Below are 42823 nucleotides of genomic sequence, written 5' to 3'. Positions count from 1 at the left end.
ATGCGCCAAAAAACGGTAGGCCGGTTAAGGCAAAGCCGCCACCCGGCAAGTCAGACCGCACTCCACGCCACAATAAACTGCGCAATCCCGTCCACATCATTTAAATCCAGCACTGGAACCTCAAGTTCCACTGCCACATCGCTAGCCACCGCAATGACATGCTCATCCAGCGTTAACTCGCTAAAATCATGCCCGGCATCGCTTCTGAACAGCAGGATCTTTGCAACGGCCTCATGCTTAAACCCCTCAACCAGCACCAGATCAAGCGTGGAGTGATCCATCCGACTGACCAGATACGCGAGATCCAGCGGTGCTTCATCGGGCGTTTCCGTCATCAATGCCCACCGCTCACGACTTGCCACCATGGTTTGCGCGGCACCTGCCTTACGCAGTTCATAGCTGTCTTTACCCGGTTTATCGACGTCCATATTGTGGTGGGTATGCTTAATCAGGCCTGGGCGGATGCCTCTGGCACAAAGTGCGGGTATCAGCTTTTTAAGTAGCGTCGTTTTCCCGGTACCACTCCAGGCGGCGATAGCTAAAACAGGCGTCATTTTTTCTCCTGCATGGTCTGTAAATCTTCCGTCGTATTCACGTTCACAAATGCAGACTTCCAGTCGCTAAAATCAACGGAATGGCCGCCTGACTGACGCATAAACACCATGACTCTTCGCTCTCCCACCGTCAGGTAATCCTGCAGCGCTGGAACTAATGATCTATGAATCAGCGTAATAGCAGGATGGTCGCGCTCACCGTCATGCACCCAGACAACCGGTGCACCATTACGAGACTGCACGAGACGCTCGACAAGGCAGGAGGGAATAAACGGCGTATCACACGGGCAGAAAACAAACCACTCTGCCTCAGACTGCTGCATGATCGAGAGCATGCCGGCCAACGGTCCTAGGTAATCCTCGAGAGTATCCTGATAAACGGGGTATCCGCTGCGCTGATAAATATCGATATGGCGATTGGCACTGATGGCTATTGCTGCAACCTGATCTGCAAGCGTGTCAGCGACATGCTGCCACAAGGGTTTTCCATTAAGAAGCTGAAGCCCCTTATCTTTACCGCCCATTCGCGTTGCTCTGCCGCCTGCCAGAACGACCCCGATGATTTCCTGGCTAACATTCACGAATATCGCCTCTTTTATTGTGGGATTGACCCTGCTAACGTGTCACTCTAAATGAAAGGAGCACCACCATGAAATGTAAACGTCTGAATGAAGTTATTGAACTCCTCCAGCCAGCCTGGCAAAAAGAGCCAGAGCTCAATCTGATGCAATTTTTACAGAAACTGGCAAAAGAGTCAGGTTTTGACGGCGATCTGGCAGACCTTTCTGACGACATCCTGATCTACCACCTTAAAATGCGCGACTCTGCCAAAGATGCTGTTATTCCTGGTATTCAGAAAGATTATGAGGAAGATTTTAAGACTGCATTGCTGCGCGCCCGAGGCGTAATTAAAGAGTAAAAGCTTGTAAGCGGCGGCACCGAAATCGCCACAAGATGATATCCTGAATCATTCGTATAATTTCCGGATGATCGGATGAACGACCAGGCTTTTACTTTCCAGACATTACACCCGGACACCATTATGGATGCCCTGTTTGAACAGGGTATTCGGGTGGATTCCGGGCTAACACCGTTAAACAGCTACGAAAACCGCGTCTATCAATTTCAGGACGAGGATCGTCAGCGCTATGTCGTAAAATTCTATCGTCCTGAACGCTGGTCCGCTGAACAAATTCAGGAAGAGCATCAGTTCGCTCACGATCTGCTGGATGACGATGTCCCCGTTGCCGCACCGCTAAAATTCAATAACCAAACGCTCCTTACGCACGAAGGGTATTACTATGCAGTATTCCCAAGTCTGGGTGGCCGTCAGTTTGAAGCGGATAATATCGATCAGATGGAGTGGGTTGCCCGCTATCTTGGGCGTATACACCAGACGGGACGCAAAAAAGCCTTTATTGCCCGCCCGACTATGGGGATTCAGGAATACCTTCTTGAACCGCGCACATTATTCGAAACGTCTGCAATGATCCCCGCAGCGCTAAAGGATGATTTCCTCAACGCCACCGATAAGCTTATTGCTGCAGTGAAAACCTGCTGGCGCGATGATATTTCCGTCCTGCGCCTGCATGGCGATTGTCACGCCGGGAATATTCTCTGGCGTGACGGCCCGCTGTTTGTCGATCTTGATGATGCGCGTATGGGGCCAGCGGTTCAGGATCTGTGGATGTTGCTCAATGGCGACAAAGCCGAGCAGCGCATGCAGCTTGAAACCATTATTGAAGCTTATGAAGAATTTAGCCCGTTTAATTCAGACGAAATTGCCCTGATTGAGCCTTTACGTGCGATGCGTTTTGTTTATTATCTCGCATGGTTAATCAGGCGTTGGGACGATCCGGCATTTCCTCGTAATTTCCCGTGGCTTACCGGAGAGGATTACTGGCGTAGCCAGATATCTACATTTACTGAGCAGGTTAAGGTTCTTCAGGAGCCCCCTCTGCAATTAACGCCGATGTATTAATGGACACACCCAGGAGAGAGTTAATCATGAAAAAAATTTGGCTGGCGCTGGCAGGTATGATTCTGGCATTTAGCGCTTCTGCTGCACAGTTTACCGACGGCAAACAGTACATCACGCTGGAGAAGCCGGTCGCTGGCGAGCCACAGGTACTGGAGTTCTTCTCGTTCTATTGCCCACACTGTTACCAGTTCGAGCAGGTGCTGCATGTCTCTGACAACGTGAAGAAAAAGCTGCCGGAAGGCACCAAAATGACCAAGTACCACGTCGAGTTCCTGGGCCCATTGGGTAAAGACCTGACTCAGGCATGGGCGGTGGCGATGGCACTGGGCGTAGAAGATAAGATCACTTCGCCAATGTTTGAAGCCGTACAGAAAACCCAGACCGTTCAGACCACTGCGGATATCCGTAAAGTGTTCGTTGATGCCGGCGTGAAAGGTGAAGAGTACGATGCCGCATGGAACAGCTTCGTGGTGAAATCACTGGTTGCCCAGCAGGAAAAAGCGGCTGCTGACCTCCAGCTTCAGGGCGTTCCGGCGATGTTTGTTAACGGCAAATATCAGCTGAACATGCAGGGCATGGACACCAGCAGCATGGATATTTTCGTACAGCAGTATGCAGATACCGTGAAATACCTGGTTGAGAAGAAGTAATTTCGCTGATGTAAAAACGCCGGTCACTGACCGGCGTTTTTGTATGAAGATTTTATCTTGTCTATCTGTTCGTCTTTCTCTTTCCAGAGCGTATTAAGCCACTGCTGGAAACGACGTTTGAAGTTCTTATCGTTTACGTAATCACCGTGCAGTTCAGCGTCAATCGGAACCAGGTCAACGTGCACGACAATACGCGTCAGTTTGCCGCTGAGCATATCGAAGAACGGCGTCTTATCGTTTTCCGGATAGCAGAGCGTGACGTTAAGAAGTTTATCGAACTGTGCTCCCAGCACGTTAAGCGCCATCGCAATCCCCGCGGCCTTTGGCGGCAACAGATGCTGATACGGAGAGCGCGTTTGCTGGCGCTTCTCTTCCGTAAACCGGGAGCCTTCAACAAAGTTCACGATGGTCGTCGGATGCGCACGAAACTTTTCACAGGAGCGGCGCGTGGTCTCCACATCCTTACCGCGACGTTCCGGATGACGAATCAAATAGCTGCGCGAATAGCGTTTCATAAACGGCATATCGAGCGCCCAGCAGGCCAGCCCGATAAAAGGCACCCAGGCGAGCTGCTGTTTCAGGAAATATTTGTTCATCGGGATGTGTTTGCGAAAAAGCACGCATAACACCACGATGTCCGCCCAGCTGTGGTGATTGCAGATCAGCAGGTACCAGTTCTTTTTGTTAAGGTTCTCCAGCCCTTTGACATCCCACTTCAGGTGCGGGTTAAGGCGCAACAGGATCGCCAGTCCTTCGCACCAGCAATACATCATGAAATTACAAAATGCGGACACGGCTCGCCACACCACGGGTACAGGCAGCAGCAGTTTAATGATCCCGGCGAGAATGATCGGTACGGAACAGGCGATCGTCACCAGGATAGTTAAAATGATGCTTAGCAGTAATGTTATTGCAGCGAGCAATCTCGACATGATGAGCTTTTTCAGGTAGTTAGCTGTAAGTGAGCGACCGGCTAGTCGACGCTGGGCGCTGATTTTACCAGAAAACAGACAAATGAATGGCGCTTTCACAGGGTGATTTGGCGGCTTTTACCCCGGCGCAGAAGATTTCGCTGTCGTTCCGCGTAAATCAAGGCTTATATCCACATAGACTAAATTGCCATCAGTTGGCCATATAGAGGCGATCTCATAACATAACAATCTGATAATTAAGATCTAAATATTGCCTTATATGTATTTTTTACGTCTGTTATTCATATGAAGTGAAAATACTCACAAACTTATCCACAGTTTGATTTTTACGAGCGATCCTCACGATCGCAAAATCTTTTCCTGTATCGGGCCTGAATAACTGATGTTTTCATCCTTCTGTGGCATCCTTTACGCATAAATTGATTAAAGGCACGGACATTATGGTTCAGATCCCAGAAAACCCTCTTATTCTCGTCGATGGCTCTTCTTACCTGTATCGGGCGTACCATGCGTTTCCTCCTCTGACCAACAGCGCAGGGGAACCTACCGGCGCAATGTATGGCGTGCTGAATATGCTGCGCAGCCTGATCCTCCAGTATCAGCCAACCCATGCGGCCGTCGTGTTTGATGCGAAAGGCAAAACGTTCCGCGACGAGTTGTTTGAACATTACAAATCCCACCGTCCGCCAATGCCTGACGATCTGCGTGCGCAGATAGAGCCGCTGCATGCGATGGTGAAAGCGATGGGTCTGCCGCTGCTGGCCGTTTCTGGGGTTGAAGCGGATGACGTCATCGGTACGCTGGCGCGTGAAGCCGAAAAGATGGGTCGTCCGGTACTGATTAGCACCGGTGATAAAGATATGGCGCAGCTGGTGACGCCAGGGATTACCCTGATTAACACTATGACCAACACCATTCTTGGGCCGGAAGAGGTGGTTGCAAAATATGGCGTGCCGCCAGAGCTGATTATCGACTTCCTCGCGTTGATGGGCGACTCCTCGGATAACATTCCTGGTGTCCCTGGCGTCGGTGAGAAAACCGCGCAGGCGCTGCTTCAGGGGCTGGGCGGGCTGGATACGCTCTACGCGGAATCAGACAAAATCGCCGGTCTCTCCTTCCGTGGTGCCAAAACCATGGCTGGGAAGCTGGAAGAGAACAAAGAGGTGGCTTATCTCTCCTATAAGCTGGCCACAATCAAAACCGATGTCGAGCTCGAACTGGGCTGTGAACAGCTGGAAGTGCAGCAGCCTTCTGCGGACGAGCTTCTAAGCCTGTTTAAGAAATACGAATTTAAGCGCTGGACCACTGACGTGGAAGCCGGTAAATGGCTGCAGGCAAAAGGGGCAAAACCTTCCACAAAGCCGAAGGAGACGATTGTCGTTGATGCAGAAGAGCAGGCGGAAGAAGAAGCCGTGGCGCTTTCCTTCGACAATTATGAAACCCTTCTTGAAGAGTCACAGCTCATTGCCTGGATCGAGAAACTGAAAAAGGCGCCGGTCTTTGCCTTTGACACCGAAACGGACAGTCTCGATAACATCTCTGCCAATATGGTAGGCCTGTCATTTGCGACAGAGCCAGGTCATGCGGCCTATGTTCCCGTGGCGCACGATTACCTGGATGCGCCGGAACAGATCTCCCGTGAACGCGTGCTTGAACTGCTGAAGCCGATTCTGGAAGACGAAAAGGCGCTCAAGGTTGGGCAAAACCTCAAGTACGACCGCGGCATTCTGCAAAACTACGGCATTGAACTGCGCGGGATCGCCTTCGACACCATGCTTGAATCCTACATTCTGGACAGCGTCGCGGGCCGCCATGATATGGATTCCTTATCTGACCGCTGGCTCAAGCACAAAACGATCACCTTCGAAGAGATTGCCGGCAAAGGGAAAAATCAGCTCACCTTTAACCAGATTGCTCTCGAAGAGGCAGGACGCTACGCGGCGGAAGACGCTGACGTTACGCTGCAGCTGCACCTGAAAATGTGGCCAAAACTGCAAAAGCACGAAGGTCCGCTGAATGTGTTCCAGCATATTGAGATGCCGCTGGTACCCGTGCTGTCCCGCATTGAACGCAACGGCGTGAAAATCGATCCAACGGTGCTGCATAATCACTCCGGGGAGCTGGCGCAGCGCCTGACCGAGCTGGAGCAAAAAGCGCATGAGCTTGCAGGCGAGCCGTTTAACCTCTCTTCACCGAAGCAGCTGCAAACCATTTTGTTTGAAAAGCAGGGCATCAAGCCGCTGAAGAAAACCCCTGGCGGTGCGCCTTCAACCTCTGAAGAGGTGCTGGAAGAGCTGGCGCTGGACTACCCGCTGCCAAAAGTGATTCTGCAGTACCGTGGTCTCGCGAAGCTGAAGTCTACCTACACTGATAAGCTTCCGCTGATGATCAACCCGAAAACGGGCCGCGTGCACACCTCATATCATCAGGCTGTCGCGGCGACCGGTCGTCTCTCGTCAACCGATCCCAACCTGCAGAACATCCCGGTACGTAACGAAGAGGGCCGCCGTATTCGCCAGGCTTTCATCGCACCAGAGGATTATCTGATTGTCTCTGCTGACTACTCGCAAATTGAGCTGCGCATTATGGCGCATCTGTCCCGCGACAAAGGCCTGCTGACCGCGTTTGCCGAAGGGAAGGATATCCACCGGGCAACCGCGGCGGAAGTCTTCGGCTTGCCGCTGGACAGCGTGACCAACGAACAGCGCCGCAGCGCTAAAGCGATCAACTTCGGTCTGATCTACGGCATGAGCGCGTTCGGCCTTTCACGCCAGCTCAATATTCCGCGTAAAGAGTCGCAGAAGTATATGGATCTCTACTTCGAACGCTACCCGGGCGTGCTGGAATATATGGAACGTACCCGCGCGCAGGCGAAAGAGAAAGGTTACGTTGAAACCCTGGATGGCCGCCGTCTCTACTTACCGGACATCAAATCCAGCAACGCGGCGCGCCGCGCGGGCGCAGAGCGTGCCGCGATCAACGCCCCGATGCAGGGGACCGCGGCGGACATTATTAAGCGTGCAATGATCGCCGTGGATGCCTGGCTCGAGAAAGAGAAACCGCGTGTGAAAATGATCATGCAGGTACACGATGAACTGGTATTTGAAGTGCACAAGGACGACCTCGACGCCGTGTCGAAGAAGATCCACGAACTGATGGAAAGCAGCATGACGCTGGACGTGCCGTTGCTGGTGGATGTGGGAAGTGGTGAAAACTGGGATCAGGCTCACTAAGGGTTCTTCGCATAACGCGCTTTTTATGTAAGTTTGCAACATGGCAACGCGCGTTTTGTGACGATCATTAGAATTCCCTATGTAAAGAATGAAAAAAAACTACAAAAAGTGCTTTTTCTGCAACACAAAAAGGGGTAGAGTTATCGGCGTAGGGTACAGAGGTAAGATGTTCTATCTTTCAGACCTTTTACTTCACGTAATCGGATTTGGCTGAATATTTTAGCCGCCCCAGTCAGTAATGACTGGGGCGTTTTTTATTGCGGCAAAGAAATTTTCCGGCAAAAAAAAGCGCGGCCATTGCCGCGCTCGATATCACTCTTCTTCCGCTTCCGTCGCGGGTTCCAGCTCGCTAAACCAGGTGTCGAGCTTCTGACGCAGCTTGTCCACGCCCTGCTTTTTCAGCGAGGAGAACGGCTCAACCTGCACATCGCCGTTGAACGCCAGCACCGCTTCGCGAACCATATTCACCTGCGCTTTACGCGCGCCGCTTGCCAGCTTATCGGCTTTCGTCAGCAGCACCAGCACGGCGATATCGCTTGCCACCGCCCAGTCGATCATCTGCTGATCGAGATCTTTCAGCGGGTGGCGAATATCCATCAATACCACCAGACCTTTCAGGCACATGCGTTTTTCGAGGTATTCACCCAGCGCACGCTGCCATTTGATTTTCATCTCTTCGGGTACCTGCGCATAACCGTACCCCGGTAAGTCGACCAGGCGTTTGCCCTCTGCGACTTCAAACAGGTTGATCAGCTGGGTACGGCCAGGTGTTTTTGAGGTACGCGCCAGGTTCTTCTGATTGGTCAGCGTATTCAGGGCGCTGGATTTCCCCGCATTAGAGCGGCCAGCAAAGGCCACTTCAATACCGGTATCAGAGGGGAGGTGGCGAATATCGGGCGCACTGGTGACAAAATGCGTCTGTTGGTAGTTCCAGGTAGTCACGTGGTCGTCTCCAAAAATCGTAATCTGAGGGGGATTATACCTGAATGCGGGCAAAAGACTTTTTTCATTGCACTCAGCCTGTAGGCTTAAGCCCTGGCCGCTGTGAGAGATTGGCTATACGTACTATGGGAGATTTCAGAGAAATCGCAGGAGCAAGAAAAAGGCAAACTGTTTTAAATCATCAGCTTATTTCCAGGTAATTATCTGAAAATCCGTTTTTGTACCGTTTCGTTGCTTGTTAGTTTAAGCGAACACGGTAAAGTATGCGGCAAGGCGAGGAAGCCAACAGGATGATGACTTAAGGATAAGGGTCAGGAGCGCCAGGAGGCGAAGACGCAGGATTGTCAGGACGACCAGCGCCTGGAGGCGTTTTAACAGGAAATGGAACCGTATCACGGACGGTATTAGCCAAGGGATAAACAGGGTTTGTTGTTGGCAAACATGGAATGTCTGACCCGCTAAGGGTTGTGAGTCAGGAAAAAAGGCGACAGATTGCTCTGTCGCCTTTTTTCTTTGCTTGCTTTCTGCTAGATTTCGCCGCAATTCTATACTGAAGAAAACGACTTAAAGATAAAACATCATGAAAAAACCAACCTCCGCTGCGGGCGCGAAACGCCCTGCAAAAGCACGCCGCAAAACGCGCGAAGAACTGAACCAGGAAGCGCGCGACCGCAAACGCGACAAAAAACATCGCGGTCATGCTGCGGGTAGCCGTGCCAACGGTGGTGGTGCAGCGGGCGCTTCTGCAAAAAGCAAGCAGCAGAAAGATCCTCGTATCGGCAGTAAAACTCCCATTCCACTGGGCGTGACAGACACCCCGGTCACTAAGCAGCACAAACCAAAGAGCGAGAAACCTATGCTTTCACCGCAGGCTGAGCTGGATTTGCTGGAGAACGATGAGCGCCTGGACGCGCTGCTGGAACGTCTTGAAGAGGGTGAAACCCTGACCGCTGAAGAGCAGTCATGGGTGGATGCCAAACTGGATCGCATCGACGAGCTGATGCAGAAGCTGGGTCTGTCTTACGATGACGAAGACGACGAAGAAGAAGACGAAAAGCAGGAAGATATGATGCGTCTTCTGAAGGGTGGAAACTAACATTTGCACCCGGCAGGCTCGATAGTCCTGCTTATAACCCTTCCGGTTATATGTTATCTGGTGTGGTTATTCGTTAAACTACGGCGGTTGTCGCGGCGACAGAAGTGGCTGCGCACCCGAATGATGGCCCGCAATGGGGTCAGAACGGGCCGCCGTATACGAACGCGACACCAACGGAAGGAGTGAGCATGTCAGCACCAACTATCGACTGGGATTTGGCCCTAATCCAGAAATATAACTATTCCGGGCCGCGTTATACGTCATACCCCACCGCGCTGGAGTTCTCCGATGCCTTCGGCGAGGAGGATTTTCAGCAGGCTGTCGCGCGCTATCCTGAGCGTCCGCTGTCGCTCTATGTCCATATTCCGTTCTGCCACAAGCTTTGCTACTTCTGCGGCTGCAATAAAATCGTGACCCGCCAGCAGCATAAAGCCGACCAGTATCTTGACGCGCTCGAACAGGAAATTGTGCATCGCGCGCCGCTGTTTAAAGGCCGTCACGTCAGCCAGCTTCACTGGGGCGGCGGCACGCCAACCTATCTGAACAAAGCGCAAATAAGCCGTCTGATGACGCTGCTGCGCGGAAATTTCAATTTTAACGACGACGCCGAAATCTCGATCGAAGTCGATCCGCGTGAAATTGAGCTGGATGTCCTGGATCATTTACGCGCGGAAGGCTTCAACCGGCTGAGCATGGGCGTGCAGGATTTCAATAAAGAGGTTCAGCGTCTGGTGAACCGCGAGCAGGACGAAGAGTTTATCTTCGCCTTACTCAACCACGCACGTGACATCGGCTTTACCTCGACCAACATCGACCTGATTTACGGCCTGCCAAAGCAGACGCCGGAGAGCTTCGCCTTTACGCTGAAGCGCGTGGCTGAACTCAGCCCGGACCGCCTCAGCGTCTTTAACTACGCGCACCTGCCGACGCTATTCGCCGCTCAGCGCAAAATCAAAGATGCGGATCTGCCTTCTGCCCAGCAGAAGCTGGATATCCTGCAGGAAACCATCACCTCGCTGACCGACACCGGCTATCAGTTTATCGGGATGGATCACTTTGCCCGTCCTGATGACGAGCTGGCCGTTGCTCAGCGCGAAGGGGTACTGCACCGCAACTTCCAGGGCTACACGACCCAGGGCGATACCGATCTGCTCGGCTTGGGTGTCTCCGCCATCAGCATGATCGGCGACTGCTACGCGCAGAACCAGAAAGAGCTAAAGCTGTATTACCAGCAGGTGGATGAGACCGGCAACGCGCTGTGGCGCGGCATCGCATTAACCCGTGACGACTGCATCCGTCGCGATGTGATTAAGGCGCTTATCTGCAACTTCCGTCTCGATTTCAGGGACGTGGAAGCGCAGTGGGCGCTGAACTTCAGCGATTATTTCGCGGAAGACCTGAAGCTGCTGGCGCCGCTGGCGAAAGACGGGCTGGTGGATGTGTCGGAGAGCGCGATTGAGGTCACGCCAAAAGGGCGCCTGTTGATCCGCAATATCTGCATGTGCTTCGACGCGTATCTGCGTCAGAAAGCGCGTATGCAGCAGTTCTCGCGGGTGATTTAAACTGCAATGCCGGGTGGCGGCTTCGCCTTACCCGGCCTACAAAAGTGCGAAATGTAGGCCGGGTAAGCGAAGCGCCACCCGGCTTTTCATCGCCAACTCGCTAGCTAAACAGCCCAACCAGCGCCGCACACAGCACCGCCGCAACGGCGGTTTGTGGCGTGTGGCTTTCAGCGGCTCCGCTAGAGAGCATATTCACGAATGTTTCCAGCATGATGTTCACCCCCAATTTCCGGGCACGATCATACAAAACTCATCGGAACAGTAAAGCGCAAAATAACGGCAATTTGCGCTCAATTAATAACCTTTACACAAGCGCGGATATTACTCCATTCCCAGCTCTTTCAGCTTGCGCGTCAGGGTATTGCGTCCCCATCCTAACAGGCGAGCGGCTTCCTGCTTATGACCCTGGGTATGACGAAGCGCGGTGGTCAACAGCGTACGCTCCATCTCAGGCTGAGCCTCTGACAGCAGGTTTTGATGACCGGAACGCAGCGCGCGGTCAGCCCACTGCGCCAGCAGCGTCGCCCAGCTGTCCGGCAGCGCGTGTCCGCTACTGCTTTCCGGCGCGGTCGCCTCAAACAGCTCGGCCGGTAAATCCTGAATCAGCACTTCCTGACCGGCAGCCATCACGGTTAACCAGCGGCAGGTATTTTCCAGCTGACGCACGTTGCCCGGCCACGCGAGGCGGGTGAGGGCAGCATCGGTTTCCGGGTGAAGCTGCTTGGCTTCTACGCCCAGCTCGCGGGCGGCCACCTGCAGGAAATGACGCGCCAGGCGGGGAATATCTTCCCGGCGTTCACGCAGCGGCGGCAGATGAACGCGAATGACGTTCAGACGATGGAATAAATCCTCCCGGAATTTGCCTTCCTGCACGCGCTGCTCCAGGTTCTGGTGGGTCGCGGCGATAATACGCACGTCCACCTTCACCGGCGCATAACCGCCCACGCGATAAAACTGCCCGTCGGCCAGCACGCGCAGCAGACGGGTCTGAACGTCCAGCGGCATATCGCCGATCTCATCCAGGAACAGCGTGCCGCCGTCAGCCTGTTCGAAGCGTCCCTGGCGAATGGTATTTGCGCCGGTAAACGCCCCTTTTTCATGGCCGAACAGTTCGGATTCAATCAAGTCCTTCGGGATCGCCGCCATATTCAGGGCGATAAACGGCGCTTTTGCCCGCGGGCTGTGGCGATGCAGCGCATGCGCCACAAGCTCTTTACCTGTCCCCGATTCGCCGTTAATCAAGACGCTGATGGAGGAGCGGGACAGACGGCCAATAATGCGAAACACGTCCTGCATCGCCGGCGCTTCGCCGATGATGTCGGTGGTTGGCCCAAAATCGGGCGCGTGGCGCGGCTGCTGCTGCTCCTGATAATGGCTAATCGCGCGCTCAACCAGCGCCACCGCTTCGTCGATATCAAACGGTTTGGGCAGATAATCGAATGCCCCTTGCTGGTAAGCGCTCACCGCGGCATCCAGATCGGAATGAGCCGTCATTATGATGACCGGAAGCATAGGGTGGCGTTGTTTGATCTGCTTTAACAGCGCCAGCCCGTCCATGCCCGGCATACGGATATCCGACAGCAGAACATCGGGCGTTTTAGTGGTGAGTGCGTCGAGCACTTCGCTGCCGCTCTCAAACGTCGTGCAGCTTAATCCTGCCCCTGTGAGCGCGCGTTCAAGCACCCAACGGATGGAGCTATCGTCATCGACTACCCAGACTATCCCTCGTTGCATAAACGTCACCTTTATTTTTTAATCGGCAGGAAAACCGAAAACTCGGTATGTCCCGGCCAACTGGTAAATTCAATTTTTCCAGAGTGTTGGTCGATCAAACTGCGGGCAATGGATAAGCCCAGGCCGGTTCCGCCTTCACGGCCGCTGACCATCGGGTAGAACAGAGTGTCCTGAAGATGCGATGGAATACCGGGGCCGTTATCCTCGACGTCGATACGGGCCGCAAGCCGATAGCGCACGCCGTGTAACGTGAGCTGGAAGGCGGTGCGGGTGCGCAAAATAATCTCGCCCCCTTCCGGTCCCAGCGCCTGCAGGGCATTGCGCACAATGTTCAACAGGACCTGCTCAATCTGATCCGGGTCATGGGCCAGTTCCGGCAGGCTTGGGTCGTAATCACGCACCAGCGTGACGTTCTCTGGCAGCTCCATCGAGACGAGCTTCACTACCCGCTCGGCCACTTTATGGATGCTTTCTGTGACGTGCATTCCCGGCTGCTGTGGCCCGAGAAGACGGTCAACCAGATTCCGCAGGCGGTCCGCCTGCTCGATGATGACGTTGGTATACTCCGCCAGCGCAGGGTCGGGCAGCGCCTTGGTCAAAAGCTGCGCCGCGCCGCGTAATCCGCCCAGCGGGTTTTTGATTTCATGTGCCAGGCCGCGCACCAGGTCTCGGGCGGCAATTTGCTGCGCATGCTGAAGCTGCTCCTGGCTCAGGCGACGTTGATTATCCATCGGCGCCATTTCCAGCAGGATCAAGCCTTCGGGAAGACGTTGCGCGGTCAGCGACAGAATGTGCGAGCGCCCGTCGATCACCAGCGTCACTTCGTTATCGGTGAAACCCTGGCCCGCCTGTAAACTTTCCTGCATCAGGCCAATATTCAGCGAAAAATAGCTCAGAAGTTCCGGAAGCGGGGTGCCGAACAGTTTGCGTGCGCTTTGGGCGAGCAGCTGCTGTGCCGCCGGGTTGGCGTAATGAACGGCCAGCTCGTCATCCACCAGCAAAATGCTGTTAATCAAAGAATTGAGGATCTGCCCAGCATCGGGCAGCGTGCCAGTTGCCATTCAGCAGTCTCCTGGAGTCGTTTGCACTAATTTAGTGCAGTATAGCGTTTTCGGCGTCAAAAGCGCGTGAGATCAGGTTGTTGGTGGAGAAAAAAGCCCATCCGGAGATGGGCTAAAAGTTTCCACGGCAACTACTCCCGGCGCTTGTCACGCCGGGTAAAACAACTTAATTAAACGCTGTAGTACAGTTCGAACTCAACCGGATGCGGCGTCATACGCACGCGGTCGTTCTCTTCAGTACGCAGGGCGATGTAAGCATCGATAGCGTCGTCAGTGAATACGCCACCTGCGGTCAGGAACTCGCGGTCTGCGTCCAGCGCCTGCAGGGCTTCTTCCAGAGAGCCAGCAACCTGTGGGATCTCTTTCGCCTCTTCTGGCGGCAGGTCGTACAGGTTTTTGTCCATCGCTTCGCCTGGGTGGATCTTGTTCTTGATACCGTCCAGACCGGCCATCAGCAGTGCTGCGAAGCACAGGTATGGGTTAGCCGCTGGATCCGGGAAGCGAACTTCGATACGACGCGCTTTAGGAGACGCCACCACCGGGATACGGATAGAAGCAGAACGGTTACGCGCAGAGTAGGCCAGCATCACTGGCGCTTCGTAGCCCGGGACCAGACGCTTGTAGGAGTTGGTGGTTGGGTTCGCCAGGGCGTTGATCGCTTTAGCGTGTTTGATTACGCCGCCGATGTAGTACAGCGCCTGCTCGGACAGACCGGCATATTTGTCACCAGAGAACAGGTTGGTACCGTTCTTGGACAGAGACATGTGGCAGTGCATACCGGAACCGTTGTCGCCAAACATTGGTTTTGGCATGAAGGTCGCGGTTTTACCGAAACGGTGCGCAACGTTGTGCACAACGTATTTGTAGATCTGAATTTCGTCCGCTTTTTTGGTCATGGTGTTGAAGCGGGTAGCCACTTCGTTCTGACCCGCAGTCGCCACTTCGTGGTGGTGAGCTTCAACAACCAGGCCCATCTCTTCCATCACCAGACACATGGTGGAACGAATGTCCTGTGCAGAGTCGACCGGAGGAACCGGGAAGTAACCGCCTTTCACGCCTGGACGGTGACCTTTGTTACCACCTTCGTATTTGGTGGAGGAGTTCCATGCGCCTTCGATGTCGTCGATAGCCACGTGGGAGCCAGAGATAGAGGCACCAAAACGGATGTCATCGAACAGGAAGAACTCTGGCTCTGGCCCGAACAGAACGGTGTCCGCGATGCCGGTAGAACGCAGGTACTCTTCAGCGCGTTTCGCGATAGAACGTGGGTCGCGGTCGTAGCCCTGCAGCGTGCCTGGCTCGAGGATGTCGCAACGGATGATCAGGGTAGGTTCTTCGAAGAACGGATCAATGACCGCAGTGGTTGCATCTGGCATCAGAACCATGTCGGATTCGTTAATGCCTTTCCAGCCACCAATGGAGGAGCCGTCAAACATTTTGCCTTCTTCAAAGAATTCGGCGTTCACCTGATGAGCAGGGATTGTGACGTGCTGTTCTTTACCTTTGGTGTCGGTGAAGCGGAGATCAACAAACTTCACTTCATGTTCGTTCAGCATCGTCAAAACGTGTTCAGCGGACATACTTAACTCTCCAGATTGGTCATTGTCGTCGTGGTAACGAGGTCTTCAGTTTCTGTTTGTACTGGCTGTTGCCATGTAATTTTTATAAAGCGAAATCTGTGCCAACTTTTAAAACACCCCAAAAAGGCGTTATCATGCGCACCATAGTGCAAAAGGGCTGCACCACAATGGTAATGTTGCACCAGTATAGTGCTTCAGTGTGAACACCGAGCACCATATTGGTGCAATTTTCGTTAAAGTGCCCTTTTTCGCTCCGTGAAAGCGATCACAAAGCATCTCTGCGATACTTGTTTGCGGAGGATGTTTGTGATCCTGTTTTGTAGTGCGATTAATCCGTGTACAATAACGCGCTATTTCTAATGCCTGAGGCAAAGTTGTGATCGAAAATTTGCGTAACATCGCCATCATCGCGCACGTTGACCATGGTAAAACTACCCTGGTTGATAAGCTGCTGCAGCAATCCGGTACGTTTGATGCACGTGCCGAAACTCAAGAGCGTGTGATGGACTCCAACGATTTGGAGAAAGAGCGTGGGATTACTATCCTCGCGAAAAACACCGCTATTAAATGGAATGACTACCGTATCAACATCGTTGATACCCCAGGGCACGCCGACTTCGGTGGTGAAGTTGAGCGCGTGATGTCCATGGTGGATTCCGTGCTGCTGGTGGTTGACGCATTTGACGGCCCAATGCCGCAAACGCGCTTCGTGACCAAAAAAGCATTTGCCCATGGCCTGAAACCAATTGTTGTTATCAACAAGGTTGACCGTCCTGGCGCACGTCCTGACTGGGTTGTTGATCAGGTATTCGACCTGTTCGTTAACCTCGACGCGACCGACGAACAGCTGGACTTCCCTATCATTTACGCTTCGGCGCTGAATGGTATCGCGGGTCTGGACCACGAAGATATGGCGGAAGACATGACCCCGCTGTATCAGGCGATTGTCGATCACGTACCGGCACCGGATGTTGATCTGGATGGTCCACTGCAGATGCAGATCTCCCAGCTGGACTACAACAACTACGTTGGCGTCATCGGTATCGGCCGTATCAAACGCGGTAAAGTGAAGCCAAACCAGCAGGTTACTATCATCGATAGCGAAGGCAAAACCCGCAACGGTAAAGTTGGCAAAGTGCTGACTCACCTGGGTCTGGAGCGTATCGACAGCGATCTGGCTGAAGCGGGCGACATCATCGCGATCACCGGTCTGGGCGAGCTGAACATCTCTGACACCATCTGCGATCCGCAGAACGTGGAAGCGCTGCCAGCCCTGTCTGTTGATGAACCAACCGTTACCATGTTCTTCAACGTCAACACCTCTCCGTTCTGTGGTAAAGAAGGTAAGTTCGTTACCTCTCGTCAGATCCTTGACCGCCTGAACAAAGAGCTGGTGCACAACGTTGCGCTGCGCGTTGAAGAAACCGAAGACGCTGATGCCTTCCGCGTATCCGGTCGTGGTGAGCTGCACCTGTCTGTTCTGATCGAAAACATGCGTCGTGAAGGTTTCGAGATGGCGGTTTCCCGTCCGAAAGTTATCTTCCGCGAAATCGACGGCCGTAAACAAGAGCCGTTCGAAAACGTGACGCTGGACGTTGAAGAGCAGCACCAGGGTTCTGTGATGCAGGCGCTGGGTGAGCGTAAAGGCGACCTGAAAAACATGAATCCAGACGGCAAAGGCCGCGTACGTCTCGACTACGTGATCCCAAGCCGTGGCCTGATCGGCTTCCGTTCTGAGTTCATGACCATGACCTCTGGTACCGGTCTGCTGTACTCCACCTTCAGCCACTACGACGACGTGCGTCCGGGCGAAGTGGGCCAGCGTAACAACGGCGTACTGATCTCCAACGGTCAGGGTAAAGCGGTTGCGTTTGCGCTGTTCGGTCTGCAGGATCGCGGTAAGCTGTTCCTGGGTCACGGTGCTGAAGTTTACGAAGGCCAGATCATCGGTATTCACAGCCGTTCTAACGACCTGACCGTAAACTGCCTGACCGGTAAGAAACTGACCAACATGCGTGCGTCCGGTACTGACGAAGCAACGGTTCTGGTTCCACCGATCAAGATGACCCTGGAGCAGGCTCTGGAATTCATCGATGACGACGAACTGGTAGAAGTGACTCCGCTGTCTATCCGTATCCGTAAACGTCACCTGACCGAGAACGATCGTAAACGTGCTATGCGCGGTGCGAAAGAAGAGTAATTCGGTTATGCCGTAGGCCGGGTATGCGCACGCGCCACCCGGCAACGAAAAAGCCGCTGAGCGATCAGCGGCTTTTTTTATTAGAACGAATACCGTAGCCCTAAACGGATCCGGTACTGCTCCCGGTTGTAATCATTCCATCTGTCCAGCCACTGCAGTTCGAGGTACGGCAGCCAGTTTCTGTCGATCTTATAGCTAAACTTATTGGTAATTTCCCAGTGATGGTCTTTGCCATTTTTGCTGTGGTAGTCATTCACCCGCTGGAAAAAGTGCGGTTCAAAGGTGTAGAAAAATGCATCCGTTACTTTGAAATTCCAGTAGTTGGCAAATTCGTGCGTGTCGTTTTTATCCATCTGCCCGTTATAGTCCGGCGTATCGTAGTTGTTATGGTTATAGCGATAGCGGAACGTCAGATTAAACCAGTCTGTAAATTTGTAGTTGGTATCTAAATACACCGCGCCACCCGAACCGGCGCTGCTGTCGTTAATCAACCCGCCGGGCTGGAAGGTGAGTTTATCGGTCGGCTTAAAGAGCGGATACCACCCCTCGATTTCGTTATAGCTGTGCTTAAGTTCATCCCATTTACCCACGTTATAGGCGTTGGTGAACATCAGTCCCGCGCCCATATCGAAGTTATAGCCCGCACGCAGGATCACCTCGTGCATCTCTGAGGCCGTATTGTAGGCTTCACGCGTTTCGACATAGGCTCCGGCAAATACCGGGCAGGACACAGACGACACGATCAGTACAGTGATGATTCTTTTCATAATTTGTCCATGTATCAGGTACAGAAAGGCCTCCCTCCTGATAAACAGGAAGGACATAGTGGCCGGATTTATTGTTATAAAGTGACTGCTGACGCTTTATTGTTGGCGGTTATCTCAGGGGTATTCGCGGTTTGTTTCTTCCGTTTTCCAATCTCCTCGATAATAAAGGCGAAGCGCGCTTCGTTGAGTTTATAAAACAGCCCCATGGTCACGGCAGCAACAATCGCCAGGCCGCACGGCCAGAGGAAAATCAGCTGACGCAACCCAAGCAGCGTGCCCGCGCTCTGCACGGCATGGGGAACGTAGCCAATCTGGGTCAGCATGATGCCGGGCAGGAAACCGGCGAGCGCGGCGGAGATTTTGCGCGAGAAGGTATAGCCGGTATACACCGACCCTTCGGCGCGAATGCCGGTTTTCCACTCGCCGTAATCGACGGTATCCGGCACCAGCGCCCAGTTCAGACTGTTCACAAACGCCGTGCCGAAGAAGGCCATGCAGGAAAACAGCACGAACAGCAGGGAGCTGGTCCCCCAGAAGAAATTCAGCACGTCGCCCACCGCCCACAGCGCCAGCCCGCCCAGATAGACCGGTTTCTTGCCAAAGCGCTTTACCGCGCCGGGCACCAGAAACACGCCAATCAGAATGCAGCCCATGCTGAAAAAGCCCATCCACGACAGCAGATGCAGATCGTTCAGCACGTACTGGGTGTAATAGACCTGAATCGCCAGCTTGATGTTAAACGCGGCGAGAGTGCACAGGTTGGCGATGCACAGCACCAGCAGCGGCGGATTGCGGAAAATCGCGCAGAATGATTTCAGAATGCCGGGCTTATGGTGATCGGGCGTAAGCTCGACGTAGCGTTCTTTCACCCCGCTGTAGCACCACCACATGCAGAACAGGCCGCCGGTAACGAACACCAGCGCGGCCACCAGATAGCCGAGTGAGGGCTGGTGGACGAACAGCGCCTGAATGGGCATAAAGCCGACGGTGCAGAGCAACAGCCCCACCGTAGCGCCGCCCTGACGCCACGCCGCAAGCTGCGCGCGCTCGTTCGGGTTTTTGGTGATGGCCGGGACCATCGCACCGTAGGCGCAGTTCATCAGGCTATAGCAGAGGCCAAACATCATGAAGAGCACGGTGGCGAGAGCCGTTTTCACCGTCAGGCTAAAGTCGTTGGCCATAAACTGCGCCGTCGCCACCAGCGCCACCGGAACGGAGGCGTAAAGAATGAACGGCCTGAATTTTCCCCGCGCGCCGATGTTACGTCGGGAGTCCAGCAGCACCCCGGTCAGCATGTCGGTAAAGGCGGTGAAAAACTTCGCGACGAGGAAAATAATGCCGCCGTAGAACGCCGGCATGCCCAGTTCATCGGTGTAAAACTTCAGCAGATACAGCGTGCCAATACACAGCATCAGGTTCGAGCCAAAATCGCCCATCCCGTAGGCGCACTTCTCTCGCAGGCTCAATTTGAGGGTTAACGGATCAGTATTATGTGTCATGGTCGATCCTCAAAGCGCCCCTCAGGGCGCTCAATCACGTCATTTATGCCGTACGTTTGCGCAGTTCGATCTCTTCGACGATGCGCACATACATCTTCTCGTTGAGGTTGTAGAAGCAGCCCATCGCCACGATGGTGATGACCGCCAGCAGGCTCGGGTAGATAAATATCAGCTGCCGCAGCCCTTCAACCGTGCCACTGGATTGCACCACGTTGGGCACATAGCCGATCTGCGTGAGCATGATCCCCGGGAAGAAGCCCGCCAGCGCCTGGGAGACCTTCCTGAAGAAGGTAAAACCGGTATAGACCGTCCCCTCTGAGCGCACGCCGGTGCGCCACTCGCCGTACTCCACGGTATCGGACACCAGCGCCCAGTTCAGGCTGTTCACAAACGCGGAGCCGAAGAACGCCAGGCAGGAGAACGCCACAAAGCTCACCGAGCCGCCGCCGAAGAAGTAGTTGAGCAGATCGCCCGCCACCCAAATCATCAGCCCGCTGATGTAGACCTTTTTCTTGCCGAAGCGCCGCACCGCGCCGGGCATCATAAAGACGCCGATAAAAATGCAGCCCATGCTGAAGAAGCCCATGTACGACAGCAGGATCGGGTCGTTCAGCACGTACTGCGTGTAGTAGACCTGAATGGCGAGTTTGACGTTAAAGGCGCCCAGCGTGCACAGGTTGGCGATGCACAGGATAAACAGCGGACGGTTCCCGGCGATGGCGCGAAACGACTGCAGCAGCCCCGGTTTTTGCGCCGGATTAGCGGGCTGCGCCTCGACGTAGCGTTCGGTCACCCCCTTGTAGCACCACCACATAAAAAACAGTCCGAACAGCGAGAAGAGGGTGGCGGCAAAGATATAGCCAAGCTGGTCATTGCCTTCAATCAGGTTCATCACCGGAACAAAACCCACGGTACAGAGCAGCAGGCCCAGCGTAGCGCCGCCCTGGCGCCAGGCGGCCAGCGAGGCGCGCTCGTCCGGGTTTTTGGTAATGGCGGGCACCATCGCGCCGTAGGAGCAGTTCATCATGCTGAAGAACAGGCCGTACAGCATGAACAGCACCGTCGCCATCACCGTTTTACCGGTGATTTCAAACGGCGTGCCAACGAAGTTGGCAATCGCCAGTAAGGTCACCGGGAACGCCGCATAGAGCACGAACGGGCGGAATTTCCCTTTCGGGCCGATCCTGCGCCGGGAGTCGAGCATGATCCCGGTGCCCATATCGGTGAAGGCGGTAAAGAACTTCGCAATCAGGAAGATAATTCCGCCGTAGGTGCCCGGCAGGCCCAGCACGTCGGTGTAAAACTTCAGCAGATAAAGCGTGCCGATATCCAGCAGGATGTTTGAGCCGAGATCGCCCATCCCGTAGGCGAGTTTTTCTTTAAACGGCAGGCGTAGGGTTGCCGGATCGGAAGTATGTTGACTCATTATTGTTCTCCGTCTGCCCGCAGGTTGCCCCGCGGGCGAGCCTTATCAGATATGACGTAAGGTGCTAAACAGATCTGCCCATTCGCTGTGCTGGCGGTAGAAGACCGGCGGCTTGCCGAGCGGGGCATCTACGGTCACGTCACCGCCCCGGCAGATTTCCCCGGTCCACGCATTCACCCAGCTGTCCTGCGGCAGATAGAGCGACCAGTCGCGGCGCCCCTCTTCATGAACCGGCGCCACCAGCAGATCGCGGCCAAACAGGTACTGGTATTTCAGCGTGTAGGCGCGCGCGTCGTCTTCATAGTGCAGGAACAGCGGGCGCATCACCGGCAGGCCGCTTTTCGCGTTCTGCGCGACCGCGGCTTTGATGTACGGCTTCAGGGTGGTGAAGACGGTGGTCATGCGCGCGAAGTGCGCGATGGTTTCCGCGTCGCCGTCGAACTGCCAGTTATCGCCTGGACGGTTGCCCTCATGGGTACGCATCATCGGCGTAAAGGCGCTGAAGTCGCACCAGCGCAGCAGCAGCTCCTTGCTGCGCTTCATCTCGAACAGGGTCGTATAGCCGCCGATGTCGCTGTGGTGCAGGCCGTGCCCGGTCATCGCCAGCGACAGCGCCGCAGGGATGACGGACGCCAGACCGTCGTCCAGGCTCCAGTCGACGTTCTGATCTCCCGCCCACATCATCACCGAGTGCTTCTGGCTGCCGGTATAGCCCGCGCGCATGAAGAACAGGATCTCGCCGAGCTTGCCGGTCTCCTGAAGCGCCTCGTAGTTACATTTGGCCCACAGGGCAGGCCAGGCGTTATGCATGATCTCCGCGCTCACGCCGTTATGCAGGAAGGTGTCGGTCGGCAGGTACTCCCCGAAATCGGCCATCCAGCCGCCGCAGCCCAGTTCGATCAGGTTCTTTTTAATGACCTCTTTGTACCAGTCGTAGGCTGCCGGGTTGGTCAGGTCGATAACGCCCGCGTAGAACTCGCCGAACTCGACGTGGTAGTCCTCGCCGTTGGCGTTTTTGGTCAGATAGCCGCGTTTCGCGGCCTCTTCGCAGAGATCTTTATCGCTGGCGACGTACGGGTTGATATAGGAGAGGAACTGCACGCCTTCCTCTTTCCACTTCGCAATCCGCGCATCAAGCTGCGGATAGAGCGCGCTGTTCCACTTCCAGTTCCACATCACGCGCTTGCCGAAGGAGGTCATGCGAATGCCGGACCAGTCCTGCGCCCAGATGCCGTTGACCTTCACGCCGCCCTCGCGCATGGCGTCGAGCTTCTGCTGACACACCTCGGTGCCGCCCTGAATGCCCAGCGTCACGCCGTCGTACACCCAGTCCGGCAGCTCCGGCTGACGCCCCAGCAGGCCGGTCAGTTTTTCCAGCAGATCGACGTAGGTTTCTGCGCATTCGAAGCGCAGCGTGGCGTTATCTTCCCAGAACGCCAGCTCGTGGAAATCCGGCGCGCTGAAGTCGAAGTTCATATAACAGCTGTTATCCACGTGGCAGTAGTACTTCTGGGTGCTCACGAAGGTAGGCTGCGGGAAGAAGGTCCAGTAGTAGTCGCCGCCCGCGTTCTCTTTGCAGTCGGCCTGCCAGGTGACGTAGGTCTGCTTATTGCGGCCCACGCCCTGCTCGCTGGTCCACAGCGGGAACGGCTTGCCGCGCAGGTCGAAGTACGAGAACTGCTCGCCGCAGCCGTAGATATGATCTTCCGGCTGAGCTGCCAGCCGCAGCCAGATGCGGTTATGGCTGGCGGCGTCATTTTTCAGCTTCAGCTCCAGACGGCCTTCCGCATCCACGCCCACCAGCAGCGTCGCGCTTACCGCATCGCCGCGGGTAAAGCGGATCGCCCAGCCCGCGTTTTGCTGCGTGACGGTCGCGTCCGTCAGGGCAATCTTTTCGTTGAGCTTGTCTTTGATGCTGAAGTTGCCGCGAAACATCTCGATATCCGCCTCGCCTGCGCCAATCCACAGGCAAGGGGCATCCGCGGTGTGGGATAAAATCAGACGGTCCTGCCAGCGCAGGGTGAAGCCACTTTCGTTATTTTTCAGGTCAATATTGTGTAGGGTACGCATAAACACTCCGTCTTAATTATTTGGCCTGGCTATCCAGTAATCCGGCGGCGACGGCAGGGGCTAAGCCCGGTGCCAGCGGCAGGCGGGGGATCACCAGGCAGTGCAGCAGGTGGTAAATATCCTGCTTGCCGTCCCAGACTTTGGTCGTCACTTCGTTGTTGGTGTCCAGCTCCTGCCACCAGGATCCGTTCTCATAATCCATCAGGTATTTGATGCAGTAATCCCACCACTTCTGATACCAGGCTTCGTACTGCGCTTCGCCGGTCACGGTATAGAGGGCATAGGCCGTACCCATCGCCTCGACGATTGGCCAGCGCACGCGTTCGCGGACGATTGGCTTGCCGTCCCAGCCCACGGAATAGACAAACCCGTCGGCGCCGTCGGGTGCCCAGGCGTCGCGGATGGTGGCGTGGAACAGGCCTTTTGCATCTTCCAGCAGCCACTCCGGCGGGGTTTCAAAGCGCGCTTCCAGCGCGGCGCGCAGGTGCAGCATCAGGCGGCCCCACTCGATCCAGTGCCCCGGCGTGCCGCCGTAGGCGCGGAAGCGGTGGGCGGGATTATCAATGTTGTAGTCGCGGATCGGGTTCCAGCTGGTGTCGAAATGCTCGTTAACGCGGTACTCCCCTTTGCGCGCCACGTCGTGAATAATCACCGAGGCGATGCGCAGGGCGCGGTCGAGCCATTTACGGTCGTGGGTCACGTCATAGACGATGAGGAAAGCTTCCACGGCGTGCATGTTGGCGTTACCGCCGCGATAGTCTTCCGTTTTGCTGAAGGCTTCATCCCAGGACTCCAGGCACATCTGCTCCTGTTCGCTCCAGAAGTAGCGCTCAATCACCTCGATGGCATCGTCCAGCAACTTACGTGCCTGCGGGTGACCCGTGGTCACGGCGCTCGCCGCGCCCAGCAGAACGAAGAAGTGCTGATAGCCCTGCTTGGAGGCGTCAATGACGCCTTCATCGTTTACGCAGGCGTACCAGCCGCCGTGCTGCTTGTCGCGCAGCGGACCGTTGAGGGCATTAATGCCGTGCTCAACCAGGGCATACGCGCCGGGGCGCCCCATGTTCGCCGCCACCGCGTAAACGTGCAGCATACGTGCGGTGATCCACAGATGCGTGCCCATATCGCTGCGCACCTGCCCGTTATTGCCCAGCCAGCCAAAGCCGGTCGGTACGGCGGCGTTTTTACCGAAATCGAGAATGCGGTCGGTCTCTTGTTCGAGCCAGCGGTTATGGCTCAGGGTGTTAAACCATTTCATGTTCGGGGTCCTTTCTTAACGGCGAGCCATCATTTCGTCGACGATCTCACCCAGACGCTGAAGTTTGGGGACGGAGATATCACGCAGCATCAGCTCGGTGTCCGGCAGGCCAATCACAGAGGACCAGACGGCGCGACCGGCTAAAAAGCCCGATGCCCCCGCCTGCATGGCGACGCTGACGGCGCGCGGGAAGAGCTTATCGTCCACGCCGGACGAGAGGATCACCCACGGCATGGCGATGTTCTCGTTCAGCTTTTGCGAGGCCGCCAGCAGCGCCTGCTGCGTGCCCTTGCCAAACAGCGGCATCTCCACTTTGTAGAGGTCGGCACCGCTGTCGCCAAGCTCTTTGGCCGCGTCGATAATCGCCTGTTCGCGGTTAAACACGGCACCGCGACGTGGCGGACGCACCACCGGCTCGATAATGCTCAGCAGACCGTTATCGTGGCAGAGCGTATTGAACGCTTTCACCATCTCCAGGCGCTGCTGCGGATCTTCATCGCTGCGCCACAGCACCAGCAGCTTGAGCGCCTTGCCGCCATCGCGTTTGACCGCCTGCGCGTCGACGTTCTTGTCGATCGCCACGCTGTCGACCGGAATACCGTTCCCCAGAATAAATTCGTCGGCGGCCACAATCATCGCGCAGCTGTTGGCCACGGCCTGCTGCTCGACAATCTGGCGATAGCAGAACTGCTGGTCGACGAGAATGGCAGAGGCGTACGGCGACAGAATTTTTGCCGCGTTGACCTTAAAATCGGTCAGGTGCTGGTCGGTTACCGGCACCGGCGCGCCTGCAGCAGCAAACATCAGGCGCATCGCTTCGCGCTGATCCACGGCCAGCATCGCAAAACCGCCGGAAGGTCGGGTGATATCTTTCAGGGTGTATATCGTCATTCCTCAGTCCTTTCGTATCAGTGTGTTTTTTTCAGCCCGGCAGATGCGCGAACCTGTTCAAGAATGGCCGTCCAGTCTTCGCGCCCGCGCCCGGCGGCGCGTGCCTGGTTGTAAACTTCGCGGGAAGCCGCGCCCAGCGGCATCGGAACGTGGAGCTGGTTGGCCACGTCGAGGGCGATCCCCAGATCTTTATGCGCAAGATCGATCATGAAGGCGGGAGAAAGATCCCCTTTCAGCACCTTGTTCGGCCAGGATGTCGTGAAGTGGCCTTTACCCGCAGGCGTACCGCTCATGACCTTGAGCGCCACGTCAAAGGAGAGGCCAAGCGCTTCGCACAGCACGGCGGCCTCGGCGGAAAGGGCGTTCAGGGCAATGCTCATGTAGTTATTGATAAGCTTCACGCGGATGCCCATGCCTGGCCCGCCGGCGTTAATCAGCTCATTGCCCATCGCCATTAAGACCGGGGTGGCGCGCTCAACCTGCTGCGCCGTGCCGCCTGCCAGCAGGAGCAGCGTGCCGGCGATGGCATGGTCAGAGGTGCGCCCGACTGGCACGTCCATCAGGCTGAAGCCACGCTCAGCCATGTCGCGGATCAGCGCGTCGGTTTGCAGCGGGTGAATGGTGGACATATCAATGACCAGCGCGTCGCGGGATAACCCTTCGCACACGCCGTGCTCGCCGAACAGGACGCTGCGTACCAGGTCGCCGTTTGGCAGCATGGTGATGACGAATTCCGCGTCCGTTGCTGCCTGCGCGGGCGTTGCCGCCGCCCGAGCGCCGCTTTCAACCAGCGCCTGAATCGCCTGCGGGTTTACGTCAAAGACGTTAAGCTGGTGACCTTGTTTCAACAGATTCTTCGCCATTGGCGCGCCCATCTGTCCTAAGCCGATAAATGCGATTGCTGACATGCCTTTCTCCTGTCACATCGTGTCAATTTTTGCGCGTTTATGTTGTCTGTTTTTGATCGTATTTGTAATTTATAGTCAAAAAATTGACACGGGTCACTTTTTAAACAATTGGTGAAATTAAAATGAAGGCATCAGAAATCGCAGAAGGAATCACCATGACTCGCATCGTTTGTGTCGGCATTACCGTGCTGGATCGCATCTGGTATCTCGATGATTTACCAAAGGAAGGTGGGAAATATGTCGCAAAAGACTATACGGAGGTGGGCGGCGGCCCGGCGGCAACGGCGGCAGTGGCGGCGGCGAAACTGGGCGCGGAAGTGGATTTTATTGGCCGGGTGGGTGATGACGATACCGGCAGACGGCTGCTCGCGGAGCTGGAATCCCTGGGGGTGAAGACCCGCTACACGCGCGTGTTTAAGGGTGCCCGATCGTCACAATCGGCGGTGCTGGTGGACGCAGGCGGAGAGCGCGTGATTGCCAACTACCCCAGCCCCGATCTCCCTGCGGCGGCAGACTGGCTGCATGAAATCGACTTCTCTCAATGGGATATTGTCTTAGCCGATGTGCGCTGGCATGACGGGGCAAAACAGGCATTTACCCTGGCCCGTCAGCAGGACGTTCCGACGTTGCTTGATGCGGATGTCACCCCGCAGGACATCGCGGAGCTGATCGCTTTAAGCGATCACGCGGCCTTCTCCGCGCCGGGGCTGCGGCACCTTACGCAGCGGGACGAAACAGAAAATTCCCTGAGAAAAGCACAAACGCTCACAAATGGACATGTGTATGTTACGCAGGGGCGAGACGGGTGCTTCTGGCTGGAAAACGGCGCATTGTGCCATCAGCCCGGCTTTGAGGTGAACGTGGTGGATACCACGGGGGCGGGCGACGTGTTCCACGGTGCGCTGGCGGTCAGCCTGGGGCAGCAATGGCCCGCCGCAGACGCCGTGCGTTTTGCCAGCGCCGTCGCAGCGCTGAAATGCACGAAGCCCGGTGGACGCGCGGGTATACCTGACTGTGATCAAACCCGCTCTTTTTTGTCACTTTTTGTATAAAATGCGGGGCGTGATGGTTTTCAGAGGACAGCCCATGAGCCTTACCGAACTGACCGGCAACCCGCGTCACGATCAGCTGCTGACGCTGATTGCCGATCGCGGCTATATGAACATTGATGAACTGGCGCAGCTGCTGGATGTCTCCACGCAAACCGTGCGCCGGGATATCCGTAAGCTCAGCGAGCAGGGGCTGATCACGCGTCATCATGGCGGGGCGGGCAGGGCATCCAGCGTGGTGAACACGGCGTTCGAGCAGCGTGAAGTCTCGCTTACCGAAGAGAAGCGGGCGATTGCCGAAGCCATTGCGGACTATATTCCCGATGGCTCGACTATTTTCATCACCATCGGCACGACCGTGGAGCACGTTGCCCGGGCGCTGCTCAACCATAACCACCTGCGCATTATCACCAACAGCCTGCGGGTGGCGCATATTCTGTATAAGAATCCGCGTTTTGAAGTGATGGTGCCAGGCGGCACGCTGCGCCCGCACAATGGCGGGATTATCGGGCCTGCGGCAACGGCGTTTGTGTCTGGTTTTCGGGCGGATTATCTCGTGACCAGCGTGGGGGCAATTGAGCACGACGGCGCGATGATGGAGTTTGACGTCAATGAAGCCAGCGTGGTGAAAACCATGATCGCCCACGCTCGCCACATTCTGCTCGCAGCCGATCATACGAAATTTACCGCATCCGCGGCGGTAGAGATTGGCAACGTAGCGCAGGCCACGGCACTCTTCACCGATGAGATGCCTGGCTCGGCTCTGCAAACTCACCTGAAATCCAGTAAGGTTGAAATCATCCTGGCCAGTACCAGCGATGATATTGCCTGAAGCAAAAAAAGCCGCTGAGCAAACAGCGGCTTAAATATTGTTATTTAAAGCTGTATTTCACCCCTAACATCCCCTGCGTATCGCTGTAGCCTTTATCGCCTATCTGCTGAGCCACGTTGCCCCATACGCTAAGCTGCGGCGTAATCTGCCCCTCTACGCCGGTCTTGAGTTCACCGATATTGCGCGAACCACGCATGTCATTGCTGACGTCATCCAAGCGGATACGCGTGGTCTGGGTGTTGTGGATCCAGTTCGCTTCGATAAACGGCTGGAAGGTGCGGGTTTTACCGTCGTCAATCGCGTTATGTCCGCTGATGTAGGCCTTCACGCCGAGATGTGTCATCAGGTTGCCCTGAGTCTCGTCTTTCACCCGCGTGCCGTTGCGCTCGCGATGATCGTCAGCCTGCACGTCCATCCAAACGGCCTGCGCTTTCGGCTGGATCCAGTAGCTGTTGCGGCTGCTTTCGCCCACCTTAACGCTATAGCCCGCTTCGACAGAGGCGGTCACGCCGCTGGAACGATAACTCTCAGTGGCCTGATCCTGTCCCATTACCTTATTGTCGAACCAGTTATACAGCACCCAGCTATCAACGTAGGTGCCACTTTTATCCGCCTCGTTTGCGTACCAGTTACCATACAGACCGACGCTATAGCCATTCACTTCACCGCGTGAATGGTATCCGGTCAGGCTGGAAGCGCTCCGGCTCTGGCTGTTGCCGTAGCCCGCCATCAGGCCGAGATGCCAACGGTCCAGGCCATCGGTGCTCCACTGGGCGACATCGCCACCCAGCTGCAGCACGTAGCGATTGGCAGTCGTTTTTAGCTGGCCGCTGCCGTCGTTAAAACGCGTATGACCGCCGACGTTACGCATCCACAGGCTCGTCACTTTCTGCTCGCCCGTAAGCATGTCGGTGTACTGCGTTTCACCCAGACGATCGTGCAGACGGGTCATAAACAGCGTATTGGCCGCATAGCTGTTTGCCAGATAGCTGCCAAATTCCGGGCGATACTGGTGCTCGCTTTTCGGTGGTGCGGCTGGGGGGACCGGCTCTTGCGGCGGGATCACCGGGTCAACGGGCGGATCTACCGGGTCCACCGGGTCCACTGGGTCAACAGGTGGATCTACGGGGTCGACCGGTGGGTCTACAGGATCAACGGGCTCGACCAGGCTGGTCAAAAACCAGTTTTTACCTTTTTGCACAACGTTATAGTCATAGCCCCCCGCCACGATACGGCTGGCTTTCTCAAACGTCCCCTCAGAGTTGCCGCCAACGCTGACAATTTCAATCCCTTCTACGGTTTGCGCGCCGGCACCGCCAATGTTGTTCACTTCCACCCCGGTATGACCGGAGGTGTTGCCTTCAACGATCAGTTTGTCCGTTTCCGAAGTGTCGTCAAACAGCACGGTATTGAAGACCAGCTTGCCGCCGTTGCCGATAAAATCATCCTTGATGGTCAGCGTTTGCCACGCCGCGTCCTCTGCATGCTGGAAATTAATCGTGCCGCCCGCATTCAGCGTCAGGCTGGTCAGCGTGGAGCTGTCGCGCAGATTCCAGACGGCATCATTCATCGTCAGTGCGATAGTACCGGTACCCGCGGCGTTGCTCTCAATGAAGGACGCTCCGTTCCACAGGGAGTTGTCATCCATAGTCAGCGTAATGGTACTGTTTTGTGCCGGAAGCGTGCTGGTGGCCGCGACGCCGCCTGCGGAAAGGATATCGCCGTTGAGGATGAACTTGCCTCCTGCGGACGCATCAATCACCCCGCCGTTACTGGCGTTCAGGGCATAGCTACCGCTGTCGCGCTGGCCTGCGGTGGTAATGGTTGCACCACCCGCGAGCGCTATCACGCCACGCGACCAGGCATACATCCCGTGCGGCGCCTGCGCGGAGCTGCTGGTTTTCTCGCTGCTGTTTACCGCAAGGGTGACGTTATCTCCCAGATTCACCGCACCGGTGTACGCGTAGACGCCATGCGCACTGGCACCGTTGGTCGTAATGGTGGCGCCTTCATCAAGGGTGATGGTTGACGAGCCGGTAGAATAAACCCCGGAGGCACTGGCCGCGTCGGTGGTTATCGTCGCGCTTTCGCCTAGCTCAATTTTTGACGCAGAGCCCGCGTACAGGCCATAGGCCGATGTGCCGTACGTTTCGATGGTCGCCTCATCGCCCAGCCGGACGTAAGAGCCGCTCTGGTTGGTACGAATTCCCTCAGCGTAAGTCCCGCGCGTCACAATATGCGCACGATCGCCGACGATAACGTTATTTTTTGCCTTTGAGGCATCATTCAGTGCATAAGCGCTAATCCCGCGCCCGGTGCTGCCCGTGGTTTCGATATAGAGATCGTCACCCACATAAATATTGGCGGAGCCGAGAGAACCCTGACTGAAGGAGCTATACCCGGCATTGATGCCGTCACCGCTTTGGCCATTAACGTAGATGTGGGTGCGGTCGCCGGTAATGATAAATACCGGGTTGGCCGGCGTGTTCATCCCGTGGGTACGAATACCGTCGACGTCTTTACCATTATTGGCAGCCACTTTTGACTGGGTGCGAATAGTCAGATCGTCACCAAATATCACCCCCGGGCTGCCGGACGTGGAGTTCTGAATAACGGTAACGGAATGCTCAAAGGCTTCCGCCCCAGGCCCTTCGAGGGTGATCCCATCTCCGTAAATCGGGATATTCCCCGGGCTGTACTGGTAGACATAGTTAGGATCGCCGGTATTTTTGCTAAAGTTCGCGTTTGCCGTTGCGGGTATCAGCGCCTGTATTTCTGCAGGCAAATCCGTTACCGCTCCGGAGGCAGGTAAATTAGCAAAATCTATTACCGCTGCATGTGCGGTAAATAGCGCTGACGTTAACGCCAGCGAAATCGCAGCGGCGACTGGTGAGTGTTTCATTAAATATGGCATGACTGCCCCCTTTCTTTCAGGCGTAGAACATCCTCCACACCATTAAATGTGGGTAGGTAAACCGGTTGAAATTACAAAATAGAAACGAGAATCTTATGAATACTGGTGCCTAACTTCCTCTCAAGTCGTATTTTATGAACATAAATTTTTTTAACATCAATGCCGTCTGATTTTATAATCTCCTGGAGGCACGCACCTGACAAAAATCTGTTCAGTAACGTAAATTCAACAGCGTTCAACATGCTGCCGCGTCTGCTATTTAACCGTCTCCCGGAGAAAAGATGGCTGATTTTTTCCTTTAATATAATGTCGTTATCATTCGAATAAATAATTCCCTTTATTTCACTGCGCTGCATGAAAAAATAATTGGCCAATGCTTCCAGCTTGCGGTCTGTGATAATCACGATGTTCATGTTAGTTCTCACCAGACGTTCAATCCATTGCGGATCGGCAAGTACGCGCAGGTTGCAAAACGAAAAGTCTACAAATATAAAGCCGCGTAATAAGTGATTCTTGTTTCCTTGCAATATTTTATTTTCTACTGCAATCTGCAGGAAATGGTTACCACCAGGCCAAACTGCGAATGAGGCATTTCCACAATATTGTGAACGTACTGCGTTATCTGGAAATAACTGACAGGACAATTCACAGCTCATACAGCGGACAACCTTATGCGACGATGTCATCATCCAGTCCACTCCTGTCTTATTTTCACTGTCAATATTTCACTGCCATCCAAATGTGTCAATCTTGAAACATATCCCGTGCCCCTCTCTTGTTTATGATAAATAGTGATGAAGAATATAAATTCCTGGTGATGTCTATTTTGTCAGGCCGTAGCCATAGCGAAAGGACATACTTTGGCCATCGTATTCCAGGACTATTCTTCAGCCCCTTAAGATTATTCGACAAAAAAATCCCGGAGGACGATTTACGAAATAGCACTAATAGCTAAAGATTCGTTTCTTAAATCGGCCGTAACGACAGTCTTTTCGCGACTTGGGGCTCAATATAATGAGTGGGGCGGGCGAAGTGTAATGAAATCTCATTATGTCGTTTTAGATGAGAGAAACCTAAGAAAACTGTTTTTTAAATGATTGAAAAACAATGTGTTATTTTTAATCTTAGTTGGGGTGGTATCGCGTCCTGATCCTTCTGACCTATACTGTTGTTAAATATACGTATATCTTTCTGGTGTATATAGTTAAGGGTTGTTATTGCTGAGGAAAGGAAAATTGTATCTTATTAACAAATTGGTCGAGTATGATCCAGAAAACAAAAACCTGGTAAATCATATTACCGGGCGCTCGATACAATTGCAGCTTCCTGCCAACCTCTGTTTTCTTTATCTCATCACCCATCCCGGAGAAATAATTTCGCAAAACCAGTTAATGGTGGTGGGATGGGGGGAGCGCAATGACGTCACTACGCCGAATACCTTTTACCAGGCTATTTTGACATTACGTAATGCCCTCGCTGAGGTGGGCTTACCGCGCGATACGGTAAAAACGATTTCGCGTCGCGGGCTTATGCTTTCCGAGGCTACCGAGGTTGAATTATTTGTCCCAACCGCTGAGCCAGTCATAGCCAATAAAGACGCGGTCGTTGCCAATCGCGCCGCGAGGCAGAGGCCAGCCTGGCTGATAATAACGACCGCAACGCTTTTGTTGATCGCGCTTATCAACGGGGGAATATTATATAAAAAGCACCAGAACATGCCGTTTAGCCACTATATTCCCCTTTCAACGGGCAGCACGACCCAGGCCTGCCAACTTTTTTATGCACCTAACGAGCATATTCAGGATCATTACGTGCGCCTGTTAAACAATAATCCCGGTCTGTGTGCCGAAAAACGATACGTTTTTCTCGTCGGCTATAGTAAAACGGAGCGAATCGCGGCGTTTGTCTGTAATAACGATGCGCGAAGGGACGCGACGGCGTTATGTACCACCCATTATTTTTGGGCGCACGAGAAATGATGGCTCTCCGGAACCGTATCATTTTGCTGGCGGCATTTCTGGCGGCCGCTATCACCAGTGGCTGGTTAGCTTATTCGCATTTATCGAGTACGCCGATACGCTGTACGGGAGATGTGGAATGGACGATTGGTAAAAACCGATTTGTGGGTACGGTTTCCTGGCGGATGCAGCATCGGGAGGGGGCTACGGTTATTAACGGTAAATTATTTGGTCAGACGGTTACTGAAGTTAATCGTACCATCTATTTTCACTACAGTGACCATGAGAACGCGCGCGTGTTAAATAACAATCGTATTGTTAAAACCTTTGCCGATAATGCGGATGAGGCTGATATCAACGCAACGCTACCGGGTTTTTACCGCACGCCGGGTAGAGAGCTGAGCCTGATGATCGATGAGTATCGGGGGGCCTGGATTTTTGCCGCGTCAAACGTCCCTTCGCTTTACTGTCGTAAAAACGCGCCGTAAAAATCGATCGCACACCTTAGACCGCATGCATAGTCAAATCTCTTTATTCCCGCTACAGTTACCTCTCCACGGCGAGCAGGAGATAAACATGCTTTATATCTTTGATTTAGGAAACGTCATCGTCGATATCGATTTTAATCGCGTGTTGGGTGCATGGAGCGATTTTAGCCGCGTGCCGCTGGCGACCTTAAAGCAGAACTTCGCGATGGGCGAGACCTTCCACCAGCATGAGCGCGGTGAAATCAGCGATGAAGCATTCGCTGAACGTTTCTGCCAGGAGATGGGGCTTTCGTTAAGCTATGAACAGTTTTCCCACGGCTGGCAGGCGGTATTTGTGGCGGTTCGCCCTGAGGTGATCGACATCATGCACAAACTGCGCGAGCAGGGGCATCGGGTCGTTGTGCTGTCAAACACCAACCGTCTGCACACCACGTTCTGGCCTGAGGAGTACCCTGAAGTTAAGGCGGCGGCGGATAAGATCTACCTCTCGCAGGAGATGGGGATGCGTAAGCCTGAAGCGCGAATTTATCAGGCTGTTCTGCAGGCAGAGGGATTCACCGCGGCCGATGCGGTCTTTTTCGACGACAACGCCGATAATATAGAGGGAGCTAACCAGTTGGGTATTACGTCAATTCTGGTGACCGGAAAAGAGACGATACCAGACTACTTTGCGAAGCAGCTATGCTAAAAACCGTTCATCAAAAAGCCACGCACCATACTCGCCCGCTGCGGGCCTGGCTGAAACTGCTCTGGCATCGGATTGATGAGGACAATATGACCACGCTGGCGGGTAACCTCGCCTACGTGTCGTTGCTCTCATTAGTGCCTCTGGTGGCAGTCATCTTTGCCCTGTTTTCCGCCTTTCCGATGTTTGCGGATGTCAGCCTGCAGCTTCGTCATTTTGTCTTCGCGAATTTCATTCCGGCAACCGGGGATGTCATCCAGAACTACATTGAGCAGTTTGTTGCTAACTCCAGCAAGATGACGGCAGTGGGGGCATGTGGTCTTATTATCACCGCGCTGCTGTTGATGTACGCCATCGATAACGCGCTGAACACGATCTGGCGGAGTAAAAAAGCGCGGCCAAAGGTCTATTCCTTTGCCGTGTACTGGATGATCCTCACGCTGGGGCCGCTGCTGGCCGGGGCGAGCCTCGCGATCAGTTCGTATCTGCTCTCCCTGCGCTGGGCGAGCGATTTAAACGGCGTGATTGATAATGTGCTTCGCATCTTTCCGTTGATCCTGTCGTGGCTCTCGTTCTGGCTGCTCTATAGCGTGGTGCCGACCACGCGCGTGCCCAACCGCGATGCGGTCGTGGGGGCGCTGGTGGCGGCGTTGCTCTTTGAGCTCGGTAAGAAAGGGTTTGCCCTTTACATCACCATGTTTCCGTCCTATCAGCTGATTTACGGCGTGCTGGCGGTGATCCCCATTTTGTTTGTCTGGGTCTACTGGACCTGGTGTATCGTCTTGCTTGGTGCTGAAATAACTGTCACTCTCGGTGTATACCGCGAACTTAAAAAAGCAGCAGAAGCTGAAAAACAACAAGAAGCAGACCAACCATGATTGCATTGATACAGCGCGTAACCCGTGCCAGCGTCACCGTGGAGGGAGAGGTGACGGGTGAAATTGGCCCAGGACTTTTGGTGTTGTTAGGTGTCGAAAAGGATGATGACGAACAAAAAGCCAACCGCTTGTGTGAGCGCGTGCTGGGCTACCGTATTTTCAGCGATGCGGAAGGCAAGATGAACCTGAACGTCCAGCAGGCGGGCGGCAGCGTGCTGGTGGTTTCCCAGTTTACGCTGGCAGCGGATACCGAGCGCGGCATGCGCCCGAGTTTCTCGAAAGGCGCCGCGCCGGATCGTGCAGAAGCACTTTACGAGTACTTTGTTGAGCGTTGTCGCCAGCAGGAAATGAATACGCAAACCGGACGATTCGCTGCAGATATGCAGGTATCGCTGGTGAACGATGGCCCCGTCACATTCTGGCTCCAGGTATGAGCATACTTACGGCATGGCCGCGGGTAACAAGAGAGAGTACAGCTATGTATCACCTTCGAGTACCGCAAACGGAAGAAGAGTTAGAAGCCTATTACCAGTTCCGCTGGGAAATGCTACGCAAGCCATTACATCAGCCAAAAGGCTCTGAGCGCGACGCCTGGGACGCGATGGCCCACCATCAGATGGTGATGGACGAAGAGGGCAACCTTGTGGCCGTCGGGCGTTTGTATATCAACGCCGATAACGAAGCGTCTATTCGCTTTATGGCGGTTCATCCCTCCGTGCAGGACAAAGGTCTGGGGACGCTAATGGCGATGACCCTGGAATCCGTCGCTCGCCAGGAAGGCGTTAAGCGCGTCACCTGTAGCGCCCGCGAAGATGCCGTAGAATTCTTCGCTAAACTCGGTTTTGTGAATCAGGGTGAAATCACAACCCCGCAAACCACCCCGATTCGTCATTTTTTGATGATCAAACCCATCGCCACGCTGGACGATATTCTGCATCGCGCCGACTGGTGCGGACAGCTGCAGCAGGCCTGGTATCAGCACATTCCGCTCAGCGAAAAAATGGGCGTACGCATTCAGCAGTACACCGGACAAAAATTTATTACCACCATGCCGGAAACCGGCAACCAGAATCCGCACCACACCCTGTTTGCCGGAAGTCTTTTCTCACTGGCCACGCTCACCGGCTGGGGGCTTATCTGGCTGATGCTGCGCGAGCGCCATCTGGGCGGGACCATCATTCTGGCCGATGCCCACATTCGCTATAGCGCGCCGATAAGCGGCAAGCCGACCGCCGTGGCCGATCTGGGATCACTGGGTGGCGATCTTGACCGTCTGGCACGCGGTCGCAAGGCGCGCGTACAAATGCAGGTCGAACTGTTTGGCGATAAAACGCCGGGCGCGGTGTTTGAAGGCACCTACATTGTTCTTCCGGCGAAGCCTTTTGGCGCGTATGAAGAGGGCGGGAACGAGGAGGAGTAATCTCCTGTTTACGCTCCCCGGGCGTGCTGAATCCGCCCGGCGATATCCCGCATAACATCTCGCGCTGATTGGCTAATTCCACCAAGCTGGAAGAAGCCATGTATTACTCCCAGCCATCGCTGAGCGGTACACGTCACTCCTTGCTCCGTGAGGCGTTGAAACAGCGCCTCTCCTTCATCGCATAACGGATCGTACTCAGCGGTAACGATATGGACAGCTGGCAGGCCGCTGAAGTCTTCTCGCCACAGCGGGCTAACCTCAGGATGCTTACGGTCGGCTCCAGCCAGATATATTTCATAGCCGCTCAGCAGGGTATCGCGAGTAATTACGTAATCCAGGCCGTTGAGGGTATAGCTTTCAAAACTGGCCGTGGCGTCGAGCATGGGGTAGATAAGAATAAGCTGTACAGGCTGCCAGAGCCCTTTAGCCTTAAGCCGCAGCGCCGTTACCAGCGCAAGATGTCCCCCCGCGCTGTCTCCACAAAGTGTAATCCGGTTTTTATCCACGCCCAGTTTGTCCGCATATTGCCAGACCAGATCTGCACCTCTTTCCGCATCGTCATGTGCGGCGGGGAAGGTATGCTCCGGCGCCAGCCTGTATTGAATCGCAACCACCCGGCAATTGCCGTAGCAGGCTAACTGACGGAGCTGGTTGTCATGGGTATCAAAGCCGCCGCTGATAAAGCATCCGCCGTGGTAGTAGATGGCAGCAGGCAATAGTTCAGGCGCATTGAGAGGTGAAAATACCCGAATAGTAAGACCCTCAAGAACAAGCGTCTCCACCTGAACGCGCGTTTCGGTCTCCCCGGCAAGCCCTGTGCTGGCAATATAGCCTGCTCGTCGCACCTCAATGCTCTGGCGACGTGACGAGGGCCGCCCTGCAGCGATAAATCCCTGAACCAGCTGTGCAATACCCTTTTCCAGCGCCATGAATAATCCCTTTTACTGTATGGATGAACAGTTTTATAGCCTGGTTTGATTCAAAAGAAAACAAGAATAGTGTTGAGGGCAACAACCTGGAAAGCGGCTCGCAAAGGCGAGTGCGGCTGTCACACTGCCCCCATGGCCCTCATTTTTGTCTGCAAGGTTTGAGGTGTTTTGTGCTGATATCAGGTCTGGAATCTGAACCACCGGATGATTAGCTGCACTGAAGTGGACCTGAAGATTATTTCCCGTCTGCATTTATTTCCCTGGATATATTCACTGAGGTTATTTTAAATGCAATATTACTGATGCCACTATTATTTTCTCGAGCCGCTTCGTATTTATTAAACATTCCCTTTAATACATCGCTGTGTTTTTATCCATAGCGGTATAATAGGCACAGGGAATTTCAGCGGCATGGGCTGTGAATAATATGTAATGAAAGTGAAAAGGTAAGTGCGCGGTATAAAGGTGTTGACGCACCGATATATCGCTAACCACAAACAACTAAAGAGGAGTTGATTATAGCTGAGAAGAATTCTATGCCAGAGTGGGCTATTGCCCAAACAGAAAATACAGTATTTGAGGGTGATAATGAAATCCGCGAGCCGGTGCACAAAAAAGATGCCCGTCGCCTCCATGGTAAGCGGACTGATGCTGCTCCTTTACATCCGAGAGCTGAAACGCCGCAGGACAGTTCAGCCTGTTGTGAGCTTTATTCCCGTATGGACAGAAATTACCTGCCCCTTAACGGGAAGTGGTTGTCGAATGCGGGTTTTATTGATGGTATGCCGGTGAAAATCCATGTGATGAAGGATTGCATCGTGATTACGCCACAGCATATGCGCGAGTTATGGGGTACCTGGAGGGTATGAGTGTGGTCACTATAAATAAGCAGAAAGTGGCGCAGTGGTTAAAGACATTTCCGGGAGCGATGAATATTGTTTTATCGCCTGGCTATTGTTTTTTCACTATACTCAACGAAGCTATCTTCACGAAGTGGAAAGCTATTTATAGATAAATTCATAATCTATAATATATGTCCCAATGTTGGTTGTATGAGCTGTTACCCATATATTATTCATTCCTGGCTTTCGCTGTTTAGCTAAATTGGATTTATTTGTACAGAGTTGGATCCAGCGATCGGTATGAAAATCTTTAAACCATAATCCTGCTTCGCAATGCCCAGATTTTCCCTGGGAGGGGCCAGGGAAGGATATTTCATAATCAGTCTGATATTGAATGGTTTCTCCTGGTAAAAGATAAGAGTAGACGTCATAAAAATTTAAGCTGCATGCAAAGCCGAAACAAAAACCGCCACAAAACATTTCAAGGACATGTTTTGATGTTTTATTCACAGGTCGAAAGTATGTTGCGCGACCACCACATATAAGACCAAGGACGGAGCCAACAGTTATGTATGTTGTAAATTCAGGTATGTCGCGCATTAATATTGACCGCATTGCGATACGTGTAGACCACCCCATATAACACAACCATAATGCCATAATAAGAAATATGATCACTACTATGTAATGGGTGCAGCTGTATTTAGAGTGTAACTGTCTAAACATCCGGAATTTTCGGCTCCGACATATGCATGATGAAAAGTATATGGAGTGCCCCTAATCTAGTATAAAACGCAAAAAAAGAGGCAACTCCCGTTATTACTTAGAACCGATAACCAATACCAACGTTAAAACAGTTGATAGAGTAGTTACCATCCATATCTGCTTGAGTGCCTTCGTAACCGATGTTAACGGGAATATTCTCCTGCAGATTAATAAGTACACCTGCTCCATAAGCGAAAGAGGTTGATTTTTCGGAGAGATCTTCACGCCCAATATAATCTGATGCAGAATCTTCCCATTTCGTCATGCCTGAAGCTTTGACATAAGCAAAACCACCAAGGGCGTATAAGGAGACGTACTCGTTAATTCGCCAGGCAGGGCCGACTAAAAAGGAGTAATATTTTACATCAGCATTGTTGGTTACGGCATCGTTTGCAACATAATAGCTATTCTTACCGTCGCCCTGCATATAGGTAAAGGAGCCAAGGATACTCAATGGGGAATCAAATTCATAACGGTACTGCAGGTTAGCGCCGCTAATATCATTGAAGTTTTGTACATCGCTTTGTGCATAGCCCAATGATACCGTGTGACTACTGGCAAGTGCTACGCTACTCATCGTAGAAACTGCCAGCAGTACAGCCAGAGAAATGTTTTTCATATACTTATTTCGTTAAGTTAATCGCTAAATAATTTTTTATTTATCTTCAATTACACCAGATGAATTTAATAACCCAACACCCTGATGGTAATTATTGGCATTTAATGAGAAAGCTTTTACCGTATTGTTACTGTTCATGATGAACTGCAGGGTGTTAAGTTTGATTTTTTTACTTCCTGCTAATGCTTCCACATATCCTCCGACATTCGGTATCCAGCCAAACTGGCTATTGCTGACATCGGCATACATATAAATGACTATCTGATTGCCTTCCTCATCAAACGCGTTGTCATTTGGCTTGCCGAATTTATTCTCGATCTCCTGAAGTGTTGTTTTTCCTGGCGTAACAAATGATTTTAACTCAGCGTCAGAGAGTTTACTGACGAAGCTGTAATTGGTACTGGTTTTATATCTCAGAACAGTATGCCTGGTGACCGTGTTTTTATCCGTCAATACGCTTAACACCGTTGTGTCCTGAGTAAATCCTGAACTCCAGGTACGGTACCAGTTTACAACTTTTTTATCCGGCCACGCGTTAATAAGCATGGCTTTATCACCGTAAATAGCCTGCAGATCGGAGTAAGTGCTTTTTCCATCGACGATTGTTCTTTTTATTTCAGCAACGTCTTTTCCAGCTAATGGACCTGCTTGTGGCAACATACTGCAGCCAGAAAGTCCAAGAAAAGTGACAAGCATTACGCAATATAAATATTTCATATAATATCCATTCAGGTTATATTTGTGCTTGCGACATCATGATGTATTGGTTGCAGACCGACTTGATGTTAACTTCCATTAATTTTCGAAACCATTTCTACAATATTTCCATTATAACAATAAGCAATTATATTTTCATTAGCTGGGTCGTTAATGGTGGTGGTTTTTTTCTGAAATATTTTTTTCTGGTTTAGCATTGGATGCAAAGGAACCTTGTGCCACCAGATTATTATCCACCTGCATCTCTTTGCCTGAATATATTCACTGAAATTATTTAAAAGAAAGCGTTCTGGTATCTTTACTATTTTTCCGAGCCGTTTCGCATTTATTAAAAATTCCCTTCAATACAACGCTGCGTTTTTATCCATAGCGGTATAATAGGCGCAGGGAATTTCAGCGGTATGGGCTGTAAACAATATGTAATGAAAATGAAGCGGTAAGTGCACGGTATAAAAGTGCGACAACACCTTTATACCGCTAACCACAAACAACTAGACGGAGTTGATTATGGCTGAGAAGAATTTTATGCCAGAGTGGGCTATTGCCCAAACAGAAAATGCAGTATTTGAGGGTGATAACGAAATCCGCGAGCCGGTGCACAAAAAAGATGCCCGTCGCCTCCATGGTAAGCGGACTGATGCGGCCCCTTTACATCCGAGAGCTGAAACACCGCAGGACAGTTCAGCCTGTTGTGAGCTTTATTCCCGTATGGACAGAGATTATCTGCCCCTTAACGGAAAGTGGTTGTCGAATGCAGGTATTATTGATGGCATGTCGGTGAAAATCCGTGTTATGAAGGATTGCATTGTGATTACGCCACAACATACACGCGAGTTATGGGGATGTCGTGAAGGTATGAGTGTGGTGAATATAAATATGCAGAAAGTGGCTAACTGGCTGAAGACGTTTCCTGGGGCGCTGAATGATACGGGGGATGTGCCTGTGATTAAGCGCGATAATTAACAGTTAAAAGACCGAACACGGCTCTATTACCGTGTTCGGTTATATCTATGCTATCGTCCAGATGTATTTTTAGAAAAGTAAGGGATGAAATATATACCTATACTACCTACTAATCCTCCCACATAACCAACCTTAATACTAATTTTTAGTATGTCAAAAAAAGGAATGTTAAAGCTTCGCATTTCGATTATATAAAATAAGCTGCGGCTAATAAAAACCCCAATGGCAACTATTGATATAACAAATGATATAGTGGCAATCAATTTGAAGAGATTAAGCATTATTTCTCCCCTTCTTTTAAGGGGGCGGCGGCTTTAGAGCTACCTTGACCTATGCTTTCAGTTGAGCCGGAAGCAATGATGTTCCCTATCACAGCCGGGCATGGAGCCAAAGGTAATGGTTTACTTATGCCCATTCCCATATCTACCCAATCATAGTTTTTCCATGCGGAATTAACCTATTTGTCTAATGAGATTGTAGCTGCCTTACCTATTCCATATTCTATACCAGCAGAACCACCACTTATGATTGCCCCCATTAAAGGGTCATCCTCTTTTAAATAATGAGATGTTGCTCCACCCGCTGCGAGTACTACAGCCGGGCCGTGCGTATTGCAATATTTTTGCGTGGCGCGTGGATAGCGCAGGCCGGATTTACCGACGGGATGCCGATCAGGATCCGGGTAATGCCGGACTGTATAATTATTACCACCCAGAACACCCGCGAGTTGTGGGGCTGCGCCGAAGGCTTAAGCGTCGTCGGTGTTAGCGTGCCAAAGATGAACCAGTGGCTTAAGGCCTGCCCCGGTGTGCTGAACGACACCGGCGATCAGCCATCGATCAGGCGCGGTAAAGGCTGGTAAAACGATCCCGGCACGGTGGCCGGGATTCTTTTGGTCATATTAAACCTAAAGATTCGGGTAAATCCCTAACATATTCTGATTTATCTCCTTGATATCCATTTGATAAATCAATAAAAATCTTAGCAAGATTGTTCCGTTCTTCATCACCTAACAACTGAAGTTCTGCTGCTATTTGTTCCATTGCTTCTACAGCAGCATCAGGATCAAGAAGCTCTTCGCTTGTAAACTCTAAGAAAATAGCCAGATCTGCAACGATCTTAGCTAATTTAACTTCGCTATTCTTTGACAATTTTCACCTCTATATTCTTGATCCCTAACTCATCAAACATCTTTTGAGCACGATTAGCCTGAGTCTGATTTGGCACTTCCCAGCGCCCTGTCATGCCACTATTTTTCAGTGCTTCTGATTGTCTCAGAGCTTGGTTTTTCGCTTTTTGAGTTGTCACTACAGAAATTTTTCTATCTATCATGACATTGTCATCCACTCCATCGAATCGAACCGGCTTGCTATTTCCATTAGCATCAATTCTATCAATGGTGGGAGCTTGACCTTTTTGG

41 protein-coding genes and 1 pseudogene are annotated in these 42823 nt (G+C 53.2%); 19 read left to right on the top strand and 23 right to left on the bottom strand.

All coding sequences use genetic code 11. From position 1 onward, the window contains the following. Positions 1 to 50: 50 nt before the first annotated feature. Complete coding sequence (gene mobB / locus ACVCAM_RS21760; RefSeq protein WP_025912323.1) at positions 51 to 554, bottom strand: molybdopterin-guanine dinucleotide biosynthesis protein MobB; 504 nt, start codon at positions 552 to 554, stop codon at positions 51 to 53. Beyond that, the gene (mobA, locus tag ACVCAM_RS21755) at positions 551 to 1135 is read right to left on the bottom strand and encodes a molybdenum cofactor guanylyltransferase MobA (RefSeq protein ID WP_025912322.1); all 585 of its coding nucleotides are present in this window, start codon (positions 1133 to 1135) and stop codon (positions 551 to 553) included. Before mobA ends, mobB begins: the two co-directional genes overlap by 4 nt. A gap of 68 nt (positions 1136 to 1203) precedes the next feature. Between mobA and ACVCAM_RS21750 the strand changes: the two genes are divergently transcribed. The 3 genes from ACVCAM_RS21750 (at position 1204) to dsbA (ending at position 3185) form a co-directional block, all read left to right on the top strand. Further along, a complete protein-coding gene (locus tag ACVCAM_RS21750; RefSeq protein ID WP_008501866.1) occupies positions 1204 to 1473 on the top strand; it encodes a YihD family protein in 270 nt (89 codons plus the stop codon). Positions 1474 to 1548: 75 nt separating this feature from the next. Continuing rightward, entirely contained in the window at positions 1549 to 2535 is a 987-nt protein-coding gene (locus tag ACVCAM_RS21745; protein ID WP_023326350.1) for a serine/threonine protein kinase, read from the top strand. A gap of 26 nt (positions 2536 to 2561) precedes the next feature. Further along, positions 2562 to 3185 carry a thiol:disulfide interchange protein DsbA gene (gene dsbA / locus ACVCAM_RS21740; RefSeq protein WP_008501864.1) on the top strand — a complete coding sequence of 208 codons (624 nt, stop codon included), beginning with the start codon at positions 2562 to 2564 and terminating at the stop codon, positions 3183 to 3185. A gap of 23 nt (positions 3186 to 3208) precedes the next feature. On the opposite strand, the gene ACVCAM_RS21735 is transcribed toward dsbA, so the two are convergent. Next, on the bottom strand, positions 3209 to 4117 hold the full coding sequence (locus ACVCAM_RS21735) for an acyltransferase (protein WP_023326349.1): 909 nt from the start codon (positions 4115 to 4117) through the stop codon (positions 3209 to 3211). Between the two features lie 440 nt (positions 4118 to 4557). Between ACVCAM_RS21735 and polA the strand changes: the two genes are divergently transcribed. Further along, positions 4558 to 7350 carry a DNA polymerase I gene (polA, locus tag ACVCAM_RS21730; RefSeq protein ID WP_447093666.1) on the top strand — a complete coding sequence of 931 codons (2793 nt, stop codon included), beginning with the start codon at positions 4558 to 4560 and terminating at the stop codon, positions 7348 to 7350. Between the two features lie 166 nt (positions 7351 to 7516). After that, on the top strand, positions 7517 to 7564 hold the full coding sequence (locus ACVCAM_RS21725; RefSeq protein WP_071892919.1) for a spot 42 RNA, inhibition of DNA synthesis: 48 nt from the start codon (positions 7517 to 7519) through the stop codon (positions 7562 to 7564). Positions 7565 to 7662: 98 nt separating this feature from the next. Here the strand turns inward: ACVCAM_RS21725 and yihA are convergent, their stop codons facing one another. Beyond that, positions 7663 to 8292 carry a ribosome biogenesis GTP-binding protein YihA/YsxC gene (gene yihA, locus ACVCAM_RS21720; RefSeq protein WP_008501861.1) on the bottom strand — a complete coding sequence of 210 codons (630 nt, stop codon included), beginning with the start codon at positions 8290 to 8292 and terminating at the stop codon, positions 7663 to 7665. A gap of 580 nt (positions 8293 to 8872) precedes the next feature. Here yihA and yihI point away from each other — a divergent pair. After that, positions 8873 to 9388 carry a Der GTPase-activating protein YihI gene (gene yihI, locus ACVCAM_RS21715; RefSeq protein ID WP_008501860.1) on the top strand — a complete coding sequence of 172 codons (516 nt, stop codon included), beginning with the start codon at positions 8873 to 8875 and terminating at the stop codon, positions 9386 to 9388. A 188-nt stretch (positions 9389 to 9576) separates the two neighbouring features. Further along, positions 9577 to 10950 carry an oxygen-independent coproporphyrinogen III oxidase gene (hemN, locus tag ACVCAM_RS21710; protein WP_126289704.1) on the top strand — a complete coding sequence of 458 codons (1374 nt, stop codon included), beginning with the start codon at positions 9577 to 9579 and terminating at the stop codon, positions 10948 to 10950. Between the two features lie 100 nt (positions 10951 to 11050). On the opposite strand, the gene ACVCAM_RS21705 is transcribed toward hemN, so the two are convergent. From ACVCAM_RS21705 to glnA, 4 genes are all read right to left on the bottom strand, one after another. Further along, positions 11051 to 11161: a YshB family small membrane protein gene (locus ACVCAM_RS21705; protein WP_032622955.1), complete on the bottom strand. Its 111-nt coding sequence runs from the start codon at positions 11159 to 11161 to the stop codon at positions 11051 to 11053. Between the two features lie 110 nt (positions 11162 to 11271). Further along, positions 11272 to 12684, bottom strand: a complete 1413-nt coding sequence (gene glnG / locus ACVCAM_RS21700) for a nitrogen regulation protein NR(I) (RefSeq protein ID WP_008501858.1) — start codon at positions 12682 to 12684, stop codon at positions 11272 to 11274. An 11-nt stretch (positions 12685 to 12695) separates the two neighbouring features. Continuing rightward, positions 12696 to 13745, bottom strand: a complete 1050-nt coding sequence (glnL, locus tag ACVCAM_RS21695) for a nitrogen regulation protein NR(II) (protein ID WP_008501857.1) — start codon at positions 13743 to 13745, stop codon at positions 12696 to 12698. Positions 13746 to 13915: 170 nt separating this feature from the next. Further along, complete coding sequence (gene glnA, locus ACVCAM_RS21690) at positions 13916 to 15325, bottom strand: glutamate--ammonia ligase (protein WP_008501856.1); 1410 nt, start codon at positions 15323 to 15325, stop codon at positions 13916 to 13918. Between the two features lie 376 nt (positions 15326 to 15701). On the opposite strand from glnA, the gene typA reads away from it, so the two are divergent. After that, positions 15702 to 17525, top strand: coding sequence for a ribosome-dependent GTPase TypA (gene typA, locus ACVCAM_RS21685; protein ID WP_008501854.1), 1824 nt, complete (start codon positions 15702 to 15704; stop codon positions 17523 to 17525). Positions 17526 to 17605: 80 nt separating this feature from the next. On the opposite strand, the gene ompL is transcribed toward typA, so the two are convergent. The 7 genes from ompL to yihU all read right to left on the bottom strand — a co-directional run bounded on the left by ompL (position 17606) and on the right by yihU (position 26344). Beyond that, entirely contained in the window at positions 17606 to 18292 is a 687-nt protein-coding gene (gene ompL / locus ACVCAM_RS21680; RefSeq protein ID WP_032637905.1) for a porin OmpL, read from the bottom strand. 74 nt (positions 18293 to 18366) lie between these two features. Beyond that, positions 18367 to 19791 carry an MFS transporter gene (locus ACVCAM_RS21675; protein ID WP_059363872.1) on the bottom strand — a complete coding sequence of 475 codons (1425 nt, stop codon included), beginning with the start codon at positions 19789 to 19791 and terminating at the stop codon, positions 18367 to 18369. A gap of 43 nt (positions 19792 to 19834) precedes the next feature. Continuing rightward, positions 19835 to 21217 (bottom strand): MFS transporter, encoded by a 1383-nt coding sequence (locus ACVCAM_RS21670; RefSeq protein ID WP_059363874.1) that lies wholly within the window; start codon positions 21215 to 21217, stop codon positions 19835 to 19837. Between the two features lie 45 nt (positions 21218 to 21262). Further along, entirely contained in the window at positions 21263 to 23287 is a 2025-nt protein-coding gene (locus tag ACVCAM_RS21665) for an alpha-glucosidase (RefSeq protein WP_045371986.1), read from the bottom strand. Between the two features lie 16 nt (positions 23288 to 23303). After that, entirely contained in the window at positions 23304 to 24545 is a 1242-nt protein-coding gene (gene yihS, locus ACVCAM_RS21660) for a sulfoquinovose isomerase (protein ID WP_021242782.1), read from the bottom strand. A 15-nt stretch (positions 24546 to 24560) separates the two neighbouring features. After that, positions 24561 to 25436 (bottom strand): sulfofructosephosphate aldolase, encoded by an 876-nt coding sequence (yihT, locus tag ACVCAM_RS21655; RefSeq protein WP_447093665.1) that lies wholly within the window; start codon positions 25434 to 25436, stop codon positions 24561 to 24563. A gap of 17 nt (positions 25437 to 25453) precedes the next feature. Further along, complete coding sequence (yihU, locus tag ACVCAM_RS21650) at positions 25454 to 26344, bottom strand: sulfolactaldehyde 3-reductase (RefSeq protein ID WP_023293618.1); 891 nt, start codon at positions 26342 to 26344, stop codon at positions 25454 to 25456. Between the two features lie 155 nt (positions 26345 to 26499). Between yihU and ACVCAM_RS21645 the strand changes: the two genes are divergently transcribed. Further along, entirely contained in the window at positions 26500 to 27396 is an 897-nt protein-coding gene (locus ACVCAM_RS21645; protein WP_126349281.1) for a sugar kinase, read from the top strand. 34 nt (positions 27397 to 27430) lie between these two features. Continuing rightward, complete coding sequence (locus ACVCAM_RS21640; protein WP_021242785.1) at positions 27431 to 28225, top strand: DeoR/GlpR family DNA-binding transcription regulator; 795 nt, start codon at positions 27431 to 27433, stop codon at positions 28223 to 28225. 40 nt (positions 28226 to 28265) lie between these two features. Here the strand turns inward: ACVCAM_RS21640 and ACVCAM_RS21635 are convergent, their stop codons facing one another. Both ACVCAM_RS21635 and ACVCAM_RS21630 read right to left on the bottom strand, forming a co-directional pair. Next, positions 28266 to 31139, bottom strand: a complete 2874-nt coding sequence (locus tag ACVCAM_RS21635) for an autotransporter outer membrane beta-barrel domain-containing protein (protein WP_407223760.1) — start codon at positions 31137 to 31139, stop codon at positions 28266 to 28268. 71 nt (positions 31140 to 31210) lie between these two features. Next, positions 31211 to 31828, bottom strand: a complete 618-nt coding sequence (locus ACVCAM_RS21630) for a hypothetical protein (RefSeq protein WP_023326338.1) — start codon at positions 31826 to 31828, stop codon at positions 31211 to 31213. A gap of 546 nt (positions 31829 to 32374) precedes the next feature. Between ACVCAM_RS21630 and ACVCAM_RS21625 the strand changes: the two genes are divergently transcribed. The 6 genes from ACVCAM_RS21625 to fabY all read left to right on the top strand — a co-directional run bounded on the left by ACVCAM_RS21625 (position 32375) and on the right by fabY (position 36568). After that, on the top strand, positions 32375 to 33118 hold the full coding sequence (locus tag ACVCAM_RS21625) for a winged helix-turn-helix domain-containing protein (protein WP_407223758.1): 744 nt from the start codon (positions 32375 to 32377) through the stop codon (positions 33116 to 33118). After that, positions 33082 to 33585, top strand: a complete 504-nt coding sequence (locus ACVCAM_RS21620) for a hypothetical protein (protein WP_407223756.1) — start codon at positions 33082 to 33084, stop codon at positions 33583 to 33585. The genes ACVCAM_RS21625 and ACVCAM_RS21620 overlap by 37 nt, the downstream gene beginning before the upstream one ends. Before the next feature lie 88 nt (positions 33586 to 33673). Beyond that, a complete protein-coding gene (gene yihX / locus ACVCAM_RS21615) occupies positions 33674 to 34273 on the top strand; it encodes a glucose-1-phosphatase (protein WP_008501839.1) in 600 nt (199 codons plus the stop codon). Next, a complete protein-coding gene (locus ACVCAM_RS21610) occupies positions 34267 to 35148 on the top strand; it encodes a virulence factor BrkB family protein (protein ID WP_039265628.1) in 882 nt (293 codons plus the stop codon). Before yihX ends, ACVCAM_RS21610 begins: the two co-directional genes overlap by 7 nt. Then, positions 35145 to 35582 carry a D-aminoacyl-tRNA deacylase gene (gene dtd / locus ACVCAM_RS21605; protein ID WP_008501836.1) on the top strand — a complete coding sequence of 146 codons (438 nt, stop codon included), beginning with the start codon at positions 35145 to 35147 and terminating at the stop codon, positions 35580 to 35582. The genes ACVCAM_RS21610 and dtd overlap by 4 nt, the downstream gene beginning before the upstream one ends. Positions 35583 to 35626: 44 nt before the next feature. Continuing rightward, entirely contained in the window at positions 35627 to 36568 is a 942-nt protein-coding gene (fabY, locus tag ACVCAM_RS21600; protein WP_023326334.1) for a fatty acid biosynthesis protein FabY, read from the top strand. 8 nt (positions 36569 to 36576) lie between these two features. On the opposite strand, the gene ACVCAM_RS21595 is transcribed toward fabY, so the two are convergent. Continuing rightward, positions 36577 to 37497: an alpha/beta hydrolase gene (locus ACVCAM_RS21595; protein WP_126349277.1), complete on the bottom strand. Its 921-nt coding sequence runs from the start codon at positions 37495 to 37497 to the stop codon at positions 36577 to 36579. Between the two features lie 536 nt (positions 37498 to 38033). Here ACVCAM_RS21595 and ACVCAM_RS21590 point away from each other — a divergent pair. Continuing rightward, positions 38034 to 38512: pseudogene (locus ACVCAM_RS21590) on the top strand (SymE family type I addiction module toxin). Here the strand turns inward: ACVCAM_RS21590 and ACVCAM_RS21585 are convergent. The 3 genes from ACVCAM_RS21585 to ACVCAM_RS21575 all read right to left on the bottom strand — a co-directional run bounded on the left by ACVCAM_RS21585 (position 38499) and on the right by ACVCAM_RS21575 (position 40440). Further along, positions 38499 to 38939, bottom strand: coding sequence for a hypothetical protein (locus ACVCAM_RS21585; protein WP_259282058.1), 441 nt, complete (start codon positions 38937 to 38939; stop codon positions 38499 to 38501). The pseudogene ACVCAM_RS21590 and the gene ACVCAM_RS21585 overlap by 14 nt on opposite strands. Before the next feature lie 223 nt (positions 38940 to 39162). Further along, complete coding sequence (locus ACVCAM_RS21580) at positions 39163 to 39723, bottom strand: Ail/Lom family outer membrane beta-barrel protein (RefSeq protein WP_199557916.1); 561 nt, start codon at positions 39721 to 39723, stop codon at positions 39163 to 39165. A gap of 36 nt (positions 39724 to 39759) precedes the next feature. Next, positions 39760 to 40440, bottom strand: a complete 681-nt coding sequence (locus tag ACVCAM_RS21575) for a hypothetical protein (protein WP_348581925.1) — start codon at positions 40438 to 40440, stop codon at positions 39760 to 39762. A gap of 507 nt (positions 40441 to 40947) precedes the next feature. Here ACVCAM_RS21575 and ACVCAM_RS21570 point away from each other — a divergent pair. Together ACVCAM_RS21570 and ACVCAM_RS21565 are read left to right on the top strand one after the other, a co-directional pair. Next, complete coding sequence (locus tag ACVCAM_RS21570; RefSeq protein ID WP_348581927.1) at positions 40948 to 41403, top strand: SymE family type I addiction module toxin; 456 nt, start codon at positions 40948 to 40950, stop codon at positions 41401 to 41403. A 562-nt stretch (positions 41404 to 41965) separates the two neighbouring features. Further along, on the top strand, positions 41966 to 42265 hold the full coding sequence (locus ACVCAM_RS21565) for a SymE family type I addiction module toxin (protein ID WP_074165573.1): 300 nt from the start codon (positions 41966 to 41968) through the stop codon (positions 42263 to 42265). Between the two features lie 34 nt (positions 42266 to 42299). Here the strand turns inward: ACVCAM_RS21565 and ACVCAM_RS21560 are convergent, their stop codons facing one another. Beyond that, on the bottom strand, positions 42300 to 42554 hold the full coding sequence (locus ACVCAM_RS21560) for a hypothetical protein (protein ID WP_063448628.1): 255 nt from the start codon (positions 42552 to 42554) through the stop codon (positions 42300 to 42302). Beyond that, positions 42541 to 42823, bottom strand: a 283-nt coding sequence (locus ACVCAM_RS21555; protein WP_447093664.1) for a hypothetical protein, incomplete at its 5' end; no start/stop codon positions are given. The genes ACVCAM_RS21560 and ACVCAM_RS21555, both read right to left, overlap by 14 nt.

It is taken from the genome of Enterobacter sp. CFEC122 (genome assembly GCF_052983755.1).
Note: the sequence above shows the minus strand (reverse complement) of the source record. Positions and strands in the feature narration are given on the sequence as shown.

What these genes read in the sequence shown, in the direction of transcription:
- glnA (WP_008501856.1), bottom strand. Translation starts at nt 15,325, where the DNA reads ATGTCCGCTGAACACGTTTTGACGATGCTGAACGAACATGAAGTGAAG.
- ACVCAM_RS21620 (WP_407223756.1), top strand. Translation starts at nt 33,082, where the DNA reads ATGTACCACCCATTATTTTTGGGCGCACGAGAAATGATGGCTCTCCGG.
- fabY (WP_023326334.1), top strand. Translation starts at nt 35,627, where the DNA reads ATGTATCACCTTCGAGTACCGCAAACGGAAGAAGAGTTAGAAGCCTAT.
- ACVCAM_RS21630 (WP_023326338.1), bottom strand. Translation starts at nt 31,828, where the DNA reads ATGATGACATCGTCGCATAAGGTTGTCCGCTGTATGAGCTGTGAATTG.
- ACVCAM_RS21645 (WP_126349281.1), top strand. Translation starts at nt 26,500, where the DNA reads ATGACTCGCATCGTTTGTGTCGGCATTACCGTGCTGGATCGCATCTGG.
- ACVCAM_RS21575 (WP_348581925.1), bottom strand. Translation starts at nt 40,440, where the DNA reads ATGAAATATTTATATTGCGTAATGCTTGTCACTTTTCTTGGACTTTCT.
- ACVCAM_RS21610 (WP_039265628.1), top strand. Translation starts at nt 34,267, where the DNA reads ATGCTAAAAACCGTTCATCAAAAAGCCACGCACCATACTCGCCCGCTG.
- yihT (WP_447093665.1), bottom strand. Translation starts at nt 25,436, where the DNA reads ATGACGATATACACCCTGAAAGATATCACCCGACCTTCCGGCGGTTTT.
- ACVCAM_RS21585 (WP_259282058.1), bottom strand. Translation starts at nt 38,939, where the DNA reads ATGCGCGACATACCTGAATTTACAACATACATAACTGTTGGCTCCGTC.
- dtd (WP_008501836.1), top strand. Translation starts at nt 35,145, where the DNA reads ATGATTGCATTGATACAGCGCGTAACCCGTGCCAGCGTCACCGTGGAG.
- ACVCAM_RS21745 (WP_023326350.1), top strand. Translation starts at nt 1,549, where the DNA reads ATGAACGACCAGGCTTTTACTTTCCAGACATTACACCCGGACACCATT.
- ACVCAM_RS21565 (WP_074165573.1), top strand. Translation starts at nt 41,966, where the DNA reads ATGAGATGTTGCTCCACCCGCTGCGAGTACTACAGCCGGGCCGTGCGT.
- ACVCAM_RS21570 (WP_348581927.1), top strand. Translation starts at nt 40,948, where the DNA reads ATGGCTGAGAAGAATTTTATGCCAGAGTGGGCTATTGCCCAAACAGAA.
- ACVCAM_RS21675 (WP_059363872.1), bottom strand. Translation starts at nt 19,791, where the DNA reads ATGACACATAATACTGATCCGTTAACCCTCAAATTGAGCCTGCGAGAG.
- dsbA (WP_008501864.1), top strand. Translation starts at nt 2,562, where the DNA reads ATGAAAAAAATTTGGCTGGCGCTGGCAGGTATGATTCTGGCATTTAGC.
- ACVCAM_RS21750 (WP_008501866.1), top strand. Translation starts at nt 1,204, where the DNA reads ATGAAATGTAAACGTCTGAATGAAGTTATTGAACTCCTCCAGCCAGCC.
- ACVCAM_RS21635 (WP_407223760.1), bottom strand. Translation starts at nt 31,139, where the DNA reads ATGCCATATTTAATGAAACACTCACCAGTCGCCGCTGCGATTTCGCTG.
- ACVCAM_RS21735 (WP_023326349.1), bottom strand. Translation starts at nt 4,117, where the DNA reads ATGTCGAGATTGCTCGCTGCAATAACATTACTGCTAAGCATCATTTTA.
- glnL (WP_008501857.1), bottom strand. Translation starts at nt 13,745, where the DNA reads ATGGCAACTGGCACGCTGCCCGATGCTGGGCAGATCCTCAATTCTTTG.
- yihS (WP_021242782.1), bottom strand. Translation starts at nt 24,545, where the DNA reads ATGAAATGGTTTAACACCCTGAGCCATAACCGCTGGCTCGAACAAGAG.
- yihU (WP_023293618.1), bottom strand. Translation starts at nt 26,344, where the DNA reads ATGTCAGCAATCGCATTTATCGGCTTAGGACAGATGGGCGCGCCAATG.
- ACVCAM_RS21665 (WP_045371986.1), bottom strand. Translation starts at nt 23,287, where the DNA reads ATGCGTACCCTACACAATATTGACCTGAAAAATAACGAAAGTGGCTTC.
- glnG (WP_008501858.1), bottom strand. Translation starts at nt 12,684, where the DNA reads ATGCAACGAGGGATAGTCTGGGTAGTCGATGACGATAGCTCCATCCGT.
- ACVCAM_RS21580 (WP_199557916.1), bottom strand. Translation starts at nt 39,723, where the DNA reads ATGAAAAACATTTCTCTGGCTGTACTGCTGGCAGTTTCTACGATGAGT.
- yihI (WP_008501860.1), top strand. Translation starts at nt 8,873, where the DNA reads ATGAAAAAACCAACCTCCGCTGCGGGCGCGAAACGCCCTGCAAAAGCA.
- ACVCAM_RS21670 (WP_059363874.1), bottom strand. Translation starts at nt 21,217, where the DNA reads ATGAGTCAACATACTTCCGATCCGGCAACCCTACGCCTGCCGTTTAAA.
- hemN (WP_126289704.1), top strand. Translation starts at nt 9,577, where the DNA reads ATGTCAGCACCAACTATCGACTGGGATTTGGCCCTAATCCAGAAATAT.
- ACVCAM_RS21640 (WP_021242785.1), top strand. Translation starts at nt 27,431, where the DNA reads ATGAGCCTTACCGAACTGACCGGCAACCCGCGTCACGATCAGCTGCTG.
- yihX (WP_008501839.1), top strand. Translation starts at nt 33,674, where the DNA reads ATGCTTTATATCTTTGATTTAGGAAACGTCATCGTCGATATCGATTTT.
- mobB (WP_025912323.1), bottom strand. Translation starts at nt 554, where the DNA reads ATGACGCCTGTTTTAGCTATCGCCGCCTGGAGTGGTACCGGGAAAACG.
- ACVCAM_RS21595 (WP_126349277.1), bottom strand. Translation starts at nt 37,497, where the DNA reads ATGGCGCTGGAAAAGGGTATTGCACAGCTGGTTCAGGGATTTATCGCT.
- ACVCAM_RS21705 (WP_032622955.1), bottom strand. Translation starts at nt 11,161, where the DNA reads ATGCTGGAAACATTCGTGAATATGCTCTCTAGCGGAGCCGCTGAAAGC.
- ompL (WP_032637905.1), bottom strand. Translation starts at nt 18,292, where the DNA reads ATGAAAAGAATCATCACTGTACTGATCGTGTCGTCTGTGTCCTGCCCG.
- polA (WP_447093666.1), top strand. Translation starts at nt 4,558, where the DNA reads ATGGTTCAGATCCCAGAAAACCCTCTTATTCTCGTCGATGGCTCTTCT.